General features: G+C 71.1%; 45 protein-coding genes, 2 tRNA genes and 1 pseudogene (1 of these 48 only partly in view). 17 read left to right on the forward strand and 31 right to left on the reverse strand.

What is annotated here, in order from left to right; all coding sequences use genetic code 11:
• Positions 1-143 precede the first annotated feature (143 nt).
• From ACIA73_RS20625 to ACIA73_RS20645, 5 genes are all read right to left on the reverse strand, one after another.
• A complete protein-coding gene (locus tag ACIA73_RS20625) occupies positions 144-2,312 on the reverse strand; it encodes a 3-hydroxyacyl-CoA dehydrogenase NAD-binding domain-containing protein (RefSeq protein WP_399440048.1) in 2,169 nt (722 codons plus the stop codon).
• 56 nt (positions 2,313-2,368) lie between these two features.
• Positions 2,369-3,583, reverse strand: a complete 1,215-nt coding sequence (locus ACIA73_RS20630; protein ID WP_399440049.1) for an acetyl-CoA C-acetyltransferase — start codon at positions 3,581-3,583, stop codon at positions 2,369-2,371.
• Between the two features lie 84 nt (positions 3,584-3,667).
• Complete coding sequence (locus ACIA73_RS20635) at positions 3,668-4,810, reverse strand: acyl-CoA dehydrogenase family protein (RefSeq protein ID WP_399440050.1); 1,143 nt, start codon at positions 4,808-4,810, stop codon at positions 3,668-3,670.
• 33 nt (positions 4,811-4,843) lie between these two features.
• Positions 4,844-5,869 carry an LLM class F420-dependent oxidoreductase gene (locus ACIA73_RS20640; RefSeq protein ID WP_399440051.1) on the reverse strand — a complete coding sequence of 342 codons (1,026 nt, stop codon included), beginning with the start codon at positions 5,867-5,869 and terminating at the stop codon, positions 4,844-4,846.
• Positions 5,869-7,113 (reverse strand): CaiB/BaiF CoA transferase family protein, encoded by a 1,245-nt coding sequence (locus ACIA73_RS20645; protein WP_399440052.1) that lies wholly within the window; start codon positions 7,111-7,113, stop codon positions 5,869-5,871. The genes ACIA73_RS20640 and ACIA73_RS20645 overlap by 1 nt, the downstream gene beginning before the upstream one ends.
• 141 nt (positions 7,114-7,254) lie before the next feature.
• On the opposite strand from ACIA73_RS20645, the gene ACIA73_RS20650 reads away from it, so the two are divergent.
• A complete protein-coding gene (locus tag ACIA73_RS20650) occupies positions 7,255-8,454 on the forward strand; it encodes a saccharopine dehydrogenase family protein (protein ID WP_399440054.1) in 1,200 nt (399 codons plus the stop codon).
• A gap of 22 nt (positions 8,455-8,476) precedes the next feature.
• On the opposite strand, the gene mmpA is transcribed toward ACIA73_RS20650, so the two are convergent.
• Both mmpA and ACIA73_RS20660 read right to left on the reverse strand, forming a co-directional pair.
• A complete protein-coding gene (mmpA, locus tag ACIA73_RS20655) occupies positions 8,477-8,659 on the reverse strand; it encodes a morphogenic membrane protein MmpA (RefSeq protein WP_399440055.1) in 183 nt (60 codons plus the stop codon).
• A gap of 4 nt (positions 8,660-8,663) precedes the next feature.
• Positions 8,664-9,413, reverse strand: a complete 750-nt coding sequence (locus tag ACIA73_RS20660; protein WP_399440056.1) for an endonuclease V — start codon at positions 9,411-9,413, stop codon at positions 8,664-8,666.
• Between the two features lie 107 nt (positions 9,414-9,520).
• Here ACIA73_RS20660 and ACIA73_RS20665 point away from each other — a divergent pair, with 107 nt between their 5' ends.
• On the forward strand, positions 9,521-9,820 hold the full coding sequence (locus ACIA73_RS20665; protein ID WP_399440057.1) for a YciI family protein: 300 nt from the start codon (positions 9,521-9,523) through the stop codon (positions 9,818-9,820).
• Positions 9,821-10,222: 402 nt separating this feature from the next.
• Here the strand turns inward: ACIA73_RS20665 and ACIA73_RS20670 are convergent, their stop codons facing one another.
• A complete protein-coding gene (locus ACIA73_RS20670) occupies positions 10,223-11,311 on the reverse strand; it encodes a WD40/YVTN/BNR-like repeat-containing protein (RefSeq protein ID WP_399440058.1) in 1,089 nt (362 codons plus the stop codon).
• 362 nt (positions 11,312-11,673) lie between these two features.
• Here ACIA73_RS20670 and ACIA73_RS20675 point away from each other — a divergent pair, with 362 nt between their 5' ends.
• The 3 genes from ACIA73_RS20675 to ACIA73_RS20685 all read left to right on the forward strand — a co-directional run bounded on the left by ACIA73_RS20675 (position 11,674) and on the right by ACIA73_RS20685 (position 15,352).
• Positions 11,674-12,084 carry an SsgA family sporulation/cell division regulator gene (locus tag ACIA73_RS20675; RefSeq protein WP_399440060.1) on the forward strand — a complete coding sequence of 137 codons (411 nt, stop codon included), beginning with the start codon at positions 11,674-11,676 and terminating at the stop codon, positions 12,082-12,084.
• 353 nt (positions 12,085-12,437) lie between these two features.
• Positions 12,438-14,087 carry an ABC-F family ATP-binding cassette domain-containing protein gene (locus tag ACIA73_RS20680; RefSeq protein WP_399440061.1) on the forward strand — a complete coding sequence of 550 codons (1,650 nt, stop codon included), beginning with the start codon at positions 12,438-12,440 and terminating at the stop codon, positions 14,085-14,087.
• A gap of 287 nt (positions 14,088-14,374) precedes the next feature.
• The gene (locus ACIA73_RS20685) at positions 14,375-15,352 is read left to right on the forward strand and encodes an acyl-ACP desaturase (protein WP_399440062.1); all 978 of its coding nucleotides are present in this window, start codon (positions 14,375-14,377) and stop codon (positions 15,350-15,352) included.
• Positions 15,353-15,574: 222 nt separating this feature from the next.
• Here ACIA73_RS20685 and ACIA73_RS20690 read toward each other — a convergent pair whose 3' ends face one another.
• Entirely contained in the window at positions 15,575-19,024 is a 3,450-nt protein-coding gene (locus ACIA73_RS20690) for a hypothetical protein (protein WP_399440063.1), read from the reverse strand.
• Positions 19,025-19,117: 93 nt separating this feature from the next.
• Between ACIA73_RS20690 and ACIA73_RS20695 the strand changes: the two genes are divergently transcribed.
• Positions 19,118-20,035, forward strand: coding sequence for a chitosanase (locus tag ACIA73_RS20695; protein ID WP_399440064.1), 918 nt, complete (start codon positions 19,118-19,120; stop codon positions 20,033-20,035).
• A 63-nt stretch (positions 20,036-20,098) separates the two neighbouring features.
• Complete coding sequence (locus tag ACIA73_RS20700) at positions 20,099-20,905, forward strand: hypothetical protein (RefSeq protein ID WP_399440066.1); 807 nt, start codon at positions 20,099-20,101, stop codon at positions 20,903-20,905.
• Between the two features lie 96 nt (positions 20,906-21,001).
• Here the strand turns inward: ACIA73_RS20700 and ACIA73_RS20705 are convergent.
• The 6 genes from ACIA73_RS20705 to ligD form a co-directional block, all read right to left on the reverse strand.
• A tRNA-Leu gene (locus ACIA73_RS20705) sits at positions 21,002-21,074 on the reverse strand.
• Positions 21,075-21,084: 10 nt separating this feature from the next.
• Positions 21,085-21,158, reverse strand: a tRNA-Ala gene (locus ACIA73_RS20710).
• Between the two features lie 74 nt (positions 21,159-21,232).
• Positions 21,233-22,867, reverse strand: coding sequence for a GMC family oxidoreductase (locus ACIA73_RS20715; RefSeq protein ID WP_399440067.1), 1,635 nt, complete (start codon positions 22,865-22,867; stop codon positions 21,233-21,235).
• 138 nt (positions 22,868-23,005) lie between these two features.
• On the reverse strand, positions 23,006-23,275 hold the full coding sequence (locus tag ACIA73_RS20720; RefSeq protein WP_399440068.1) for a WhiB family transcriptional regulator: 270 nt from the start codon (positions 23,273-23,275) through the stop codon (positions 23,006-23,008).
• Between the two features lie 224 nt (positions 23,276-23,499).
• Complete coding sequence (locus ACIA73_RS20725) at positions 23,500-24,624, reverse strand: ABC transporter permease (protein WP_399440069.1); 1,125 nt, start codon at positions 24,622-24,624, stop codon at positions 23,500-23,502.
• A complete protein-coding gene (ligD, locus tag ACIA73_RS20730; RefSeq protein ID WP_399440070.1) occupies positions 24,621-25,694 on the reverse strand; it encodes a non-homologous end-joining DNA ligase in 1,074 nt (357 codons plus the stop codon). Before ligD ends, ACIA73_RS20725 begins: the two co-directional genes overlap by 4 nt.
• A 105-nt stretch (positions 25,695-25,799) precedes the next feature.
• Here ligD and ACIA73_RS20735 point away from each other — a divergent pair, with 105 nt between their 5' ends.
• Entirely contained in the window at positions 25,800-26,870 is a 1,071-nt protein-coding gene (locus ACIA73_RS20735) for an ATP-dependent DNA ligase (RefSeq protein WP_399440071.1), read from the forward strand.
• Between the two features lie 34 nt (positions 26,871-26,904).
• On the opposite strand, the gene ACIA73_RS20740 is transcribed toward ACIA73_RS20735, so the two are convergent.
• On the reverse strand, positions 26,905-27,399 hold the full coding sequence (locus ACIA73_RS20740) for a carboxymuconolactone decarboxylase family protein (RefSeq protein ID WP_399440072.1): 495 nt from the start codon (positions 27,397-27,399) through the stop codon (positions 26,905-26,907).
• A gap of 194 nt (positions 27,400-27,593) precedes the next feature.
• Here ACIA73_RS20740 and ACIA73_RS20745 point away from each other — a divergent pair, with 194 nt between their 5' ends.
• Positions 27,594-28,481, forward strand: coding sequence for a sigma-70 family RNA polymerase sigma factor (locus ACIA73_RS20745; protein ID WP_399440073.1), 888 nt, complete (start codon positions 27,594-27,596; stop codon positions 28,479-28,481).
• A 43-nt stretch (positions 28,482-28,524) separates the two neighbouring features.
• Here ACIA73_RS20745 and ACIA73_RS20750 read toward each other — a convergent pair whose 3' ends face one another.
• From ACIA73_RS20750 to ACIA73_RS20775, 6 genes and pseudogenes are all read right to left on the reverse strand, one after another.
• On the reverse strand, positions 28,525-29,934 hold the full coding sequence (locus ACIA73_RS20750) for an NAD(P)/FAD-dependent oxidoreductase (RefSeq protein ID WP_399440074.1): 1,410 nt from the start codon (positions 29,932-29,934) through the stop codon (positions 28,525-28,527).
• An 89-nt stretch (positions 29,935-30,023) separates the two neighbouring features.
• Entirely contained in the window at positions 30,024-30,533 is a 510-nt protein-coding gene (locus tag ACIA73_RS20755; protein WP_399440075.1) for a fibronectin type III-like domain-contianing protein, read from the reverse strand.
• Complete coding sequence (locus ACIA73_RS20760; RefSeq protein ID WP_399440133.1) at positions 30,530-31,159, reverse strand: TOPRIM nucleotidyl transferase/hydrolase domain-containing protein; 630 nt, start codon at positions 31,157-31,159, stop codon at positions 30,530-30,532. The genes ACIA73_RS20755 and ACIA73_RS20760 overlap by 4 nt, the downstream gene beginning before the upstream one ends.
• A gap of 72 nt (positions 31,160-31,231) precedes the next feature.
• Positions 31,232-31,366, reverse strand: a pseudogene (locus ACIA73_RS20765) (pentapeptide repeat-containing protein); the annotation flags it as partial.
• A 62-nt stretch (positions 31,367-31,428) separates the two neighbouring features.
• Positions 31,429-32,094: a response regulator gene (locus ACIA73_RS20770; protein WP_399440076.1), complete on the reverse strand. Its 666-nt coding sequence runs from the start codon at positions 32,092-32,094 to the stop codon at positions 31,429-31,431.
• Positions 32,091-33,350 (reverse strand): sensor histidine kinase, encoded by a 1,260-nt coding sequence (locus ACIA73_RS20775; RefSeq protein ID WP_399440077.1) that lies wholly within the window; start codon positions 33,348-33,350, stop codon positions 32,091-32,093. Before ACIA73_RS20775 ends, ACIA73_RS20770 begins: the two co-directional genes overlap by 4 nt.
• Before the next feature lie 133 nt (positions 33,351-33,483).
• Here ACIA73_RS20775 and ACIA73_RS20780 point away from each other — a divergent pair, with 133 nt between their 5' ends.
• Positions 33,484-34,479, forward strand: a complete 996-nt coding sequence (locus tag ACIA73_RS20780) for an ABC transporter ATP-binding protein (RefSeq protein ID WP_399440078.1) — start codon at positions 33,484-33,486, stop codon at positions 34,477-34,479.
• On the forward strand, positions 34,476-35,324 hold the full coding sequence (locus tag ACIA73_RS20785) for an ABC transporter permease (RefSeq protein WP_399440079.1): 849 nt from the start codon (positions 34,476-34,478) through the stop codon (positions 35,322-35,324). Before ACIA73_RS20780 ends, ACIA73_RS20785 begins: the two co-directional genes overlap by 4 nt.
• Positions 35,325-35,332: 8 nt before the next feature.
• Here ACIA73_RS20785 and ACIA73_RS20790 read toward each other — a convergent pair whose 3' ends face one another.
• Positions 35,333-37,252, reverse strand: coding sequence for an AMP-dependent synthetase/ligase (locus tag ACIA73_RS20790; protein ID WP_399440080.1), 1,920 nt, complete (start codon positions 37,250-37,252; stop codon positions 35,333-35,335).
• Between the two features lie 178 nt (positions 37,253-37,430).
• On the opposite strand from ACIA73_RS20790, the gene ACIA73_RS20795 reads away from it, so the two are divergent.
• The gene (locus tag ACIA73_RS20795) at positions 37,431-37,910 is read left to right on the forward strand and encodes an SCP2 sterol-binding domain-containing protein (protein WP_399440082.1); all 480 of its coding nucleotides are present in this window, start codon (positions 37,431-37,433) and stop codon (positions 37,908-37,910) included.
• Between the two features lie 124 nt (positions 37,911-38,034).
• Entirely contained in the window at positions 38,035-40,149 is a 2,115-nt protein-coding gene (locus tag ACIA73_RS20800) for an MDR family MFS transporter (RefSeq protein ID WP_399440084.1), read from the forward strand.
• Between the two features lie 123 nt (positions 40,150-40,272).
• Here the strand turns inward: ACIA73_RS20800 and ACIA73_RS20805 are convergent, their stop codons facing one another.
• Positions 40,273-41,505: a cytochrome P450 gene (locus ACIA73_RS20805; RefSeq protein ID WP_399440085.1), complete on the reverse strand. Its 1,233-nt coding sequence runs from the start codon at positions 41,503-41,505 to the stop codon at positions 40,273-40,275.
• A 192-nt stretch (positions 41,506-41,697) separates the two neighbouring features.
• Here ACIA73_RS20805 and ACIA73_RS20810 point away from each other — a divergent pair, with 192 nt between their 5' ends.
• Entirely contained in the window at positions 41,698-42,816 is a 1,119-nt protein-coding gene (locus ACIA73_RS20810) for a TetR/AcrR family transcriptional regulator (RefSeq protein WP_399440086.1), read from the forward strand.
• A 94-nt stretch (positions 42,817-42,910) separates the two neighbouring features.
• Here the strand turns inward: ACIA73_RS20810 and ACIA73_RS20815 are convergent, their stop codons facing one another.
• The 3 genes from ACIA73_RS20815 to ACIA73_RS20825 form a co-directional block, all read right to left on the reverse strand.
• Positions 42,911-44,011 (reverse strand): HTTM domain-containing protein, encoded by a 1,101-nt coding sequence (locus tag ACIA73_RS20815; protein ID WP_399440087.1) that lies wholly within the window; start codon positions 44,009-44,011, stop codon positions 42,911-42,913.
• Positions 44,008-44,712 carry a DUF5819 family protein gene (locus ACIA73_RS20820; protein ID WP_399440088.1) on the reverse strand — a complete coding sequence of 235 codons (705 nt, stop codon included), beginning with the start codon at positions 44,710-44,712 and terminating at the stop codon, positions 44,008-44,010. The genes ACIA73_RS20815 and ACIA73_RS20820 overlap by 4 nt, the downstream gene beginning before the upstream one ends.
• An 84-nt stretch (positions 44,713-44,796) precedes the next feature.
• A complete protein-coding gene (locus ACIA73_RS20825; RefSeq protein WP_399440089.1) occupies positions 44,797-47,292 on the reverse strand; it encodes a glycosyl hydrolase family 95 catalytic domain-containing protein in 2,496 nt (831 codons plus the stop codon).
• 197 nt (positions 47,293-47,489) lie between these two features.
• On the opposite strand from ACIA73_RS20825, the gene ACIA73_RS20830 reads away from it, so the two are divergent.
• Positions 47,490-47,990 (forward strand): NUDIX hydrolase, encoded by a 501-nt coding sequence (locus ACIA73_RS20830; protein WP_399440090.1) that lies wholly within the window; start codon positions 47,490-47,492, stop codon positions 47,988-47,990.
• A gap of 209 nt (positions 47,991-48,199) precedes the next feature.
• Positions 48,200-50,017 (forward strand): FAD-dependent oxidoreductase, encoded by a 1,818-nt coding sequence (locus tag ACIA73_RS20835; protein WP_399440091.1) that lies wholly within the window; start codon positions 48,200-48,202, stop codon positions 50,015-50,017.
• An 80-nt stretch (positions 50,018-50,097) separates the two neighbouring features.
• Here ACIA73_RS20835 and ACIA73_RS20840 read toward each other — a convergent pair whose 3' ends face one another.
• From ACIA73_RS20840 to ACIA73_RS20855, 4 genes are all read right to left on the reverse strand, one after another.
• Complete coding sequence (locus ACIA73_RS20840) at positions 50,098-53,364, reverse strand: NACHT domain-containing protein (protein WP_399440092.1); 3,267 nt, start codon at positions 53,362-53,364, stop codon at positions 50,098-50,100.
• 61 nt (positions 53,365-53,425) lie between these two features.
• Positions 53,426-54,181: an amino acid ABC transporter ATP-binding protein gene (locus ACIA73_RS20845; RefSeq protein WP_399440093.1), complete on the reverse strand. Its 756-nt coding sequence runs from the start codon at positions 54,179-54,181 to the stop codon at positions 53,426-53,428.
• Complete coding sequence (locus ACIA73_RS20850) at positions 54,178-55,053, reverse strand: amino acid ABC transporter permease (RefSeq protein ID WP_399440134.1); 876 nt, start codon at positions 55,051-55,053, stop codon at positions 54,178-54,180. Before ACIA73_RS20850 ends, ACIA73_RS20845 begins: the two co-directional genes overlap by 4 nt.
• A gap of 2 nt (positions 55,054-55,055) precedes the next feature.
• Complete coding sequence (locus ACIA73_RS20855; protein ID WP_399440094.1) at positions 55,056-55,970, reverse strand: ABC transporter substrate-binding protein; 915 nt, start codon at positions 55,968-55,970, stop codon at positions 55,056-55,058.
• 174 nt (positions 55,971-56,144) lie between these two features.
• Here ACIA73_RS20855 and ACIA73_RS20860 point away from each other — a divergent pair, with 174 nt between their 5' ends.
• On the forward strand, positions 56,145-57,492 hold the 5' portion of the coding sequence (locus ACIA73_RS20860) for a M64 family metallopeptidase (RefSeq protein WP_399440095.1). The gene runs 557 nt beyond the window's last position; the window shows 1,348 of its 1,905 coding nt (coding positions 1-1,348); the start codon lies at positions 56,145-56,147; its stop codon lies beyond the right edge, outside the window.

Consider the following 57,492-nt stretch of genomic DNA (forward strand, 5'->3'; position numbering starts at 1 on the left):
CGGGGGGGGCGGGGGGGGGGCGGCCGCGGCCCCGCCCCCCCCCCCGCCCCCCCGCCCCCCCCCCCCCCCCCCCCGGCCCCCGCGCGCCGCCCCCCCCCCCCCCCCCCCCCCCCCCCCCCCCCCCCCCCGCCCCGGGAAAGCGGTCAGTCGCTGAACTTCTCGCCCTTCTCCGCCTTCTCGACCAGCAGCGCCGTCGGCCGGAAGCGGTCGCCGTACGTCGCCGCCAGCTCCCGGGCGCGCGCGACGAATCCGGCCGGGCCGCCCTCGTAACCGTTGATGTACTGGATCACGCCGCCGGTCCACGCCGGGAAGCCGATGCCCATGATGGAGCCGATGTTGGCGTCGGCGACCGAGGTGAGCACGCCCTCCTCGAAGAGGCGGACCGTGTCGATGGCCTCGGAGAAGAGCATCCGCTCCTGCATGTCGCGGAAGGGGATCTCGGTGCCCTTGGTGAAGTGCTCGCGCAGCCCCGGCCACAGCCGGGTCCGCTTGCCCGCCTCGTCGTACTCGTAGAAGCCGCCGCCACCGCTGCGCCCCGGCCGCTCGAACTCGTCCACCATCCGGTCGATGACCGCGTCCGACGGGTGTCCGGGCCACACCCCGCCCGCCGCCTCCACGGCCTTCTTCGTCTCGTTGCGGATCTTCCGCGGGAGGGTGAGGGTCAGCTCGTCCATCAAGGAGAGGACCTTCGCCGGGTAGCCGGCCTGGGCCGCCGCCTGCTCGATGGACGCGGGCTCGATGCCCTCGCCGACCATGGCGACGCCCTCGTTGATGAAGTGGCCGATGACGCGGGAGGTGAAGAAGCCGCGGCTGTCGTTGACCACGATCGGGGTCTTCTTGATCTGGCGGACCAGGTCGAAGGCGCGGGCCAGGGCCTCGTCGCCGGTGGCCCCGCCCTTGATGATCTCGACCAGCGGCATCTTGTCGACCGGCGAGAAGAAGTGCAGGCCGATGAAGTCGACGGGGCGCGAGACGCCCTCGGCGAGACCGGTGATGGGCAGGGTGGAGGTGTTGGAGCAGAGCAGGGCGTCGGGCTCGACGATGTCCTGGATCTCCTGGAACACCTTGTGCTTGAGGCCGGTGTCCTCGAAGACCGCCTCGATCACCGCGTCGCAGCCCGCCAGGTCCGCCGGATTGGCGGTGGCGGTGATGCGGGCCAGGAGTTCGTCACGCTTGGCCTCGGTGGTGCGGCCCCGGCCGCGCGCCTTGGCGAGGAGCTTCTCGCTGTACGCCTTGCCCTTGGCGGCAGCCTCGGGGGTGACGTCCTTGAGGACCACCTCGATGCCCGCGCGGGCGCAGGAGTAGGCGATTCCTGCGCCCATCATGCCCGCGCCGAGCACCGCGACCTTGCGGACCTTGCGGGGCTCGACACCCCCCGGGCGGTTGGCGCCGGAGTTGACGGCCTGGAGGTCGAAGAAGAACGCCTGGATCATGTTCTTCGAGATCTGGCCGGTGACCAGCTCGGTGAAGTACCGGGACTCGATGGTGATCGCGGAGTCGAAGTCGACCTGGGCGCCCTCGACGGCCGCCGCGAGGATGTTGCGCGGGGCCGGGTAGGGGGCGCCGCCGGTCTGCTTCTTGAGGTTGGCGGGGAACGCCGGGAGGTTGGCGGCGAAGCGCGGGCTGGACGGGGTGCCGCCGGGAATCCTGTACCCCTTGACGTCCCACGGCTGCTGGGATTCCGGGTGGGCGTCGATGAAGGCGCGGGCCTTGGCGAGCATGTCCTCGGGGGTGGTGGCGACTTCGTGCACCAGGCCGTTCTCAAGGGCGCGCCGCGGGCTGTACTGGGTGCCCTGGAGCAGGACCTTCAGCAGGGCGTCCGCGATGCCCATCAGCCGTACGGTACGGGTGACACCGCCACCGGCTGGCAGCAGGCCGAGCGTCACCTCGGGCAGGCCGATCTTCGAGCCGGGGGCGTCCAGGGCGATGCGGTGGTGGGAGGCCAGCGCGATCTCGTAACCGCCGCCCAAGGCCGCGCCGTTGATGGCGGCCACGACGGGCTTGCCCAGGGTCTCGATGCGGCGCAGCGAGTTCTTGATGGCGGTGCCGGTGTCGAAGGCGGCCTGGGCGTTCTCCGGGCCGACCTTGATCATGTCCTTGAGGTCGCCGCCCGCGAAGAACGTCTTCTTGGCGGAGGCGTAGATGATGCCCCGGATGGAGTCCTTCTCGGACTCCACGCGGTCGGCGATCGCGGCGATGGAGTCCTTGAACGCCTGGTTCATGGTGTTCGCGGACTGGTTGGGGTCGTCCATGACGAGGGTGACGACGCCGGTCTCGTCCTGTTCCCAGCGGATGGTGGTGGGCTCGCTCATTTTCCGGGTTCTCCGTAAGGGCCGTATGCGTAAGGGGGCGGGGACGGGACGAGCCGTCAGAGGCGCTCGACGATGGTGGCGACACCCATGCCGCCGCCGACGCACAGCGTGGCCAGGCCGTACCGCTTGTCCTGGCGCTCCAGTTCGTCGACCAGGGTGCCCAGGATCATCGCGCCGGTGGCGCCCAGCGGGTGGCCGAGGGCGATGGCGCCGCCGTTGACGTTGACCTTGTCGAGGGAGAGGCCCATGTCCTTGGCGAAGCGCAGTACGACGCCCGCGAACGCCTCGTTGATCTCGACCAGGTCGATGTCGTCGATGGTCAGGCCCGCCTTGGCGAGTGCCTTGCGGGTGGCCGGGGCCGGGCCCGTGAGCATGATGGTCGGCTCGGAGCCGGAGACCGCCGCGGCGACGATACGGGCGCGGGGCGTCAGCCCGTAGCGCTCGCCGACCTCCTTGGTGCCGATGGCGACCAGGGCGGCGCCGTCGACGATGCCCGAGGAGTTGCCGGCGTGGTGGACGTGGTCGATCTTCTCGACCCAGTGGTACTTCTGCAGCGCGACCGCGTCGAAACCGCCCATGTCGCCGATGGCGGCGAAGGAGGGCTTGAGGCCCGCGAGGGAGTCGGCGGTGGTGCCGGGGCGCATGTGCTCGTCGTGGTCGAGGACGAGGAGACCGTTGCGGTCGCGCACCGGGACGACCGACCTGTTGAAGCGGCCGTCCTTCCACGCCGCCGCCGCGCGCTCCTGGGACATCGCGGCGTACTCGTCGACGTCACGCCGCGTATAGCCCTCGATGGTGGCGATGAGGTCGGCGCTGATGCCCTGCGGCACGAAGCCGTTCTCGAAGTTGGTCATCGGGTCGTTGAACCAGGCGCCGCCGTCGGAGCCCATCGGGACGCGCGACATGGACTCCACGCCACCGGCCAGGACCAGGTCCTCCCAGCCCGAACGGACCTTCATGGCGGCCAGGTTGACGGCCTCCAGACCCGAGGCGCAGAAGCGGTTCTCCTGTACGCCGGCCACCGTGTCCGGGAGTCCCGCGGAGATCGCGGCGGTGCGGGCGATGTCGGAGCCCTGGTCGCCGACCGGGCCGACCACGCCGAGGACGATGTCGTCGATGGCGGCCGGGTCCAGGTCGGGGAAGCGGCTCCGGATCTCGTGGATGAGGCCGACGACCAGGTCGATCGGCTTGGTGCCGTGCAGGGCGCCATTGGCCTTGCCACGCCCGCGCGGGGTGCGGATCGCGTCGTACACAAACGCTTCGGTGCTCAAGACAGCAGCCTTTCAAAAGGGGTGGAAAAAGATCCGTCGGGGGTCGGGGAGGGACGCGGAGCCTGTGCCCGGAGAACCGGTGGCTCAGCCGAGGAGGGAGCGGCCGATGATTTCCTTCATGATCTCCGTGGTACCGCCGTAGATCGTCTGGATACGGCCGTCCGTGAAGGCCTTGGCGACCCGGTACTCGGTCATGTAGCCGTAGCCGCCGTGCAGTTGCAGGCAGCGGTCGGCGACGCGCTTCTGGAGTTCGGTGGCCCACCACTTGGCCATGGAGGCGTGCACCGCGTCGAGTTCACCGTTCGAGTGATCGACGATGCAGCGGTCGAGGAACGTACGGGTGACGGCGCACTCGGTGGCCATCTCGGCGATCTCGAAGCGGATGTGCTGGAGCTTGGCCAGCGGCCGGCCGAACGCCTCGCGCTCCTTGACGTACTGGGTGGTGATCTCCAGGAGGTATTCGGCGGCGGCGATCCCGGCGACCGCGATGCCCATCCGCTCCTGGGCGAGGTTGGTCATCAGGTGGATGAAGGCGCCGTTGAGTTCCCCGAGGAGGTTCTCCTTGGGGACCTTGACGTCGTGGAAGAACAGCTCGGCGGTGTCCTGGGCCTTCTGGCCGATCTTGTCGAGGTTGCGGCCGCGCTCGAAACCCTCCGCGCCGCGCTCGACGACCAGCAGCGAAAGGCCCTTGGCGCCGCCCTCCGGGGAGGTCCTGGCGACGACGATCACCAGGTCGGCGAGGATGCCGTTGGAGATGAAGGTCTTGGAGCCGTTGAGCAGCCAGTGGTCGCCCTTGTCCTCGGCGGAGGTACGGATGCCCTGGAGGTCGGAACCCGCACCGGGTTCGGTCATGGCGATGGCGGTGATGATCTCGCCGGAGCAGAAACCGGGCAGCCACCGGCGCTTCTGCTCGTCGGTCGCCAGACCGGTGAGATAGGGGCCGATGATGTCGTTGTGCAGACCGACGGCGAGCCCGGAGGCTCCGGCGCGGGTGAACTCCTCGGCCAGTACGGCGCTGTAGACGAAGTCCGCGTTCCCGCCGCCCCCGAACTCCTCCGGTACGGCGAGCCCGAGCAGCCCCTGCCTCCCGGCGGCCAGCCATGCCTCCCGGCTGACGATGCCGTCCTTCTCCCACTGCTCGTGGTGCGGCAGGACCTCCTTGGCGAGGAAGGTGCGGACGGTCTCGCGGAACGCCTCGTGCTCGGCGCTGAATATCTGACGCTTCATCACTCTCCAGTCCCCTGCGGCCGGTTGTCGCGGCTACAGCCAGTTCTTCACGGTTTCGATGAGCTTCGCGGGCTCCGGCCCGACCGGGACCACGTTGAGCATGGTCACGCCCGCCTCCCGGAACGCCTCGACGCGCTCGCGGACGTAGCCCTCCGGACCGCACAGCGACATCAGTTCGCAGAACTCGTCGGGGACGGCGGCCTCCGCCTCCTGCTTCCTGCCCCGGAGGTAGAGGTCCTGGATCTTGGCGGCCGCTTCCTCGTAGCCGTAGGCGACGGCGAGGTCGTTGTAGAAGTTCTTGCCCTTCGCGCCCATGCCGCCGACGTACAGCGCGATCTGCGGACGCGCCAGATCCCTTGCGGCCGCCGCGCTCTCACCGATCGCGAGGAGTCCGCCGGCGACGACCTGGAGCGGGCCGAGGGAAGGGTCGCGCAGTGCGCTGCCCTCGGCGAGGGAGCTGCCCCAGACCTGCTGCGCCTTCTCGGGGAGGAAGAGGGTGGGCAGCCAGCCGTCGGCGATCTCGGCGGTCAGCCTGACGTTGGCGGGGCCGAGCGAGGCGACGTACAGCGGGATGGTGTCGCGGACGGGGCGGGTGAGGATCTTCAGCGGTTTGCCCAGCTTGCCGCCCTTCTCCCTGGGCAGCGGCATGTCCGTGATGCCGTGGTGGTCGATGACCTCGCGCTTCCAGATGCGGCGGCACAGTTCGACGGTTTCGCGGGTACGGCCCAGCGGCTTGTCGTACGGCTTGCCGTGCCAGCCCTCGATGACCTGCGGGCCGGACGCGCCGAGGCCCAGGAGGGCGCGGCCGCCGGAGATCGCGTCGAGACCGGCGCCGGTCTGGGCGATCAGGGCGGGGGTGCGGGAGTAGACGTTGAGGATGCCGGAGCCGATACGCATCCGGGAGGTGCGGGCGGCCAGATAGCCCATGAGGGTGGGTGCGTCGAAGCCGTACGCCTCCGCCACCCAGACGGCGTCGAGGCCCGCGGACTCCAGGGCGGCGGCCTCGTCACAGGCTTCGCGGGGATCGCCCGCGTACTTCAACGGGAGCGAGATTTCCATCAGTTGGCCCCGTCCTTGCGGTGGGCGCCGGTTTCGTGAGGGTCCGATTCGTGAGCGCCCGTCCCGTCAGCGTCCTCGTCATGAGGGTCGGTCCCCAGGAGGTTCGGTACGTCCCAGTCGGCGGCCACTTCGGCGGTGTCCGCGCCCGGGAGTGCGGGGCCCCGGCCGAGGGCTCCGGGGGTGGCGGAGAAGCGGGGCGCGGGGGCGGGCTGGGTGACGCCCTCGTGCTCGACGAAGGTTCCCCGGGCGGCGAGATGCGGGTGCCGGGGGGCTTCGCGCATCGAGAGCACTGGGGCCACACAGGCGTCGGAGGCCTCGAAGACCGCCGTCCACTCGTCGCGGGTGCGCTCCTTGAAGCGGACGGTGATCGCCGTGCGCAGATCGCCCCAGCGGGCCAGGTCGCCGCGGTCGGGGGCGGTGTCCTTGATGCCCAGGAGATCGGTGAACTCGGCGTAGAACTGCGGCTCCAGCGCACCCACCGCCATGTGCTCGCCGTCGGAGGTCTCGTACGTTCCGTAGAAGGGGCAGCCGCCGTCGAGCAGATTCGATCCGCGCCGGTCCTGCCAGCCGCCGGCCGCGAGCATGGCGTGCAGCATGGTGGCGAGGTGGCTGGTGCCGTCGACGATCGCGGCGTCGACGACCTGACCGGAGCCCTCGGGGGTGCGGGCGTGCTGGAGGGCGGCGAGGACGCCGATGACCAGGTAGAGCGAGCCGCCCGCGTAGTCGCCGACCAGATTGACCGGCACGGTCGGCGGCTCGTCCGGTTTGCCGATCATGCCGAGGGTGCCGGTGAGCGCGATGTACGAGATGTCGTGCCCGGCGCGCTGGGCGAGCGGGCCCTCCTGGCCCCAGCCGGTCATCCGCCCGTAGACCAGCCGGGGGTTGCGGGCGAGACAGGCATCGGGGCCGACACCGAGGCGCTCGGCGACACCGGGGCGGTAGCCCTCGATGAGGATGTCGGCGCGTTCGACGAGGTCGAGCACCTGTCCGGGACCCGCCGGGTCCTTGAGGTTGACGAGGACGGAGCGCTTGCCCCGGTTGGTGAGGTCGCGGGCCGGGTCGACGCCCAGCCCCACACCGCCCGGCCGGTCGACCCGCACGACGTCGGCGCCCAGGTCGGCGAGGCACATGGCGGCGAAGGGGCCGGGCCCGATGCCGGCCAGTTCCACCACGCGCACCCCGGTGAGCGGGCCCTTGCGCCCCTTCCCCGTGGGATCGGTCCTCGTGCCTGCTGTCCCTGTCATCAAGCCCCCAGCACTGTGACACAACTGATGTAACAGCAGTGATGCTAAGAACGTGTTCCACTCTGCACAAGCCCCTGGACCGAGCGACCGAGCAAGCGCTTAGTCTTTGCGGTGGGTTGACCCGACGACTGGAGGAACGGCATGCCACGTCCCAACGAGAAGTCCGACGACAGGCCCTACGACATCGTGCTGTTCGGTGCGACCGGCTTCGTGGGCGAACTGACCGCCCACTACCTGGCCGAGCACGCCCCGCAGGACTGCCGCTGGGCCCTGGCCGGTCGTACGCCGTCCAAGCTGGAGCAGCTCAGGGACCGGCTCGCCAAAACCAACTCGGCCTGCGCGGAACTGCCGTTGCTGCACGCCGACTCCGACGACCCGGCTTCCCTGCGCGAACTGGCGCGCAGTACGCGGGTGCTGGCGTCGACCGTCGGTCCCTATCTCCAGTACGGCGAGGGTCTGGTGGCCGCGTGCGCGGAGGCGGGCACGGACTACACGGACCTGACCGGGGAGCCGGAGTTCGTGGACCGGATGTATCTGGCCTACGACGCGGTGGCCCGGCGGACGGGGGCGCGGCTGGTGCACGCGTGCGGATTCGACTCCGTACCGCACGACCTCGGGGCGTACTTCACGGTGCGCCGGCTGCCCGAGGGGGTGCCGCTGCGGGTGGACGGATTCGTGCGGGCCGGGGCGCAGTTCTCCGGCGGTACGTTCGCGTCGGCGCTCGGAGCGATGGGGCGGGGGCGCCAGATGCTCCGGGCGGCCGAGGAGCGGCGGGCGCACGAGCCCCGGCCCGAGGGCGGGCGGCGGGTGAAGGCCGTGGTCGGCGCCCCGCACCGCAGCAGTGAGGTGGGCGCCTGGGCGGTGCCACTGCCGACGATCGACGGGCAGGTGGTGCAGCGGTCGGCGGCGGCCCTGGAGCGGTACGGTCCCGACTTCCGCTACCGGCACTTCGCGGCGGTGAAGTGGCTGCCGGTCGCGGCGGGCGGGGCGCTGGCGGTGGGCTCGGTGGTCGCGCTCGCCCAGGTTCCTGCGGCGCGGCGGTGGCTGAGCTCGCTGGTCGCACCGGGGACGGGTCCGGACGAGGCGCGGCGGGCGAAGAGCTGGTTCACCGTGCGGTTCGTCGGGGAGGGCGGCGGGAAGCGGGTGTTCACCGAGGTGTCCGGCGGCGACCCGGGCTACGGCGAGACCGCGAAGATCCTCGCCGAGTCGCTGCTCTGCCTGGCCTTCGACGAACTGCCCGCTACGGCGGGGCAGGTGACGACGGCCACAGCGATGGGCGACGCGCTGCTGGGGCGGTTGCAGGACGCGGGGATCCGGTTCCGGGTGGCGCACGTGGAGTGAGGCGGGCGCCTCGCCCCACGGGTCACCCGGATATCCAGCCCGAGATGGTGTAGATCATGCCGCCCGTCCAGCCCACCATCGCGAGGACACCGACCAGTACGGTCACCGCCATCCTGCGGCCGGCCCGGTGGACGGTGACCGACTCGAAGTACTCGGGGGCGGCGGGAGTGGGGTCCGTGGCGGCCCTCATCGTCATCATGCTCATGTGCTCACCCTGTCCCGATCTGATCGATTTCCACATCCGTACGCGTACTCAGTTGTTCGCCGAGGGCTTCGGCGAGGGCCCGTCTGCACAGGGAGTCTGCCCGGCGGGTGGTCTCCGGCTGACGGAAGGCGGCGGTCAGACGGAGGGTGTGCGCGCAGGCGTTGTCCAGCGAGACCCGGTGACCCACGGAGACGAACACCGGCTTCACCCCGTCCCGGGTGCGCAGGGCGCGGCCGACCTCGGTGCCGTCGCTCTCGTCGAGGAGCGGGGAGAAGTCGCCGCGCCCCGGCCCCGGTTGTCCGTACCTGAAGGTGAAGGGGTTCTTGGCGACCCCCATCACCGGCCGGTCCAGGAGCACTCCCAGATGGCTGGCCAGCCCGAAGCGGCGGGGGTGCGCCTGCCCGTACCCGTCGCAGACGATCAGCCCGGGGTCGGCCGTCAGCCTGCCGAGGGCGTCCAGCACGGTGGGTATCTCCCGGAACGCCAACAGCCCCGGCACATAGGGGAACGCGACCCGGCCGGCCGCCGTGGCCTCCTCGACCACCGCGAGCGTCGCGGCGTCGAGCACCACTGCGGCGGCCACCACGAGGTCGCGGTCGTCGTCGTACGCCACGTCGACACCCGTGACGTGCCCGGTCCCGGGCAGTGGTCCGACCTCGTCCAGCACGACGTGCGCGCGCAGTTCGTCCTGCACGGCGCGGGCGGCGGCCTCGTCGCGCGGGGTGGCCGGGGTGATGCGGGGCGTCATGTTCATCGTGCTCGCCACTGTAGGAGGCGGGTCTGACAGTGGGGGGTGCCGGGGGCGGGCGGGACAGGTGTGCGCCTGCGGCGGGCGGGCAGGCGGTCGGTACGCTGGCGATCATGTTCGTACTTGAGTTGACCTATACCGCGCCGGTCGAGCAGGTGGACGCGCTGATGAGTGATCACGTCACGTGGCTGGACGCGCAGTACGCGGCGGGCCGCTTCCTCGCCTCCGGACGGAAGCAGCCCCGCGACGGCGGGGTCATCCTCGCGGTCGCGGAGTCACGGAAGGCGATCGAGAGCGTGGTCGCGGAGGACCCCTTCGTGACGGGCGGGGTGTGCGCGTACCGGGTCACGGAGTTCGTGGCGACGAAGGTGGCAGCGGGCCTGGAGAAGTACCGGCAGGAACCGGTGGCTTGACGGGGACCGAGCCGCACGACACGGCCGGAGCGGCGCCGCCGGGGGCCGAGGTCACTCCTGCGGCGGGCGTTTGTCCCACTCCGCTGCATCCACCTGCGGCTGCCGCAGCGCGGCGCTGAGACGTGCGGGCCTCTTGCGCCTGCGGCGCGGGGTTTGCCCCTCCCCGCCCCTTCCCTGAACCGCTGGCCGCGGGGCGGGTGGGGATCTGCGGGGGTGTGGTGGTTGCTCGCGCAGTTCCCCGCGCCCCTGAAGGGGCGCCCCTTCAGGGGCGCGGGGAACTGCGCGGCCGGCCAGCTGCTACCCGCACAGGCCCACCCGCCCCTGAAGGGCTCGCCACCCGGGGTCTGGAACAGGCCCCGCGCAGCGGACGTCGCGCACACGGGGCCGGGGCGCGGAAACCGCTCAGAACTCCAGCCGCGCGACGCGCCCCTTCTCGCCCGACGCCCAGCACCCGAGGTCCCCCGCGCACGTCACCGTGTCGTACGACCCCCCATCGATCTTCCGCCAGGACCGCCCCCCGTTCACCGTGATGTCCGTGCCCGTCGGCCCCACCGCCAAAGCAACCGACCGACTGTGCGGCAGCCAGGTCACCCCGGACCGGTACTCCCCCGACGAAGCCCCGGCGGCACGCCAATGACGCCCCCCGTCCGACGTCCGCGCCGCCGCCCCCGGCGACACCTGCCCCGCCCGGTAGTCGCCGCCCACCGCGATCCCGTGCGTACCGTCGCGGAAGGCGACACCGAACACGCCCCGCGCCGGGTCCCCCGCCGGAATCGTCGTGTCGGTGGCCTTCCAGGTGAGCCCCCGGTCCGCGGAGTGCAGGACACGGCCCCGCGCCCCGCCCCCCGTCGTCAGCCAGACGTCCCGCGGCCCGTTGCTGACCAGACACTGGCCGCTGGCCGCGAATCCCGCCTCGCCCGGCAGGGCATCCGGCATTCCGCCGTTCGGGAGGACCTTCCAGGACTTGCCGCCGTCACCGGTGGACAGGATGCGGTACTTGCCGTCGACCGGGTCGCTCATCGCCAGGCCGTTGCGGCTGTCGAAGAAGGTGAGGCAGTCGTAGAACGCCTTGGGGTCGGGGTTGCGGAAGGTCTCCGTCCAGGTGCGGCCACCGTCCTGTGTGCGGTACGTCCGGGAGGCCTCGCCCTCGCCGATGGCCAGCACCACAGCCCGGCGGCCGTCGAACGCCTCGATGTCCCGGAACTCCAGCTCGCCCGCTCCGGGCGGGGAGACGTTCCGCCAGCTGCGTCCCCCGTCCCCGGTGCGCAGCACGGTGCCCTTGGAGCCGGCCACCCACGCGGTGTTCCGGCTGACCGCCGCGAGCCCCCGGAACCGTACGTCCGTGACGCCCGTGTCCTTGAGCCGCCAGCCGGCCGGCGTCCGCGTGCCGTCGGCGGCCGGGGCCGCCTCGGTCCGTCCGTCGGCCGCCTGCGCCGGTACCGCGACCAGTGCGGCCGCCACGGCCGCCGCACCCAGTCCCACCGACACCATTCGTCTCGTGTTCCCCATACCCCTCATGGCGCTGGAAGCTAGCCCACCGGACTCCTGTCGTCCAGAGTGCGGCCAGGGGCGCCCGTTCCTATGGTGGTGGGGAGCCCAGGGGGCGACGTATGACGGGTCGGGGTCCGAGACTTCACAGGGTCCGCACCATGAGACACGGGTGATGTTGTGTGGCTGAGGTGCCAGCGGGAACCAGCCGTACTGCGACCACGCAGGTCCCTGCGGCGCGACGTGATGCTGCCGCCGGAAGACGGGGTGATGCAGCTCACGCCGTGTTCGTGTGCACGAAGTTGCGCGTTCGTTCGTCCTTAAAGGCGGCAGGACGCATCCACCGAGCATGAGAGGTGCTGGCCTTGTCCATCGTTGTTGAGCAGGCCGTACAGGCCCGTCTGATCTCCTCCGCACCACAGCTGGAGAACGTCCCCGCGAGGCTCGGTTACGAGCCCTCGGACCCGTTCGCCGTACGCATGGTCTTCCCGCCGCCGGCCACCCTGGAGGGCATCGAGGTGGTCTGGACGTTCGCGCGGGAGTTGCTGGCCACGGGACTGGACGAGGCGGCCGGTGTCGGCGACGTACAGATCCGGCCCTACGGGTACGGGCGGACGGTGCTGGAGTTCCATGCGACGGAGGGTGTGGCGATGGTGCACATCCGCACCTCCGAGCTGCGTCGTTTTCTGAAGCGGACGCAGGAGCTGGTGCCGTCCGGGTCCGAGCACCGGTTCCTGGACGTGGACCAGGATCTGGCGCAGCTGCTGAGCAGCTGAGTCCGGCCGGTCGCGCTTTTCCCTCCATAAATTCAATTGCGTGCGTCGATTCGGCAGGCGTAGGGTTCCTCTCGCCCTGTTGTCGTCGAATGGAGAAGGACGTTGCTCGTCTGAGGTCCGGGACACCGTGCCGCGAGGCAGCCACCCATGAGTGGTCTGCTCATTCCCGCGTGCCGTGTGCGACCTCGGCGTTCGAGCCGTCTTCTCTCGACCAGGGCTTTCCGTATTTCTGCGGGTAGAAATTTCTGCGGGGGGAAGCCGACGGGCCTGATCCCGTAACCGGCCGCGAGGTCCGCACGTTTCTCGGTGTCTCCACAAGTTGCTCGGTCCACTCACGCAACCTGGAGGCCCTTTTGTCCGCCTATTCCCACGCCCAGCCCCACAGCGCTTCGCTGACCTGCACCGCCCTGTCCTTCGCCTGGCCCGACGGAACGGTCGTCCTCGACGACTTCCAGTTGGCCGTCGGCCCCGGACGCACCGGCCTCATCGGGGTCAACGGGTCCGGGAAGTCCACCCTGCTGAAGCTCTTCGCGGGGGAACTCACCCCCACCGGCGGCAAGGTGAAAGCGGCCGGCAGCATCGGCTATCTGCCGCAGAACCTCGTCCTCGACACCGGACTCAGGGTCGACGAGGCCCTGGAGATCGCGGAGACCCGCGCCGCCCTGCACGCCATCGAGGCCGGTGACGCCCGCGAGGAGAACTTCACCGCCGTCGGCGACGACTGGGACGTGGAGGAGCGTGCCCGCGCCACCCTGGACGGCCTCGGACTCGGTCACATCGGTCTGGACCGCACCCTCGGCGAGGTGTCCGGCGGCGAGTCCGTACTGCTGAGACTGGCGGCCCTGCTGCTGCGCCGGCCCGATGTGCTGCTGCTCGACGAACCGACCAACAATCTCGACCTCTACGCACGCCAGCGGCTGTACGACGCCGTGTCGGCCTGGTCCGGGGTGCTCGTCGTGGTCAGCCACGACCGCGAGCTCCTGGAACGGGTGGACCAGATCGCGGATCTGCGCGACGGCGAGGTCCGCTGGTACGGCGGCACCTTCTCCGAGTACGAGGAGGCGCTCGCCGTGGAACAGGAGGCGGCGACCCGGATGGTGCGGGTCGCCGAGGCCGACGTACAGAAGCAGAAGCGTGAACTGATCGAGGCGCAGGTCAAGTTGGCCAAGCGCAAGAAGTACGGCCAGAAGATGAGCGAGCAGAAGCGCGAACCCAAGATCGTGATGGGTCTGCGCAAGCGGGCCGCGCAGGAGTCGGCGGGCAAGCACCGGACCCTGCACGCGGAGCGGCTGAAGGGCGCCAAGGAACGGCTCGGCGAGGCCGAGGAGTTGGTGCGCGAGGACGATGTGGTCCGCATCGAGCTGCCGTACACCACGGTCCATCCTGGGCGCGGCGTGCTGGCCGTACGGGATCTCAAGATGCCGTACGGGGCGAGCCTGGACGGGGTGTTCGAGCTGCGCGGCCCCGAGCGGGTGGCACTGACCGGACGCAACGGGGCCGGCAAGACGACCCTGCTGCGCACCGTCGCCGGGCAGCTGGAGCCGCTTTCGGGAGAGGTGGAGCGGCTGGTTCCGCAGCGCTTCCTGCCGCAGCGGCTCGATGTGCTGGACGACTCGCTGAGTGTCGTGCAGAACGTCGCGCTGCTCGCCCCGTCCGCGACCAACAACCTGATCAGGGCACGCCTCGCCCGCTTCCTCTTCAAGGGGGCGAAGGCCGACCAGTCGGTGGGCACCCTGTCGGGCGGCGAGCGCTTCCGGGCGACCCTGGCGGCGCTGCTGCTCGCCGATCCGGCCCCGCAGCTCCTGATGCTGGACGAGCCGACGAACAATCTCGACATGGCGAGCGTCCGGCAGCTGACCGAGGCGTTGCAGGCCTACGAGGGCGCGCTGATCGTGGCCAGCCACGACGAGCCGTTCCTGGAGTCGATCGGGATCACCCGGCGGCTGCACCTGGGGGCGGCGGGGGAAGGGGAGGCGGAGGAGCCGGTGCCGGAGGACGGGTAGAAGCTGGAACCGATACCGGCCAGAAAGTGTTGGGTATCGGTTCCGGCGTCGCTGTTCGAGCGGCGGGGTGCATGTGGGGGTGCCGGACGGGAACCCGCTACTGATGGCGGCGGGGAGGTTGCGTGACTTGGCTCTCGCTCCGGCGGCGTGACCTGCATACATAACGGTATGTAGCGGTACGCAACGGACAGGGACTTGGCTCAGCGCTCACGCCGCGCTTAACCTACGGTCTCGTAACCTACGAATCCGTAGGTAACCGCCTTCGTCCCCGTCCCTCAGGAGTACCCGTGACGATCACCTCTCCCCACCTCGGCAGCTCGGAGGCGTGGACCGACGCCAAGCTGCTGTTCGCGCTGGAAGAGGTGGTGGAAAAGGAACTCAACCGCCACCTGAAGGTCACCAAGGACTGGATGCCGCACGAGTACGTCCCGTGGTCGGACGGCCGGAACTTCCCCGGCTACTTCGAGGACGGCGAGGCGTGGGACCCGGCGCAGTCCAAGGTGACCGACATCGGGCGCATCGCGCTCGTCGTGAACCTGCTGACCGAGGACAATCTGCCCAGCTACCATCACGAGATCGCCTCCCTGTTCGGCCGGGACGGCGCGTGGGGCACCTGGGTGCACCGCTGGACCGCCGAGGAGGGCCGGCACGGCATCGTGATGCGCGACTACCTGCTGGCCTCGCGCGCCGTGGACCCGGACAAGCTCGAACAGTTCCGGATGCAGCACATGAGCGAGGGCTTCGAGTCGGACAATCGGCACTCGATGCTGCACTCGGTGGCTTACGTGGCCTTCCAGGAGCTGGCGACGCGCATCTCGCACCGGAACACCGGCCACCAGTCCGGGGACCCGGTCTGCGACCGGATGCTGGCGCGGATCGCGACCGACGAGAACCTGCACATGGTCTTCTACCGGAACCTGCTGGGCGCGGCCTTCCAGCTGGCCCCCGACCTGACGATGCAGGCCGTGCGCGACGTGGTCGTGAACTTCCGGATGCCGGGGCACGGGATGCCGGGATTCGAGCGGGCCGCGGCGCAGATGGCGATCGGTGGGGTCTACAACATCCGGATTCACCATGACGATGTGATCCAGCCGGTGCTGAGGTTCCTGAAGGTGCTGGACATCGACGGGCTCGGTGCGGAGGGGCTGAAGGCTCAGGAGGAGCTGGGGCTTTACATGGGGGGGCTGGACGCGGAGGCGTCGAAGTTCGACGAGAAGCTGGCGACGAGGCTGGCGCGGAAGGCGGCCAGGGCGCAGGGGGCGTAAACGGGGGCGCCCACCCCTGGTAGCCCGCTTGGGCGGCGAGGCCGCTGCCCTCCCGCTCCTGGAAGCCCGCTTGGGCGACGGGCCGCTGCCCTCCCGCCCCTGGAAGCCCGCTTGGGCGGCGGGGCCGCCCCCCGGGGGCGGAACGGGCGGGCAAGGGGGCGGCCCCCGACGGAGTCGCACCCCACCCGCCCCGGCCCACCTGAGCCCCGCCCCCTCGCTCACTCAGCGGTGGCGTGTGGTGACTCCCAGGGCCTCGTCCCTGACGTCCCGTACCGGGTGTTCCCGTAGCGCCCGCAGGCACTCCCGCCACGGCTCCGCCCAGGACGTACGCCCCCCGCACGCCTCCGTGATCGCGACAGCCAGCAGCCCCGTGGCGTGGCCACCCCCGGCGGCGAGCGCGGTGGCCCGGCCGAGCAGGACCTCCTGGTCGCCCTCCGCCTGGTACCCGCCGATCCGGTCGCTCAGCGCCTCCGCGGTACGGACGGCCGCCGCGGGCCGCTCGTCGAGCAGTCGGCCCAATTGGGTCAGCGCCGCGTCCAGCTCCCCCGGCTCCGCGTCCAGCTCCAGCCCCCGTACCAGCAGCTCCGCCGCGTGCGGCACGAACTCCTCGTGCGCGCGGAGCACTCCCCCCGCCTCCCGCAGCACCGGCCTGGCCACCTCCGGTCGCGGCGCGCCCCAGCCCCCGTCGGTCAGTGCGCACAGCCGGGACACCAGGTGGTCCAGCCGGTACCTGGCCGGCAGGTCCCGGTCCGGCTCCTCGGCCGTGGCCAGGACGTTCAGCGCCCGGAGTACCGCGTCGCGGCCCACACCGGCAGCCGGCGCCCCGGCCACCAGGGCCTCGGCCGCCGTCCGCCAGCGCCGCCGGTCGGTCAGGTCGGTCAGCGCGGCCACCAGAACGTCGGTGGCACCGGGCAGCCAGGGCGCCCAGACACCGAGCGCGCCGAGCGCCGCCACCGCCAGTTCCGGGTCGTCGGTGCGGCACACCTCACGAACCAGCCCCGCGTAACGGGGCCGCAGCGGCTCGGCCAGGTCACCCGGCGCCACGCCCAGCACGGCCGCCCGCAGCGCGGTCCGCTCCACGGCGGGGGCGTCCGCGACCGCTCCCCCGGCCGCCGCGTCCTGGAGCATCCGCCAGGCGCGTGCGTCGTCGAGCAGCCGGGAGGCGTGCGACACACAGGCCGCGCGGACGTCGTGATGGCGGCCCGGGGTGGCATAGGTCCGGGTGACCAGGTCCACCGCGGTCGGCAGCGGGAGACGCAGGGCGGCGAGGCGGACCGTTTCCTTGGCGCCGGTGACCTTGGCGGGGGTTTCGGCACCGAGGACGTCGTCGAGCAGGGTGGCGAGCCGGGAGGGGCGAACGTGGCGGGAGGCGCCGGTCGCCGCGTGGACGGCGACCCGGGCCCGGTTCGTACCTGCCAGGGCGAGGAGCTCGGGAAGGGCGTCCGCGGGACGGTCGGTGAGGGCCAGGGCGCTCAACGCCGCCTCGGCGACCACCACTTCCTCGTCGCCGGTACGGCGCCGCACCTCGTCCGCCCCGATGCCGGGCAGCACGGCGAGCCGCCGGAGCGCCTGTACGCGGTCGTCCTCCCAGACGCCCTCGTCGGCCGCGACCGCGCTCAACTGCTGTGCGGCGGCCAGGTGCTGGCGCGGTACCCAGCGTCGGACGGCCGGGCCCACCGGGGCCAGCCACTGCCCCTCGTCCAGGAACCGGCTTTGGGGCGGGCCCTCGCCGAGAACCTGGTCGAGCAGGTCGGTGCGGGTGGTGGTGAGCACCTTCAGGACCTGCGGCACCACGGCGGCGGCCGGCTCGCGGTCGAGCAGCCGGGCCACCTTCTCGCTCCGGCCGGTGGGCGGTGCCAGCCAGGCTTCGATCGCGGTCCGTGCGGTGTCCTCGTTGGTGGAACGGGCGGCCTGCCACAGAAGTTCCCCGAGTGCCGCAACGCGGTGTGCGAGGCTGCCGAGTTGGGCGGTGAGGGTCAGGGTCAGCCGGTGGTCGTCCTTCTGTGCCGCCGCCTCCAGCAGCGGCAGCAACGCGGCCACCAGCAGCTGTTCCTGCCCCTGGCCCAGGTCCCGGTCGGCCCTTCGCCAGGCGACCACGCCCAGGTCGATCTCGCCGTGGCCGCGCGCGATCCCCGCCAGGGTCCGCAGGGCCCACCGCACCAGCGGGTTCCCGGGGTCCTGCGGGTGCGCCCGCAGCAGTTTCACCGCGAGGCTGCCGAGGTCACCGCGGGCGGACGCAGAGGTGTCGCGCGCCTCGGCCGCGTCGGTGGCGATCCGTTCCAGATGCGGGGCCGACGCCTCACCGAAGAGCGCGGCGGGCGTCCCCGCCAGGGCGGTCAGCGCGGCGGAACGTACCGGATCCTGCTCGTTGCGCAGCCGTGCCATCTCCTCCAGTACGGCGTCCATCGCGGCCGTGTCGTGGCTGCGGGACGCGTTGGCGATCAGCAGCGGCCAGGCCACGGCACGGTCCTCCGCGACGGGGCGGCGGGTGGCGGCGGTCAGCGTGTCGCGTACCTCGGCGGGCGGAAGGTAGGACTCCGCCCGCAGCACCGTGCTCCAGGAGATGTTGTCGGTGCGCTCCCGGTCCGCCATCCGCCGGGCGTACGCGGTGACGGCGCTGCGGGGCAGGGCGCCCAGCACCGCTTCCTCCAGCCTCGCCGGCGGTGTGTCCCTGCCCTCGACGGCTGCCAGATACAGGGCCTCGCGGCGGGACGGCGGGAGCGCCCCGATCAGGGTCAGCAGGGCGTGGTGGCCGACGAGGGCACGGGCGTAGCCGACCACCAGGTTCCAGGGAGCGTGCCGGGCGATCCGTCGCAGTACCGGGGCGCGGACGTATCCGCCGATGGACACGGAGAGCCCGAAGGGGGTGCGCAGCAGCCTCACCAGGTGCTCGGGTTCCGCCGTCGCCAGCAGGCCCAGGGCGTCCCGTACCGCCGCCGGCAGCCGGGCCGGCGGGTGCGCGTCCAGCATGCCGATCACCCGGCGGGGCACGGCACCGGCCGCGGAGTCCCCCGTCGCACGGGCCGCCGCCCGCAGCACCAACGCCACCGCGTGCCCGTAGCGCGTCCACCACCCCTCGCGCGCGGTCTCCGGCTGCCCGGCCAGGTCACGTTCCAGCGCGTCGAGCAGCGCGACCGGATGGCGGCGGGCGCAATCGTTCCAGCCCCGTGCGGCGTGGAAGAGGTCCGGCAGCGCCCGGCGGACCGTCTCCGCGCCGCAGCCGGGAAGCAGCCTGGCCGCCTCCTGCTCGCCCCAGGTGGCGCGCACCTCGCCGAGCAGCCGGTCGGCGAGTGCGGGGCGACGGCCTGCGGCGAGGTGGTGCAGCACGTCTCGGCGTACGACCGCGGAGGCGTCCTGGAGCGCGGCCGCGAACGCCGCGTCGGGCACCCCCACGCTGTCCGCGGCCCGCAGCGCATGGCCGCGCACGTAACGATCCGGGTCGTCGAGCCGGGCGGCGATCCAGTCGGTGTCCCGGCCCACAGAGGCGGCCACCACGGCCAGCCCGTTTCCGTACGCGCCGCGGCCCGCCAGCTCCTCCAGGACCGGCCTCAACGCCCCTTCGGCAACCAACTCCCCCACATCAAGGGCAAGTTGACGCATCCTTTCGGGGTGGGGCAGCGGGTCGATGGCGGCGAGGAGCCGGTCGGTCCTGTGCGGTGCGGTGAAGGGCATGCGGGGATTCTGCCTGCCCGCCGTACAGAGCTGTAATGGTTTTGCCGGGGAGCTCCGCGCAGTACGCCCGTTCGAGCCCAGTAATGTGTCCGCGTGAAACCTCTGACCCGTGTAGTTCTCATCGGCGCCCCGGTCGCCATCGTCGCCACCGTACTTTTCAGTGGCAATCCCGGCGGGGACGACCAGATCTACGACGAAAACACCGAAACCGGCGAGGCGCCCGGCGAGTCGGACGACGACCGCAAGCCGAAGACCGACGCGGAGCTCATAGCCAAGCTGCCGCCGGGTCTCGCGGACCCCGCCGCGAAGATACGGGCCGCGCAGGTCATCTCCACCGCGGAGAACTCCACCCTGAACTGGCGCGGTCAGTACACCTCGATCCGTGACGTCGGCGACGGCAACGGCTACACGGCCGGCGTCATCGGCTTCACCTCGGGCACCCACGACATGCTCCAGCTGATCCAGGACTACACCAAGACCCACCCGGACAACTCGCTGGCCCGCTACATCCCGGCGCTCGAAAAGGTCGACGGCACCGCCTCCCACGAGGGTCTGGACCCGGGGTTCACGCAGGCGTGGAAGCACGCGGCCAAGGAGCCGGACTTCCGCAAGGCGCAGGACGACGCCCGCGACAAGTACTACTTCAAGCCCGCCGTGGACCTCGCCAAGATGGACGGCCTGGGCACGCTCGGCCAGTTCATCTACTACGACGCGATGGTGCTGCACGGCCCCGGTCTCGACAAGCGCGGCTTCTACGGCATCCGTGAGACGGCGCGCAAGAAGGTCAAGGCGCCCTCCGAGGTCGAGGGCAAGGCCAAGGCGAAGGCCGAGCAGGACTATCTGAACGCCTTCCTCGACGAGACCCGCGAGGTGCTCCGGACGAAGAAGACGCTCAATGACACCTCCCGGATCGACACCGCGCAGCGGGTGTTCCTGAAGAAGGGGAACATGAACTTCAAGGCACCGCTGGAGTGGAAGATGTACGGGGAAGACTTCCGCATCAACCGCTGACGGGGGGCTGGTATGCGGGTCGGCGCGGATCCGCCGGTGGTGAACCTGTGGAGCTGTCGCGGCATGGGGCTGATGCTGTCGCTGGCCGGGTCCGAGCACCGGGAGGCGGCCCGGGAACGGGTCGTGCGGGAGTGGGAGCGCTGCCCGCAGCCCTCCCGGTTCCACTGGCCACGCCACCGCTACCCGGTGTCCGCCCTCCTCTGGACGCTCCGGCACGACGACCCCGCACTCAACTCCGGGGTGTACCGGAACGGGACGCTCCGGGGCGTCATCCGTGACGAGATCCGGCGCGGGCTGCGCTTCGGGCCCGTGCCGCCGGGCGCCGACCCCCGGGAGCCGCTGCACGTCGCGGACTCGGTGCGGCTCGCCACCGACATCCGGCCGGACGAGTTCCGGTTCGACGACCCGGCCGAGCTGGTCGCCGCGCTGCGGGCGGGCACCGGGATGAAGCGGGCCGACGCGGCCGCCCGCCGGGTCGGCCGGGACGACTGGGGTGCCGTCGTCCGGGCGGACCGGGAGCAGCCGCTCCCCGGCCACGCACGCTGGGCGCTCGCCATCCGGCCGGACTGCCCGTCCTGGGCCCGCAGCGGTTTCGACACCCATCCCGCGTTCGCCCACCGCCTGCGGCAGGCCGGGATCTTCGACGGGCCACGGCACTACCTCGAAACCGGCCGCCCGGCGATACAGGTGCTGAATGTGCTGGCGAACGGGGACAGGTCCTTCCCCGGCCTGACGGAGGCCGTGCCGCCGTTGCGGGCGTGGGTGCGCGAGGTGCTCGGCGGGGACGGGGACGCGTGGGCCCAATTGGCTTGGCTGCTACCGGGGTTCACCGGGACGGCGCCGGAGCTGTTCGACTCCGTACGTGGGTAACTGCGCACCCCTACAGTGACTCTCGGCTCACCGACTCGCGACTCACCAGCTCGCGACTCACGACTCACCGTCCCACCGACCCGGCCGGTTCGACGGCGGCCCCGACCGGATTCGAACCGGCGTATCCTCACCCGCTGAATGAGCGCGTCGACCTCTGCGCTACGGGGCCGCCCGGACACCCCGGACGACCGGATTCGAACCGGCCTGCCCCCTCGCACGAGGGGTGTGGCTGCCTCTGCACTACGCGACCCGGAGCAACCGGGACCGAGTGTAGAGCCTGAGTCCCGCCCCGGCGCCCCCGCCCGCCCCTCCAGGCCCTCAGCCCCCTCAACTCCCCTGCCGCGCATCCTCCCTGACCAGCTCCGCCGCCTTCTCCGCCAGTGCCACCGTCGGCGCGTGGGTGTGCCCGCGCGTGATGTTGGGCATCACCGAGGCGTCCACGACGCGCAGTCCGGCCACTCCCCTGACCCGCAGCCTGGGGTCGGTCACCGAACCCCGGTCGCGGCCCATCCGGCAGGTACCGGTGGGGTGGTAGAGGGTTTCCAGGGAACCGCGCAGCGAGGCGATCAGCTCGTCGTCGCCGACGACGCCCGGGTAGTGGCCCATCGGTCCGCTGGTGTACGGGGACAGGGCGCGGCCGGTGAACAGGTTCTCCGCCTTCCGCACTCCCGCCACGATCCGCCGCAGGTCGGCCTCGTCGGTGAGGTAACCGGCGTCGATGCGCGGCCCGTCGGCCGGATCGGATCCGGCCGGGGTGATCCGCCCCGAGCTGGCGGGCTGGAGCAGGACCACGCCAATGGTGAGCCCGTGTTCGGTGGGCGGGGTCAGGCCGTGGTCGATGAACGGCACCGGAGCGAAGATCAACTCCAGGTCGGGGGCGTCCAGGCCGGGGGCGCTGCGGACGAAGGCGACGGCCTCGGCCACGTTGGAGGTGAGCGGGCCGCGCCCGGCGAGCAGGAAGCGGGCGAGGTTGGCGGGGGTGTCGGCGCCGGTGAGGGTGGTCGGGCAGGTGCAGCGCATGGTGACGGCCGTGGAGAGGTGGTCCTTGAGGTTGTGGCCGACCTCGGGCGAGGTGACGCGCGGGGTGATGCCGGCTGCGCGGAGGGTGTCGGGGTCGCCGATCCCGGAGTGCATCAGCAGGTGCGGGGACCCGATGGCGCCTGCGGCGAGGATGACCTCGCGGCGGGCGGTGAGGGCGCCGGGGACGCCGTCGGCCTCCACGCCCACGATCCGCTCGCCGGCCGCGTCGTAGCGCAGCCTGCGGACCCGGGCGCCGGTGAGAATGTCGAGGTTGGGGCGGCGCCCGGCCGGGGCCAGATAGCCGTCGGCGGCGCTCCAGCGTCTGCCGCGCCGCTGGTTGAGCGGGGTGAGGGCGCAGCCGCTGTGGTCGGGGCCGTTGAGCTCGGGCAGTTCGTCGATGCCCGCTTCGCGGCAGGCGTCCATGAAGGCGCCGGTCAGGGCGTTGGGGTCACGCGGCGGTGAGATGAACAGCGGCCCTGCGGTGCCGTACACGGTGTGCGCCGGGGTGTGTCCGGTCCATCGCTCGGCCCGCCGGAAGTAGCGTACGAACTCGTCGTACGACCACTCGTGGCCCGCGGCCTCTCCCCAGGCGTCGTAGTCGTCGCGGTGGCCGCGCACCCACATCATGGCGTTCATGGAGGAGCTGCCGCCGAGCATGTGGCCGCGCGGCCAGTAGAGTTCGCGCCCGTCGAGGGCCTCCTGCTTCGAGGTGTGGAAGTTCCAGTCGTACGGCGTCCCGAACAGCTTCGGGAAGGCGGCGGGTATCCGGATCTCCGGCTTGGTACGGCGGTCGGGGCCGCCGGACTCGATGAGTGCGACACGCACGGTGGGGTCCTCGGAGAGCCGGGCGGCGAGCACACAGCCCGCCGAGCCGGCGCCGACGACGAGGTAGTCGTAGACAGGGCTGGCACCGGACTTGCGGGCGTTCTGGCGGCGGCTCAACTCGGCTCCCCTGGATCACTGTTGGACACGGCGTCGACTGCTCGGCCCCCAGCATGACCGCAGTGGGCCGGGGTTACCAGGGGGTAGTCACTGCCGGGGCGTCGTCACAGCCAGGGGGTCGTCACGGCCAAGGGGTGGTCACCGGGTGGCGTCGGAACGCCGCATCTCCTGGCGTTCCTTCTCGGAGAAGCCGCCCCAGACACCGAACCGCTCGTCGTGGGTCAGGGCGAACTCCAGGCACACGGCGCGCATGTCGCAGGCACCGCAGAGCTGCTTGGCCTCGCGGGTGGAGCTGCCGGGCTCGGGAAAGAAGAACTCCGGTCCGGTCTGGGCGCACAGGGCGCCGTCCTGCCAGGACAGCTCGCTCCCGGTGGCGCTGAGGCTTCGGGAAATGGTCTCGATCGACATGGCATTCACCGTGCCCGGTCGCGATCAACACCTGATCAACGAGCGTTCAACGACTCAGCGGACGGACCCGGCGGCCCGGGCATTCCAGCACCCCGCCCACTCCAGCACCCCGTCGCTCCAGCACCCCGGCATTGCAGCACCCCGACGCCGATTTCCCAAAGCGTTGCGCCGCTTCCACGTGTCGTACTTCCACGTGTCGTACTTCCACGTCCCGTGCGGGACCCTCAAGCGGCCGCCGCGGCCCCGCCCGCGTGCGCCGGGGCCCGGTCGCGCCCGCCCGGGTGCCGGTGGCGCCACACCCAGAACACCGTGCAGGACACCAGCGACCAGGCCGCCAGGACCAGGAACGGCTTGAGGTGCTGGTGGCCCTGGAAGTACACGGCGGTGTGCTGGGCGTTGACGGACGCGCCCGGCGGCAGCCACTGACCGATGTGGCCGAGCAGCGAGGGCAGCAGCGGCCAGGAGACGGCCCCGCCGGAGGAGGGGTTGCCGAGCAGCACCATCAGGCCCCAGGTCGGCAGCATCGCCCAGCGTCCCATCATGGTGTTGAACATGGTGAAGACCATCCCCGAGGTGAACATGGTCAGCGCGAGGATCAGCCAGGACTCGACGAACGGCAGGTCCAGGGCGCCCAGCAGCCAGTCCACCACCGCGGCGATGGCGAAGGAGCCGAGGAGTGCGTAGGCGGCGGTGAACCCGATGCGTTCGGCGGGGTTCAACCCCCTCGCGTGGACGCTGAGTTGAATAGCCCCGACGAATCCGATGATGACTGCGGCGAGTGAGATGTAGAAGAGGGCGAGGCCGCGCGGGTCGCCCTTCTGGAGCGGTTTGACGTCCTTGACGGTGACCTCGACACCGGTGGCCTTGCCGACCTTCAGCCCCGTCTCGGCGAGCAGCTGGGCGACCGAGGCGCCGGAAGCGCCCGCCACGTCCAGGGTCAGCCCACCGCGCTGCTGCGCCCGCAGCACCGCGAAGGCCCGCTGCTCGTCCATCGCCTCGCGGGCCTGCCGGTACGTCGGATAGTCGGTGACCTCCAGCGAGCCGGGCAGCGCCTGGTCCGTCCCGGCGACCATGGCCCTGATCTGCGGGGCCTGGGGGTCACCGGCCACGGCCACCGGGATCCGGTGCGGGGTGGGGTTGGCCATCGTGTACGTGTAGGAACCGGCGAAGAGCCCGGCCGCGATCGCCAGGATGAACACCAGCACCGTCGCGGGCAGGAACGGCGTCTGCTTGAACCCCTCCCACTTCTCCGCCCCGGTAGGAACCCGGCCGTGCGCGCCGTGCGGATGGCCACCGGCGTCCCCGCCTCCGGCCGACTGCCCCTCCGCCGCCGGTGTTTCGCTGCTCATCCCGCGCCCTCACCCTCGTCATTCTTCTCGGTCTTCTCGGTCTTCTCGGTCTTCTCGGTCCGCTTGGCGCGGCTCGGGGCGACCCGTTTCGGCTCGCCCGGCATCTTGGGGTAGTCCGGCGGGTACGGCAGATCGCCGAGCCCCCGGTCGTGCGCGTCCTGTTCCGCCAGCTCCAGCAGCGAGTCCAGCGAGAAGGCGTGCTGCTCCATGTCCTCGTGTACGTCGCCGAGTTCGGCGAACCGGGCGGGCATGGTCGCCACGTCGAAGTCCTCGGGGCGTACGTCGTCCAGCTCCTCCCACCGCAGCGGTGCGGAGACCGGCGCGTGGGGCTTCGGGCGGATCGAGTAGGCGGAGGCCATGGTGCGGTCGCGGGCGGTCTGGTTGTAGTCGACGAAGATGCGCTCCCCGCGCTCCTCCTTCCACCACGCGGTGGTCACCGCGTCCGGCATCCGCCGCTCCAGTTCCCGCCCGACGGCGATCGCGGCACGTCGTACGGCGGTGAAGTCCCAGCGCGCCTCGATCGGCACGAACACATGCAGCCCGCGCCCGCCGGAAGTCTTGGGCCAGCCGCGCAGTCCGTGTTCCTCCAGCACTTCGCGGAGCCGGTGGGCGGCGCGCACCGCGTCCGTGAAGTCGGTGCCGGGCTGCGGGTCGAGGTCGATGCGCAGTTCGTCGGGGTGGTCGGGGCGTTCCCGGCGTACCGCCCAGGGGTGGAAGGTCAGGGTCCCCAGATTGGCGGCCCACAGGACGGCGGCGAGCTCGGTCGGGCAAACCTCGTCGGCGGTACGGCCACTGGGGAAGGCGATGGTGGCGGTCGGCAGCCACTCGGGCACCTTCTTCGGGGCCCGCTTCTGGTAGAAGGACTCGCCCTCCACCCCGTCGGGGAAGCGCTCCAGGGTGGTCGGCCGCTCGCGCAGGGCGCGCAGGATGCCGGGGCCGACGGCCAGGTAGTACTCGGCGACATCGCGCTTGGTGAAACCGCGCTCCGGAAAATAGATCTTGTCCGGGCTCGACAGTCGCACCGCGCGCCCTCCCGCTTCCAGCTCGATCGCCTCGCCCGTCTTGCCCATGTGCGCCACGGTAGGCCGAGCCTACATATGCCGCATATCGGAGGATCAGGCAGGGTCAGACTTATGGCACAAAAACCCCCGAAACCTTCCGAGCCCCCACACCGGATGAGCCTTCCGGTCATGCCTCCGGTGAAGCCGATGCTGGCGAAGTCGGTGAAGAAGATCCCGCCGGGCATGCAGTACGAGGCCAAGTGGGACGGATTCCGGGCGATCGTGCACCGGGACGGCCCGGAGATCGTCATCGGCTCCCGTACCGGCAAGCCGCTGACCCGCTACTTTCCCGAGCTGGTGGCGGGCCTGCTCGCCGAGCTGCCGCCGCGCTGCGTCATCGACGGCGAGATCGTCGTCGCCCAGGACGGCCGGCTGGACTTCGAGCGGCTCTCCGAGCGCATCCACCCGGCGGACTCCCGGATCGCCCTGCTCGCGAACCGGACCCCGGCCAGCTTCGTCGCCTTCGATCTGCTCGCCCTGGAGGACCTGGCGCTGTTCGACGTTCCCCTGGAGCAGCGGCGCAAGGCTCTCCGCGACGTACTGGAGGGAGCGGGTCCGCCGGTCCATCTGGCCCCCGCGACGACCGATCCCCAGGTCGCGCAGCTCTGGTTCGAACGCTTCGAGGGAGCCGGCCTGGACGGCGTCATGGCCAAGCCGCTCACCCTCCCCTACCGGCCCGACGCCCGCCTGATGTACAAGATCAAGCACGAGCGCACGGCCGACTGCGTGGTCGCGGGCTACCGGCTGCACAAGACGGCGGGCGACGCGGTCGGCTCACTGCTGCTCGGCCTGTACGACGCCGAGGGCGTCCTCCAGCACGCCGGGGCCTGCTCCGCCTTCACCATGCAGCGCCGCAGAGAACTCGTCGGCGAGCTGGCCCCGCTGCGTCTGGACTCCCCGGCCGACCACCCGTGGGCGGCCTGGGAGGACCAGTCCGCCCACGAGACGAACCGCCTCCCGGGCAGCCAGAACCGCTGGTCGGGCGGCAAGGACAAGTCCTGGGTGGCGCTGGCGCCGGAGCGGGTGGCCGAAGTGGCTTACGACCACATGCAGGGCACCCGCTTCCGCCACACCACTCAGTTCCGCCGGTGGCGCCCGGACCGGGACCCGGCAAGCTGCCGGTACGACCAGTTGGAGGAACCGGTCGGCTACGACCTGTCGGAGGTGCTGGGCGGCGTGCTCTGAGCACCTGCGCCCGAGGGGCCGGGGTGCGGGGCTCCTACTGCCGCCACTGGTCCTTCGCCGACACGCCGGGCAGGGGCTTGCCGATCAGGGCCAGCGGGACGAAGAAGCAGACCTGGCTGATGGCCAGGACGAGCGTGGTGAGGGCCTTGTCGTCGTAGTGGGCGGACGCCTGGGCGTAGAGCTGGTCCGAGACGCGCTCACCGGCGGAATTCGCGGTGAGGACCGCGTCCACCAACGCCAGGGCGGCGCGCTCGGCGTCGGTGAAGAGGGAAGCGCCCTGCCAGGAGGCGACAGCGGCCACCCGCTCCTCGGCCTCCCCGGCCCTGCGGAGGCCGCCGGTGTGCCGCGCGGTCAGATAGTCGCTGCCGACGATCTGGCCGGCCCGCAGCTGGACCAGGCTGATGGTGGTCCTCGGCACCGAACCGTTCGCGGTCGCCTTGAACAACGCGCCGCCGATGTCATCGAGCTCGGGGACGAACTGGACCGGGTTGGGCAGTCGCGACTCGGTGCGGGCGTTCGTGGTGGTCATGGTGTGGTTTCCTTCCGGGGTTCAACTCGGGTGCTTCAACTCGGGTGCTTCAACTCGGGTGCTTCGACGTGGTGTTACTGGCATGACGGATCACATCCGGCAGAGGTGACCGGTCCGCGGCGGTCACCTTTTCGACGCCCCGTCCGTCATCCGTACGACACCGTCGAAGAACCCCCGGAGAGAGGAATCGCACCGTGGAGGCCCATGACTTCCTGGCCGACCGTTTCGAGGGGCACCGCCCCCGTCTCACCGCGGTCGCCCACCGCATGCTCGGCTCGTCGGCGGAGGCCGAGGACGCGGTCCAGGAGGCGTGGTTGCGGCTGGCCCGGTCGGACTCCGGTGACATCGACAACCTGGGCGGCTGGCTGACCACCGTGGTGGGCCGGGTCTGTCTGGATCTGCTGCGGTCGCGGAAGTCACGGCGCGAGGAGCCGCTGGAGTACCGGCTGCCCGACCCGGTGATCGGCGAGGAGCGGGGCGTCGACCCGGAGCAGGAGGTCATGCTGGCCGACTCGGTGGGCCTCGCGCTGCTGGTGGTGCTGGAGTCGCTGAGCCCGGCGGAGCGGCTGGCGTTCGTGCTGCATGACCTGTTCGGGCTGCCGTTCGAGCAGATAGCGCCCCTCGTGGACCGCACTCCGGCGTCGGCCAAGAAGCTCGCCAGCCGGGCGCGGCTGCGGATCCGTGGTGCGGCCCCTGCGCCCGATCCCGACCCAGCCGATCAGCGTCGGGTGGTGGAGGCGTTTCTCTCTGCCGCGCGGAGTGGGGACTTCGAGTCGCTGCTGGCCGTCCTCGACCCGGAGGTGGTGCTGCGTGCCGATGCCGGCGCGCTGAACGGCGGGATGAAGGTCATCCGGGGCATTACGGCTGTGGCCGCTCAGGCCGCCACCTTCCGGCGCATGGCCACCAGCGCCACCACCCGCCCGGTCTCCGTCAACGGCCTCGCCGGCCTCCTCAACACCGTCGACGGCCAACTCATCTCCGTCATGGGCTTCACCGTCACCCAAGGCCGCATCGCCACCATCGACATCCTCTCCGACCCCACCCGCCTGGCAAGCCTCGACCTGACCCGCTTGGGCGCGTAAGTGCCTGTGTCTGTACCCCGGTCGGGCACCCGCCCCCCTCACCTCACCGCCCGGTGATCTTCTCCCACTCCTCCCGACTCGGCCCCACCCTCCCCGGCACCCAGTCCGGCCGCCCCGCCAACCACTCCTCCAAGTGCCGCACCACCTCCGGATCCCCGTACGCCTCCCGAGGCAACGCCACCAAGTGCCGCACCCTCGACCGCGCCCGCCCCACCACCGGATCCCGCAACCCGCACACCAACATCGCCGCCCGCTGCCGCGCCATCCCGGCCGGCACCTCCGTCGACCGCTCCGCGAACCGCTCCCCGATCCCCTGGTCCGTCTGCACCTGCACGTCGAACCAGGGCTTCAGCGTGCGCACCGCCCACGCGTGGTACTCCGCCGCGAACTCCGCACTCGCCAGGTCCGCTCCCTCGGCCGCCCGCCCCGCCATCCACCGCGCCGACCAGAGCGCCAGCGAGATCCCCTGCGCCATGGTGGGGTTGGTGTGGATGAAGCTGTCCCCCAGGGCCAGCAGCCCCCGCACCACCGGCCCCTGCTCGTCGACCAGCGCACTCCACCGGTTGTCGAGCCCGGCCATCGGCAACACCTCGGACAGCGGTTCGACGTCCAGCGAGAGCCAGTCGGCGCCGGACGGAAACGACCGGGCCGCCGTCTCGAAGACGGCCGGGTCGCGCAGCGCCGTACGCGTCGGATCGTCGGTGTGCAGGAAGAGCGCGACCCCGAATACCCGGTTGTCGGACGGGAAGACGGCACAGCCACCGAAGGACCCACCGGCCAGCGCCAACGCGCCCTGCACCGGCTCCCGTGGGCCTTCCGCCCGCCGGTACCACCGGCAGAAGTAGGCGACACCGGTCCGGTGCCGCTCCACCACCGGCGGCCTGCACCCCGCCTCGACCAGCCAGTCCCCGGTGTTCACCCGGCGCCCGCCGCAGTCGATGACCACGTCCGCCGGGTGGACTTCCTCGCCGGTACGCAGCCCCGTCACCCGGGGCACCTCGCCACCGCCCTCGACGACCAGGCCGGTCACCCGCACCCCGTAGCGCACAGTCGCGTGCGCCTCGGCTCGCAGCGCGTCGGTGAGGACGGACTCCACCAGGATCCGCCGGGTCTGGAGCATGACGAGGTCCTCGTCGCCCGGCCTGGCCGGCGGCCGCCGCTCCCCGTACCAGTCAAGCTCGTGGTACTCGGCCGCCCCGCGGCGCAGCAACTCCGCGTACACATCGGGCAGTTCGTCGCGCAGCACAGCGCGGGCGGCGCCGATCAGGGTGTGCGGCTGGGTGGCCTGCGGGACGGTGGCGGGGCGCGGCCAGTCGAAGAAGTCCGCGTCGAGGTCGTCGCCGGGTGCGCGCGCGTCGCGTTCGAAGAGGGTGACGCGATGGCCGCGCCGGGCGAGGAGCAGGGCCGAGGCCAGTCCGGCGATGCCGCCGCCGATCACCGCGAAGTCGGTCATGTGTCGTGCTCCTCACAGCAGTTGCTCTCGGACGGCTCAGCACTCTCCCGGGAGCATCCTGCCTCACGAGGCGGCGGATTCCGGAGGCTTCACGCCACGGTCACCGTGCAGCGTGCGCGCGCCGTGGAGCTGTTTCCGGCGTACAGCACGATCTCGCCGGGTTCGACGACGAACCGCCCGTCGAGCGCGTTGGTCCAGAACCCGAGGTCCTCGGCTCCGAGCACGAAGCGAACCGTGGTGCGCTCGCCCGCGCCGAGGGTGACCCGTCGGAAGCCGCGCAGTCTGCGGACCGGCTGGACGAGGGTGGCGACCGGGTCGTGGACGTACAGCTGGACGACCTCGTCACCCTGGCGTCCGCCGGTGTTGCGCACCGGCACTTCGACCTCGAAGGTTGCGCCGCGCCGCAGGTCGGCGGCGGTGATCCGGGCAAGGCTCGCCCTGGGGGCGCCGACCTCGAAGGTGGTGTAGCCGAGCCCGTACCCGAAGGGGAACTGCGGGGTGCGGTCGACGTCCAGGTAGCCGGTGATGAAGGTGTTCTGCGGGTTCTGGGGGTCGTGGGGGCGGCCGGTGTTCTCGTGGTGTCCGGGCGAGGCTCTCACAGGCAGGCCAGCAGATCGTCGAGCGGCCGGGGCACACTTCTGAGGTCGAGTGCGTCGACCATGGCGCGGGCGTAGGCCTCCTTGCGTCCGGAGGTGGTGCCCATGAAGCGGCGGAGGCGCTGGTGTTCGGTGCGCTCGCGCTGGGCGGGCTGGTTGCGGAAGGTGCGCAGGGACCTCAAATCGCCCTGGGAGTCGGCGACTTGTTCGACGCCCGAGGCGCCGAGCGCCCGGATCAGCTCGTCCTCCAGGTCCGCGTCGCAGACCTGGAATCCCAGCCGGGCCAGCTCCTCGTGGGTGTCGGGGCTGCCGATCCCCGCGCGTTCCAGGGCGCGCCGGAAGAAGCCCACCTCGGCCGCGTCGCACAGTCCGCAGACCCGCAGATCGAGCCCCTGCGGTCCGAGCAGTCCAAGGAAGCGGCCGATGCTGGTCGCCCCGCCCAGCGGTACGACGCACACCCCCGCCGCATCCAGGTCGAGCCCCCGGCGCACCGCCAGCGCCTCCAGGGCGGCACGGTCGCTGACTCCCTCGACGAGGACGACCGTGCGCGGTCCGGAGCCCCGGGCCAGCCCCCGGGCCGTGGCGGCGGCCTCGTCGGCACGGCCGCCACCGGCCGCCCAGGTGACGATCGCGGCCCGGAAGCGGCTTACGTCGTCCCGGCTGCCCGCCTGCCGGTCCGCGTCGTACGGGTCCGCTCCGTGCCGATCCGCGTCATGGAGGTCCGCTTCGTGCCGATCCGCGCCATGCAGGTCCGCGTCGTGCAGGTCCGCGTCGTGCAGGTCCGCGTCGTGCGTCTGCTCTGCCCCGTGCCCGTGCCTCTGTTTCGTCTCGTCCACCGGGCCAGTGTCGCAGCCACGTCAAAAGGTTTACCGGACCTCGCGGGGCCGGAGATCCGGTCTCACGTCGGCGGGGCGACCAGCCCCGTGTCGTACGCGATGATCACCAATTGCACCCGGTCGCGCGCACCGAGCTTGGTGAACAGCCGTGCCACATGGGCCTTCACGGTGGCGACGCTGATGAAGAGCGCGGCGGCGATCTCACTGTTGGACAGCCCGCGGCCGACCTGGATCAGCACCTCCCGCTCCCGTTCGGTGACCCCGTTGAGGACGGGCCGCGGTCTCGGGGCGAGGCCCGGTTCGGGTCTGGCGGCGAATTCCGCGATCAGCCGTCGCGTGACGCTCGGGGCGATCAGCGCGTCCCCCGCGGCGACGATGCGGATCGCGGCGAGGATCTCCTCCAGTGCCATGTCCTTGACGACGAACCCGCTCGCCCCGGCGCGCAGCGAGCCGTGCACATACGCGTCGTCGTCGAAGGTGGTGAGCATCAGAACCCGTACCTCCGGATGGCCCGCAGTGACGAGGCGGGTGGCCTCGATCCCGTCGGTGCCGGGCATCCGGATGTCCATCACCACCACATCCGGGTGCACTTCCCGCACCATGGCGACGGCCTGGGCCCCGTTCCCGGCCTCGCCGACGACCACGAGGTCGGGTGTGTCGGCCATCAGGACGCGCAGCCCGGCCCGTACGAGGGGCTGGTCGTCGGCGAGCAGTACCCGTACGGTCATCGGCCGGCCGCCGTCGTCGAACCGGCGGGCAGCGGCAGCCGCGCGGCCACCCGGAAGCCGCCACCGGGACGTACCCCCGCAGTGAACTCACCGTGCAGCAACGCGACCCGCTCCCGCATCCCCACCAGGCCGTACCCGGCACCCGGAGGTCTGCCGCTGCCCCGCCCGTCGTCCACCACCTCCACCGCTATCTCCGCCTCCCGGTGCGCGACCGTCACCCGGCAGCTGCGGGTGCCCGCGTGCCGGACCACATTGGTGACCGCTTCCTGGACGATGCGGTACGCGGAGAGGTCCAGGTCCGCGGGGAGCGGGCGGCGCTCCCCCACCCACTCCACATCGACCCGTACCCCCGCGGCGGCCGTCGTCGCGGCCAGCCGGTCGAGGTCGGCCAGCCCCGGCGCGGGGTCGAGCGGCACCGCTTCCGGCTGGTATCCCGCGGGTACGCCGCCGGGCCCGGCCTGCCGCAGGGCGCCGAGCATCCGGCGCAGCCCGGACAGGGTGTCGCGGCTGGTGGTCTCGATGGCGCTCAGCGCTTTGCGGGCCTCCTGGGGCTGGGTGTCGATGACGCGGCTGCCGACGCCCGCCTGGATGGCGATGATGCCGATGCTGTGGGCGACCATGTCGTGCAACTCCCTCGCGATGCGCAGCCGTTCGGCGGTGACGGCCTGGGCGGCGGCCTGGGCGGCGAGGGCACCCGCGTGCCGGCGTCGTTCCCCCAGTGAGTAGCCGGTCACCCCGGCGACGAGCAGGACGAGGAGGTGCAGCACCAGAGTGCCGGTGAAGCTGTAGGAAGCCAGGGTGTAGTACGGGGCAGCCGCTGCCTGGGCCGCGAACACCGCGGCGGCGGCGCCCAGGGCCGCCCGTACGGGCCGGGTGGCCGCGATGATGCCCACGGCGAGCGCCCCGGAGACCAGCAGGGAGTACACCGCCCATTCCGACTCGATCTCCACCGCCGGGACCGGGTATCCGCGCGGGAACTCCACCCAGTTGGTGGGCACCGCGGTCCCGGCCGCGAAGGTGCCCACCGCCACGGAAACCAGCGCGGGCAACGGGCGCCGGAGCAGTAGTCCGACGGGCAGCACGGCCAGCAGGGCGGGCAGCACGAACTGGAGGCCGACCGACTGGCTCCGGCTGTTCCACATGGTGAAGTAGAGGACCACGGGGTAGATGACGGCCCCCGCCCACGCGAGGGCGGTCCTGGCAGCCGGTGCGAGGTGCCACCGCGGCGGGGGCGGGGGGACCTTTTCCTCGTACATGCGGCCGATCGTACGGGGGCAGGGGCCGCCGGTCATTGGCCCCGGGGCGTACGCCCACGGGCTGCCCCCACCTGCGCGAAGGTGGCCGCCGGGCCGATGCCGGACCGGGGGCCGCACCGGCACCGTGGAGCACGTGATCGAAGTCAGCGAACTCACCAAGAATTTCGGGAGGACCACCGCCGTGCGCGGTCTGTCCTTCACCGTGCGCCCGGGGCACGTCACCGGGTTCCTGGGCCCCAACGGCTCCGGGAAGTCGACCACTCTGCGGATGATCCTCGGACTGAACGAACCGACCTCGGGGACCGCCCTTGTCGACGGCCGCCGCTTCCGGGACCGCCCGCGCGGGCTGCGGCACATCGGGGCCCTCCTCGATGCCCAGGACGTGCACAAGGGGTACTCGGCGCGCGCCCATCTGTCCGTGCTCGCCCGCAGCAACGGTCTTCCCGGCCGCCGGGTGGACGAGGTACTGGAGGAGGTCGGCCTCGCCCAGGCCGGGCGGCGGCGGATCGGCGGGTTCTCGCTGGGCATGAAACAGCGGCTCGGGATCGCGGGTGCTCTGCTCGGCGACCCACCCGTGCTGTTGTTCGACGAACCGGTCAACGGGCTCGATCCGGAAGGGGTGTTGTGGCTGCGCACGCTGCTTCGGCGGCTGGCCGGCGAGGGGCGGACGGTGTTCGTGTCGAGCCATCTGATGTCGGAGATGCAGAACACCGCCGAGCAGCTGGTCGTCATCGGGCGGGGTGAGCTGATCGCCGCCGAGAGTGTGGCCGACTTCGCCGCGCGCGGCACCCGGGCGAGTGTGTCGGTACGCACCCCCGACGCGGCGGCGTTCTCCCCCGTCCTGGCGGCCGAGGGTGCCTCCGTGGAGGCGGACCCCGACGGGCTGCTGACGGTGACCGGCCTCCCGGCCGCCCGGATCGGCGAGCTGGCGGCCCGGCAGGGCATCGCCCTGTCCGAACTGGCCACCCGCAGCGCCTCGCTGGAGGAGGCGTTCATGGAACTGACCGCCGACAGCGTCGAGTACTCGACCCCCACGTCCCGCCACTTGACCACCGCATCCCACCCCACGACCACCACTTCCCACCCCTCGTCCACCACGTCCCGTCCCGAGACAGGAGCCGCCCGATGACTGCCGCACTCGGCGCGCCCGCCCCTGCCGCCGTCACCTCCCCGGTCCGCTTCCGCGATCTCCTGGCAGCCGAGTGGGCCAAGCTCTGGGCCCTGCGCGCGAACCGCTGGGCGTACCCGGTGACCGCCGTGATCGTCGTCGCCATCGGCGCGAACGCCGCCGCGGCCGACGGCCGCAACTGGCCCGGCTACCCGCAGGGCATCCGCGACAACTTCGTCCCCACCTGGGCGATCCGGGACGCCTTCCCCCTCGCCTCGGCGATGGTCCTGATGATGATCGTCGGCACCCTCGGCGCACTCACCGTGGTCAACGAGTACTCAAGTGGCCTGATCCGCACCACACTTGCCGCTGTCCCCGCCCGCCGCTCGCTCCTCGCGGCGAAGGCGGCGATCCTCACCGCGGTCACGACCGTCTTCGGGGTGCTGGTGGTGGCGGCCGCGTTCGCGGTGTCCCAGACGATCCTTTCGGGGTTCGGTGCCGGCGTGAGCCTCGGCGAACCCGGGGTACTGCGCTCCCTGGCCTCCTCGGCGGTGCTGGCTCCGGTGAGCGCCCTGGTCGGCCTGGGAATAGGCGTGCTGCTGCGCCACGCCGCCGCCACCGTGGCGGGCAGCACGCTGGTCCTGATCCTGGTGCCGGAGCTGCTCAGCCAGAACGACCCCTGGACGGCCGCCGTCAAGCACGCCATGCCGCTCAACGCCTGGAAGAACCTCTCCGACATACCCCCGGCCTGGCACCTCGCCGCCCCCTACACCCCCTCACAGACCCACTCGTGGATCGTCCTGGCGGTGTGGTGCCTCGTCGCGGCGACGCTCGCACTGGGGCTCGTGCACCGCAGGGATCTGTGAGGCCCCGGTCACCGGTACAGCCCCTCGATCTCGCTCTCGTACGCCGCCTCCACGGCCCGTCGCCTCACCTTGAGGGACGGGGTCAGCATCCCGTTCTCCTCGGTGAACTCCCCTGCCACCAGGCGGAACTGACGTATCGACTCGCCCCGGGACACCTCCTCGTTCGCGTAGTCCACGGCCTTCTGCACGTCGGCGCGGAGCGCGGGGTCGTCCAGGAGACCGGCGACGGGGGTGTCGCGCGGCCGCTTGCGCACCGCCAGCCAGTGCTGGAGGGCGTCGGGGTCCAGGGTGACGAGGGCGGCGACGTAGGGGCGGTTGTCGCCGACCACCAGGCACTGGCCAACCGGCGGGCGGCTGCGCAGCCGGTCCTCCAGGGGGCTGGGGGAGACGTTCTTGCCGCCGGAGGTGACGAGGACGTCCTTCTTGCGGCCGGTGATGGTGAGGTATCCGTCGTCGTCGAGGCTGCCGAGGTCGCCGGTGGCGAACCAGCCGTCGCGCAGCACCTCACCGCCGGCGACCGGGTTGTTCCAGTACGACCCGAACACGATGCCGCCCTTGATCAGTACTTCTCCGTCGTCGGCGATACGGATCGCGGTGCCGGGGACGGGCCGGCCGACGGTGCCGGGGCGGGGCGAGAGGGGCGGCACGATGGTGGCCGCGGCGGTGGTCTCGGTCAGTCCGTATCCCTCGTAGATGACGATTCCGGCGGCGTTGAAGAAGAGGTTGAGGCGGCGGTCGAGCGGGGAGCCGCCGCTGATCGCGTACCGCAGCCGGCCGCCGAGTTCCTTGCGGATGCGCCGGTAGACGAGGAGGTCGTACAGCGCCCACCCGGCATACAGGCCGGGTCCTGGCCCCTTCCCCGTGCCGAGGAACTTCGCGAGGTACGCCTCACCGAACCGCACCCCGATCCGGTCGGCCCGCTCGAAGGAGGCGCCGCGGCCGATCCTCTCGGCGGTGGCCCGCCCGGTGTCGTGGATCTTCTCGAAGAGGTAGGGCACACCGACGATGAAGGTCGGCCTGAACTGCTGTAATTCGGGGCGCAGTTCATCGGGTTTGATGCTGGGGCAGTGGCCGAGCTCGATCCGCGCCAGGAGGCAGGCGATCTGGATGGTGCGGCCGAGGATGTGGGCGAGCGGGAGGAAGAGCAGGGTGGAGGCGGCCTGCGCGGTGACGGCCTCGAAGACGGGGTGCAGGAGCTTGACGGTGTTGCCGGCTTCGGCGAGGAGGTTGGCGTGGGTGAGGACGCAGCCCTTGGGGCGGCCGGTGGTCCCGGAGGTGTAGCAGAGGGTGGCGATGGTGTCGGGGGTGAGGGCGGCACGCCGCTTGGTGACCTCTTCGGCGCCGATCCCCTCTCCCTCGTACGCGAGTTGGGTGAGGGCGCCGTCGTCGAGGGTCCAGGTGCGCGGGTGTACGTCCAGCTCGGCTGCCGCCCGTGCGACGGTCGCCGTGTGGTCGGCGGTCTCGGCGAAGACCAGGCGGGCACCGGAGTCCTGGAGGATCCATGCCACCTGCGCGGCCGAGGAGGTTGCGTAGACGGGCACGCTCCGGCCGCCCGCCGCCCAGATCGCGAAGTCGAGAACGGCCCACTCGTAGCGGGTGCGGCTCATCACGACGACCCGGTCACCGGGCTCCAGCCCCGCAGCGATCAGACCCTGCGCGGCGGTGGTGATTTCGGCCGCGAAGGCGGCGGCGGTGACGGGCCGCCACTGCCCGGTGCGCGGGTCCTTGCGGCGTATCACCACCGCGTCCGGCACCTCGGCGGCGTTGTCGTGGGGGATGTCGGCAGTGCTTCCGGTGGTGGCGGCGGGCGCGAGCGCGGGGGTGTACGCCTCACGCACCACTCCCTGCTCGCGCGTCAGTTCCACGGTGACGCGATCGACGAGATCGCCACGCTGCCGCGCTTTTTTGAGATCCTTGCGTACGCCCATGACGGCTCCTTGGATCATCCAGCGACTGTGGATCCCCGGGGCGCTCCCGACCCCCCGGAGGGGTCAACTTACTTAAGGAAAAGGGGAGTTGACTGCACTCCGGGCCACTCTTGTCACACAACCTACGGATCCGTAGGCTTACTCGAAAGTAAACTTACTTTGGAGTAAGGAAGCAAGAGTGAACGACCCCACCCATGACCTCAAGTCCGAACTCGCCTCACTGGATTTCGCGTCCGTGTCGCCGGAGGAGTTCGCACGGATCGTCAAGCGGCTCTCTCCCCAGGAGATCAGGGAGGTCATGCAGGGGGAGCTGCGGGAGCGTGTGCTGTCGGAGATCTTCGGCCGGATGGAGCGCCAGTTCCGGCCGGAGGCGGCGGGAACGCTGGACTCGCTGATCCGCTGGAAGGTGGCGGGCACGGACGGCGAGGGGGACGCGGTGTACGAGACCCGCATCAAGGACGGCGGCTGCACGGTCACCGAGGGCCGCTCGGAGACCGAGTCCCGGGTCACGCTGATCATGGGGGACGCCGAGTTCATGAAACTGGTCTCCGGCAACGGCAACCCGGTGACGATGTTCCTCACCCGCAAGCTCAAGCTCGTCGGCGACGTGGGGCTGGCGGCCGGGCTGCCCAAGTACTTCGACATCCCCAAGGCGTAACCCGGCCCCCCCCTCTACGGCCACCGTCCACGCCCTCCCCCTCCGCCCCTCCTCCCCCGGCCGACGTCACCGGAGCGGGCCGCCTCCACATGCGCGGACGGCACGGCGGTGTGAAGGTGCGAGGGTGACCACTGCCAGCGAGAACGCCAGCCAGAGCGCGGCTGCAGTACCGGCCGCTGAGCCCGTCCCGCCCGTCCTGGAAGGACGCAGACGCAATATCGTCTTCGGGACGATCATGCTCGGCGTGCTTCTCGCGGCACTCGACCAGACGATCGTCGGCACGGCCCTGCCGACGATCGTCTCGGATCTCGGCGGGGCCGCCCACATGTCGTGGGTGGTTACGGCGTATCTGCTCGCGGAGACCGTGGCGACCGTACTGGTCGGCAAGTTCGGCGACCTGTTCGGCCGGAAGTTGATCTTCCAGCTCTCCGCGATCATCTTCATCACCGGCTCCTTCTTCTGCGGTCTCGCGACGAACATGACGCTGCTGATCGTCTGGCGGGCGGTCCAGGGCATCGGCGCCGGCGGTCTGATGGTGACCGCGATGGCCCTGATCGCCGATGTGATCCCGCTGCGGGAGCGCGGCAAGTACCAGGGTGCGATCGGTGCCGTCTTCGGCATCTCGACGGTGATCGGCCCGCTCCTCGGCGGCCTCTTCACCGACCACATGAGCTGGCGCTGGGCGTTCTACGTCAACGTCCCCATCGCGATCCTGGTGGTCATCGCGGCGGCCCGGACGATCCCCTCGGTCAGGTCGGCCAACAAGCCGCGCATCGACTATCTCGGCATCGCCCTGGTGGCGGCCGGAGCCAGCGCACTGGTGCTGGGCACGAGTTGGGGCGGCAACGAGTACGCGTGGAATTCGTCCGTCATCATCGGGCTCTTCGTGGGCGGCCTCCTCGCACTGGCGATGTTCTGCGTGGTGGAGGTGCGGGCCGCCGAGCCCATGCTGCCGATGCGGCTGTTCGCCAACCCGGTCTTCACGGTCTGCTCGATCCTGAGCTTCATCGTGGGCTTCGCGATGCTCGGCGCGATGACCTTCCTGCCGACCTATCTCCAGTACGTCGACGGGGACTCCGCCACCATCTCCGGCGTCCGGACGCTGCCGATGGTCGTCGGGCTGCTGATCGCGTCGATCTTCAGCGGCAATGTGGTCAGCAAGACCGGCACCTACCGGATCTTCCCGATCGTCGGGTCCGCGGTGATGGGCCTCGGCCTGTATCTGCTGTCCCTGATGGGGCCCTCGGTCCCCGCCTGGAAGGAATCCCTGTACATGTTCGTGCTGGGTCTCGGCATCGGGCTGTGCATGCAGGTGCTGACGATCGCGGTGCAGAACACGGTGGATTACGCCGACCTGGGCACCGCCACCTCGGGTGTCACCTTCTTCCGCACCCTCGGCAGTTCCTTCGGGGCTGCGGTCTTCGGCACCATCTACGCCAACTCGCTGAAGCCCAATCTGGAGGCGGGCGTGAAGTCGGCGCTGGCCTCGGCCCCGCCGGGCACCGATCCGGCCGCGCTCGCCCAGGCAGCACAGAACCCGCAGACCCTGCACAAGCTGCCGGCGGCGGAGATCGCACCGATCGTGCAGGCGCACGGGGACTCGCTGAGCACGGTGTTCCTGTGGACGGTGCCGGTGGCGGTGCTGGGGTTCGTGGTGTCGTTGTTCCTGAAGCAGGTGGAGCTGCGGGACACCGCCCGGGTCGGTTCCGCGGACCTGGGCGAGGGCTTCGCCCATCCGTCCCCGAGCGGCCAGTCGGGCTCCTCGCAGGTCCTGGAACTGGCGGTCGCCAAGATCGTGCGGTCGAAGGGCCCCCTGACCGCCCGCCGGGTGGTGGCCGAGTCGGACACCCGGCTGGACATCGCGGGCGCCTGGGCGGTGATGCAGGTGAACCTGTTCACCCGCATGGTCGGTCATGCCTCGCTGGGACTGATCGCGGGCCGCCGCAATGTTCCGCCGGAGGTACTGCTCCCGGTCTTCGACCGCATGGTCGAGGAGGGCTACCTCACCCGCGACGGCAACTTCCTCTCGCACACCCCCGCCGGCGAACGCGAGGCGGAGATCATCGCCAGCGCCTGGTCGGAGTGGCTCGGCGAGCAGCTGGAGAAGGACGTGGGCCGCCCGCGAAGCGCGGAGCTGAGAGCGGCAGCCGACCGGATCTCGAAGCGGCTGCTGGCGGAGGATCTGGCGGAGAGCCTGCCGAGGAACGAGGAGAGGGTGGGGGCGACGTTGGTTCGGTAGGGGCGGTAGGGGCGGTAGGGGCGGGGCCATCCTCCGTTGCCCGTCGTTACCCCAGCCCCTTGGAGCGGCAGGGCCACCACCCCTCGCCATACGTTCGTCGCCTTGGCGGCGGGGCCGCCTGCCTCAGACACGCACCGGCAGGTTCGCCAGCCTCCAGGTGCCGGGGTCCATGGCCCTCTCCGCTTGTCCCGCGCGGGCCAGGCCGGGGTAGCGGCGCAGCAGGCCGGACACCGCGGCCTCCGTCTGGAGGCGGGCCACCGAGGCGCCCAGGCAGTAGTGGAATCCGTGGCCGAATCCCAGGTGGGGGACGGAGGGGCGGTGGATGTCCAGGTGGTCCGGGGTGTTGGGGGTGTTGGAAGTGGCGGGAAACGCGCGGGGGTCTCGGTTGGCGGTCGCGATGGCCACGGTGACCGCGTCGCCCTTGGCCACCCGTACGCCGTGGAGGAGCACGTCCTCGGTCGCGTACCTCGGGATGGCCAGGATGGTGGGTCCGGCGAAGCGGCCGAGTTCTTCGATCGCCGGGGAGGTCAGGGCCGGGTCGGCGCGGAGTGCGGCCAGTTGGTCCGGGTGGGAGAGGAGGGCGTCGACCGCGTTGGCGACCAGCGGGGTGGGTGACTGGCCGGCCATCACCAAGTGCCAGACGAGGGTGACCAGTTCGACGTCGCTGAGGCGGTCGCCCTCCTCGTCCCGTACCCGGATCAGCTCGGAGAGCAGGTCGTCGCCGGGCTCGCGGCGACGCAGTTCGACCGTTTCCCGCGCGCCGCGGATGATGCCGGGGATCGCCGCCGCGAAGTCCGCTCCGACGCCGGAGACGACGGTCGCCCCGTACTCCCGCCAGCGCGGCCTGATCTCCTCCGGGACGCCGACCCACTCGCAGATGACGTCCATCGGGAGGGGGCGGGCGAAGTGCGGCACCAGGTCGACGGTGCCGTCCGTCGGGGAGACCTGGGTGGCCAGTTCGTCAAGGAGGCGGTCGACGACGGCTTCGATACGGGGGCGCAGGGCGGCGGCGCGGCGGGCGGAGAAGGCGGGGGCGACCAGCCTGCGCAGCCGGAGGTGTTCGGGGCCGTTCATCTCGGCCATGGTCCGCAGGTAGGGGAGGCAGTCGTCCGGCACTTCCGGGCGCATGAAGCTGTCGCTGCGGATCTCGAAGCGCGGGTCGCTCAGCGTCTCGCGGGCCTCGGCGTACCGGGTGACCGCCCACATTCCGCCGAAGCCGGGGGCCGTCAGCCTGGCCACGGGCCCTTGCTCACGGGCTCGGCCGTAGGCGGTGAACGGGTCGCGGATGACGTCCAGGTCGGAGAGGTGTATCTCCGGGACGGGCGGGGCGGGATCCGCTTCGGGTGCGAATGGCACGGCAGGTGCCGCTGCGGATGTCACGTCAGGCGTCGTGCCGGGCGCAGCGTCAGGTGTACCGGGCGTCGCGCCAGGTTTCGTGTCAGGCATGGGAGAGTCCCCCTCGTTTCTGAATGACGTGCCCATATGATGCCATCATCTGGATGCTCTGGGTATCTTGAATCGGCGGAAACACCCCACGACAGGAGCGACATGGGCCGGTTGACCAGGGCTGAAGTACAGGAACTCAATCGGCGGAAAGTTCTCGCGGCGGCCCGTGAGGAGTTCGGCGAGCTCGGGTTCCGGGATGCCAAGATCGACCGGATCGCCGAGCGGGCGGGCCTCACCCGGGGTGCCGTCTACTCCAACTTCCCGGGCAAGCGGGCGCTGTACTTCGCCGTACTCGCCGACCTGGCGATCGGCACCCCGGCCCCTTCTCCCCCGGACTCCGCCGGCACCGCGCGTGCGGCGCTGGGTGCGCTGGCCAGGGCGCGGGTGGCGCGGTTCCCGTTGTCCGGGATGGCGGAGCCGGAGGACCGGCTGGCGCGGGATCTGCCGTCGGTGGTGCTTGCCGATGCGCGGACCCGGCAGCCGTACGCCCAGCTGCTGAAGCTCGATGCGCTGGTGCTCGGTCTGGCGATGGAACGGATGGAGGGCGCCGGGTCACGGCGGCTGGTACCGGTGGCCGAGACCGCGCTCACGCTGCTGCACGGGGCGGATCAGCTGGCCGCCGCCGCGCCGGGGTTCGTCGATCCGTTCCAGGTGGTGGCCGCCTGCGAGCGGCTGGCCGGGCTGGCTCCCGACGGCGCGTGGGCGCCGCCGCACCTCCCCTACGGAGCGAAGGCGCAGCCCGTCGACGAGGCGTGGACGCCGCCGCCCGCGACGGACGCCCTGCGGAGCGGGGCCGTGCGGCTCGCGGACGAGGACGGGGTGGTGGCGGTGCTGGGACTGCACCGGCTGGAGGCGATCGAGGAAGCGGTACGGGCGACGGCCGGGCAGGGGGGTGGCCCTGGGCGCGGTCCGGGGGTCGGCTCGGGGAGCCGGCCGGAGGGCGTGGTCACCGCCGTTCTGGTGACCGGCGAGCCGGGCGAGCTGGGCCCGCTGGCCCGGCTGACCGTGGCGGAGCTGGGGGCCGGACTGCGGCAGGCGTTCCCGCGCAGTGCGTGGCCACAACTACGCCTGGTGCACGACGAGTTGGGTGTGCTGGCCGCGGCGGCCGGGGTGTCGGCCGTGAGCGATGCGACCGAGGTTGCCGTACGGATCGAGGGCGGCCGGATCGTCGCACGCGCCGAGGGCCGGGGCGCATGCCATGCGGCGGCGACGCCCGGATGAACCGGGGTGGCCCTGCCGCCCGGGGCGGTGGGTCCACGCGAACGACGCGCGGGCCGACCGCGCACTCGGAACACTCGTACGACGGGCGGGCCGACTACACCTGGACCCGCTGACCCGGAACGGCCCCGGCCTGCGCTTCGGTCTCCGACGAGGGAGGCGCGGAATTTTCTCCCGGCTGCCTCCACACCCGTACCAGACCTGCCGCCGCCAGCCAGAACGACGTCGGCAGGAAGACCAGGTCGCCCACGACGGTGATGGCGGAGAACAGCGGCAGCGCCATGAAGACGCCGATCCCGATGTGGGTGCTGAGCATCACCACGAGGATCACGTACTTCAGCCGCCGGTTGAACACCAGCGCGGCGAACAGCACTTGGGAGAAGACCGTGACGTACGCCATGACCGCGGCGAAGGTCCCGTGGCTCGCGATCCACGCCGACAGCTCGGGGAACGTGGAGAAGTCGTCGCTCATCATCGAGTAGTAGAGCGCGGTGCCGTCCCGCCAGGAGGCGCCACGGATCTTGTACATGGCGGCCGAGGTGTAGATGACCATCACCTGGAGCGCGATGACACCCAGGCCCGCGTTGTGCAGGACGGTGACCGCGCGGCGGCGCAGCTCCTCGGTCTCCTCGCCCCAGACGACGTAACGGCTCGGGATGTCTCCGCGCTTGGCGCGGCGGCGCGCGTCCAGCGACCAGTGGCGGCCGGAGGCGACGAGGACGAGGTAGTTGGCGAAGAGCAGGCTGAGCAGGGCCCAGCCACTGTTGGCCATGGTGCCGCGGAGATAGAAGGCGACCACGACGAAGACGAAGAGCGGGGCCATCGCGCGGGTGTGCCAGCCGAGTGCGTACAGGGCGCTGACCAGCAGGGCGACGGCGTACCAGCCGTAGAAGACCAGGGAGCTGTCGGTGGAGAGCAGCTGGTACCACCAGGCGAAGGCTCCGTCCTGGCCGCGCGCGGCCAGGGTCTCGGCGAAGAGTGCGGGGGTGAAGGGCGAGTCGGGTCCCCAGAGGCGGCTCGCGTGCGGGAGCTCGCGCAGCAGGTGCAGGACGTACAGGCCGGCCAGTCCGATGCGCATGGCGGCGGCGCTGTAGGGCGAGAGCGGGCGCAGGGTGAGGTCACGGAGGGCGCCGGTGACGCGGGCGGCCAGCGCGCCGGCCCGGTCGCCGCCCAGTCGCAGGGCCTGGCGCGCCGTCATCGGGTCACCTTCCAGAAGCCGAGCGTGCGGTAGCGGGCGGGTTCGGAGGTGGCGCCGCCGCCCGGCGGAGGTATCCGGGTGGCTCGGGTACGGAGCTCGACGGCGTCGCCGGTCGGCCTGCCCATGTCGGCGAGGCGGACGCGCACCACGTTGAGCAGGTAGCGGGCGTTGCGGCTGCGGGCGCTGTCGGCTTCCTCGCTGCGGCTCCGGTTGCGCGCACTGGTCTGGTACTGGCTGACCGCGCGGCGCAGCACCAGCTGGTCCTCGATGCTGGGCAGCAGGTCGCCCCGGTAGCGCGAATTGTCGTACGCCGTGAGGTCCAGCCACGGGCCGAGCTTGCCGTCGACCCTGGTGCGGACCTCAAGGTGCAGGTTGTAGCGGGACGGGTCGGGCGCGAAGATGCTCCAGTCCTGCGGGAACATCGGCCGCATCCACCAGTCGGTCTGCTTGGTGTACGTCTTGGAGAGCGGGAAGTCCGACGCGACGTACATCAGCAGCATCGCGGAGTGCACCGCCGCGAGCAGCGCCACCAGGACCACCGCCGTGCGGGCGAGGCGGCGACGGAGACCGGTGAGGGGAATGCCGCGCGGGGCGAGAGGGTCCGGCGGTGTGCCCGGGGCAGCGGAGGCCCCGGAGGCCGGAGCGGGCGCGAGGTCCGGTGGAGCTGTGAGGCCCGGTGGGGATATGGCGGACTCGGCCACGGTGCTCTCCTCTTGTGCCACGGGGCACACATGAATCACGACGGGCCCAGAGTAGCGGTGGCGCACTCCGGGCCCGCCGGGCGCTCACCGGGGCACCTGGAGGGGCTGGATCCGGTAGGTCTCGCCCTCGTGGGTGGGCAGGTTCAGGAGGCCGTTGCCGGCGGTGTACGTCGTCGGGCGGGCGCCCGCGCGCAGCACGCGGACCCGGCCGGTGAGCGCCGGGTGCCTGAGCTTCGCGGGGGTGCCGCTGCCCGAGGTGAGGCGGATCTCGGTGGGGCGGCCCTGCTGCCAGGTGACGCCGACGGTGAAGTTGCCGCGGGCGCGCAGTCCGTCGTACGAGCCCTTGGCCGACCAGGCGCCGGGCAGGGCGGGCAGCACGTGGACCGTGCCGTGCCTGCTCTGGAGCAGCATTTCGGCGATGCCCGAGGTGGCGCCGAAGTTGCCGTCGATCTGGAACGGCGGGTGGGTGTCCCAGAGGTTGGGCAGCGTGGAGGACTTGAGCTGTTCGCCGAGCATCTTGGCCGCGTGGTCGCCGTCACCGAGCGTCGCCCAGAAGTTGATCTTCCAGGCCTTGCTCCAGCCGGTGCCGCCGTCGCCTCGTGCGGTGAGCGACACCTCGGCCGCTTCGGCGAACTTCGATCCCGGTTCGATCCGGCGGCCCGGGTGCAGGGCGAACAGGTGCGAGACGTGCCGGTGGGTGTTGGCGGGGTCGTCGATGTCGGCCTTCCACTCCTGGAGCTGCCCCCACTTGCCGATCCGCAGTCCGGGGTCGAGACGGGCCAGGGTGTCCTTGATCTGCTTCCTCAGCTCCGCGTCCACACCGAGGATGCGGCTCGCTTCGGCGGTGTTGGTGAGGAGGTCGAGGACGATCTGCTGGGAGAGCGAGGCGCCCGCCGTGAACTCGCCCTGTTCGGGCGAGTAGCTGGGCGAGACGACCAGCGTCCCGTCGCGCGGGTCGGTGTGCAGGTTGGTCAGCCAGAAGCGGGCGGCCTCCTTCATCACCGGATAGGCACGCTCACGCAGGAAGGTGCGGTCGAGGCCGAAGAGGTAGCGCTCGTAGAGCTGCTGGCAGAGCCAGCCGGCCGCTTCCGGCATCCAGAAGGAGGTGGCCCAGTCGTGCACCCCGGTGTAGCCGAAGGTGTTGGTGTTCTGGTGGACGATCCACCCCTCGGCCGCCCCGAACATCTCCTTGGCCGTCCGGCGGCCCGGTGCGCGCAGGGCGTCGACGAAGTCGTGGTGCGGCTCGGCGGTCTCGGCGAGATGAGTGATCTCGGCGGGCCAGTAGTTCATCTGGATGTTGATGTTGGTGTGGTAATCGGCGGACCAGGGTGGGGTGTTGGAGTTGTTCCAGACGCCTTGGAGGTTGGCGGGGAGCGACCCCGGGCGCGAGGAGGCGATGAGCAGGTAGCGGCCGTAGCGGAAGAAGAGGGCTTCCAGGGCGCGGTCGGCCGGTGCGGCCGGGTCGGCCCGGTAGCCGGCCAGGAGCCTGTCGGTGGGGCGGTCGGCGGGCATCTGCTGGCCGATGTCGAGGGCGACGCGGTCGTAGAGCCCGCGGTGGTCGGCGAGGTGGGTGGCGCGCAGTTCTCCGTACGGCAGGGCGGCCGCCCGGGACACGGCGGCGGTGACCCGGGGGTGCGGGTCGGTGCCCCGGTAGGCGGGGTAGCGGTCGGCGTAGTCGGTGCCGGCGGAGAAGAGGAAGGTGGCGCTGTCGGCGCCGGTGACGGTGATCCGGCCGCCGGTCTCGGTGCGGGTGCCGCCCTCGGTGGTGACCTGGACCTGGCCCTCGTAGCGCAGTGCGTTGTCGGCGAGGTTTCCGACGAGGGTGAGGCGGCCCCCGGTTGCGGTGGTGGCGGCGCCGGTCTGGGCGGAGTCCAGGCGCAGGGTGAAGGAGACCTTGCCGGGGCGGTCGGCGGTGAGGCGTCCTGCGATGACGTGGGCGGGGTGGCTGGCGAAGTACTCGCGGGTGTGGGTGACGCCGTCGGCGTCGCGGTAACTCACCCCGGCCACCGCGTTGTTGAGGTCGAGATGACGGCGGTAGGCGGTGGGGGCGACCGGGGCGCCGGGGAAGTCGAGGACGAGCGAGCCGAAGTTCTGGTAGTTGCCGAAGCCGGGGACGATGCCGGCCGGGGTGGAGTAGGTGGGGTTGCCGAGACGCCTGGACACCTCGTCGGGGTCCATGGACCCCCGCTCGTCGATGATTCCGCGGACCTCGTCGAGGGCGCCGGGCCGGGGCGCGGGCCAGTTGCCGTGATCGTAGCCCTCCTTGCTGCCGGGGCCTCCGGTCCACAATGACATCTCGTTGAGCTGGAGTTGCTCGGTGGCCACCCCACCGAAGACCTTCGCCCCGAGGTCGCCGCTGCCGATCGGGAGCGCCTCCCGCTCCCAGTCCCCGGCGGGCTTGTCGTACCAGAGGGTGTGACCTGCGGACAGGTCGGGGACGAGCGGCGCGGGAGGTGCCTCGGTGCCGTCCGGCATCGCCGCCTCCGGGGCCGCCGCCGCCGGGGTCGCGGTGAGCGGCAGGGAGGCGGTGGTGGCGACTACTGCGGACAGGGCGAGCGCTTGGCGTCGGGACAGCGACATCAACATTCCATCCAGAGGTCGGATCAATGGCGCCCGAATCTAGGAGCGAGCCCTCAAATACGCCATGGATGAACCGGACTGAAGCTTGGATATTTCAAGTGATCGGATCTCCGAGGCGGTACAGGGGGGCATCGGCCAGGGGGCGCGGGGCGTCGCGGGCCGGGTGGCGGCGTCTCGCGCGGTACGGTCGATCGATCATGAGTACTGCGCGGCACACCTCCAGCACCCCGCCCCCCGGGGACACCCCCGCCCGGGTGTCCCCCACTCCGAACTGCCTCACCGGCGTCGGGATGATCGTCCTCGACGGTTCGGGCCGGGTTCTGCTCGGTCTCGGCCACAACGGCAACTGGGAACTCCCCGGCGGAAAGGTCGACGCGGGCGAGAGTTTCGAGATGGCCGGTGCGCGTGAACTGGCCGAGGAGACAAGCCTGTTGGCGGACCCGGACTCGGTGCGGGTGGTGGCCCTGCTGATGGACGGCGGCTACGGCCCGAACCGCATCTCGGTGGCAGCGGTGACCGAGTCGGCCCATGGAACGGCCCGGGTCCTCGAACCGGACAAGATCGTGCGCTGGGAGTGGTTCGCTCCCGGGGACATCCCGCCGGACCTTTTCGTTCCGTCGGCGGCGGTGCTGTGGGCGTGGCGTCCCGAGCTGCGGCTGCCCGACACCGCCGCGTACTGCTATCGCATGGAACGCTGAGCGGACCGCCCCCGAGCGGACCGCCCCCGGGTCGACCCGCACCACAGGTTGACCCGCACCACAGGTCGACCCGCACCCGGGCACCTCGAATCGGCCAACTCCCTTTGTCCCGCCCGCACTTGTGTGCCCGGATGACTTCCGCGTCGGGCGGGGCCGTCCTATGCTCCTGCGACTCAGGTTGCGGTTACCACCGGTAAGGGGCTGGGCACATGGATCGTACGGTCGGCACTCCCTCAAACATCACCAGTACCTCCAGCACCTCCAGCACCTCTCGGCGTACGTTCGTGGCCGGGGCGGCCGCTCTCGGCGGGGCGGCGGCGCTCGGGACGCTCCCGGCCGGTTCCGCCCGGGCCGCGGCGGCGGCGGCCGACGGCCGGTCCGTCGCCGTACTGGGCGGTGGGGTCGCGGGACTCACCGCAGCCCACGAACTCGCCGAACGCGGCTTCCGGGTCACCGTCTACGAGAGACGCGCGCTGGGCGGCAAGGCCCGCAGCATGGACGTCCCGGACAGCGCGAAGGGGGGACGCAGGCCACTCCCCGCCGAGCACGGCTTCCGCTTCATCCCCGGCATCTACCACAACCTCCCCGACACGATGCGCCGCATCCCCTTCCCCGGGAACGCGAACGGCGTCTGGGACAACCTGGTCGCCCCGCCGGAGATGATGTTCGCCCGCACCGGCCGCGAGGACATCCGGATGCCGATCCCCTGGCCCGGCCACAAACCCGCCAACCTTGACCTCGACGACCTCCGCCGCGCCTTGACCGGCCTGATCGACACGGCCTTCAACCTCCCCCTCCACGAGGTCGCGTACTTCGTGAACCGCGCCCTGGTCTTCCTCACCAGCTGTGACGAGCGCCGCAACTCCACCTGGGAGAAGACCCCTTGGTGGGAGTTCGTGCGTGCGGCGAAGATGTCCAAGGACTATCAGCGCATCCTCGCCATCGGCGTGACCCGCAACATCGTCGCGACGAAGGCGGAGGAGGCCAGCACCCGGACGGTCGGCACGCTGGGCGAGGCGTTCGTCTTCAACCTCCTCGGCCAGGGCGCCGACGGACCGCCGGACCGGATCCTGAACGCGCCGACGAACGAGGCGTGGATCGATCCGTGGGTGACCCATCTCAAGTTCCTGGGCGTGGACTTCCAGATCGGCTGGACGGTACGGGAGCTGAGGACGGCGGCCGGGCGGATCAGCGCGGCGGTGATCGAGGACCCTGCGGGCGTACGGCAGTCGGTGGTCGCGGACCACTACGTGTCGGCCATGCCGGTGGAGCACGCACGGCGCACCTGGAACGCTGAAATGCGTTCTTTGGAACCGCAGTTGGTGCGGGCGGACAAGCTGGAGACGGACTGGATGACGGGCATCCAGTTCTATCTGACGGAGCGTCCGAAGATGGTCGACGGGCATGTGAATCTGATCGACTCGCCGTGGTCGCTGACGGGCATAGCCCAGGCGGGACACTGGCCGAAGCGCGACTTCCCGGCGGTGTACGGGGACGGTGTCGCGGTGGAGTGCCTGTCGGTGGACATCTCGGAGTGGGACAAGCCGGGGATCCTGTACGGCAGGACGGCGAAGCAGTGCACGCGGGAGGAGGTGGCGAAGGAGGTGTGGGCGCAGTTGAAGGCGGCGCTCAACGACACCGGGAAGACGGTGCTGCGGGACAGCGCGCTCCACTCGTGGTTCCTCGACCCCGGCGTCGACGGCCTCGGCACGCCGAACCCCACCAACGAGGACGAGCTGCTGATCCACCCGGTGGGCACGCTCCACAACCGCCCGACGGCCGGGACCGCCATCCCCAACTTCTACCTGGCGGGCGACTACGTCGCCGTGGACATCGACCTGGCGACGATGGAGGGAGCGAACGCGTCGGCGCGGGCGGCGGTCAACGCGCTGCTGGAGCGGGCGGGTTCGGAGGCGCCCCGGGTCAAGGTGCAGGGGATGCACAAGATCCCGGCGGTGGAGACTCTGAAGCGGCATGACAGGACGCGGTGGCGGTTGGGGCTGCGGAACGCGTTGGACCTGGGGTAGGGCATACCCCGGCCAGGGACGTCGTTCCTGGCCGGGGGCCGGACGGAGACGTCACTCCTGGCCAGGGCCGAACACGGACGTCACTCCTGGCCGGGGCCGAACAGGGATCGCCAGTCGATCGGATTGATCACTCTCGCGAGGAGTTCCGCCGTACGCCCGGTACCGGTCCGCAGGATGCGCCGGCCGAATGCCCGGGACACCTCGATGTCGTACAGGAGTGACTCCTCCAAGCAGTCGAGCAGCATGTCGATCTCGGCCTCTGTGTGCTCCGGGTCGGCGGAATCCAGCAGGTCCATCGCGATGCGCACCCGCAACCAGTCCCGCTGGGTGCCTGCCAGCTCCGTGAACCCGGCGTTCAGCACTTCCAGCACCACACTCACCGGCAGGCGCCGGCAGTCCACGGCGAGCTGCTCGTAGATCAGGCGGGACGCCTTGTCCCCGAAGTCAGGACCGGGTATGTGGGCGTGAGACAGCAGGCGGGCACACCGCCGGTACTTCGCCGTCAGCTCCTCGTCGTCGGCCCCGAGCCGGCCGGCCAGCCAGAGGTCCATCAGGTCGTGCGCGAAGGAGGCCGCCGCCCCTCCCCCGCCCTCCCCGTGGAAGGTCGTGACCGCCGCTCCGAAGTGCCGGAACATCGGGTCCAGCGCATGCCGTACCAGGGAGTCGTTGGTGCCTCCGGACACGCTCATCTTGTGCTGGAGCTGGTACCAGTACTCCCGCCTCCAGAAGGCCTCCTCCTCGTGCACCGCACTCCCCGGCGGATACCGGAACAGCCAGTACGGGTCCACCGCTTCCGGTCGCAGGAGGTCCGGGTCGGTGCGCCGCACCTCCAGCTCCCGCTGCCCCTGGACCCAGGTGCAGGACACTTCCAGTGCGGTCGAGAAGTCCGTCCACTCCTGCTCGGTCAGCGCCGAACGCCACAGCTGTGCGCGGAACGGCCAGACTCCCGCGGGGTCCGCCGCGTCCGGGAACAGCTCACTCGCGGTGAAACCGCCGGTGACCAGCAGGGTGAGCATGATCAGGTTCGCCTCGTACTTGCCGTGCCGAGAAGCGGTCGCCCGCCGGATCGGCCGGTAGTCCGCGAAGGGGTGCGCGCCCCGCTCCCGCGCGTCCTCCATGACGGTGACCAGCAGCTTCGCGATCCGCTGCCGCTGCCCGTCCGACAGCAGAGCGAGCCGGGCCTCCACGAAACGGAGCATCTGACGGGAGGCGAGCAGGGAGTACGACAACAGCGTGTACAGCAGGTCGTCGTCCACCTTCTTCGGTCCGAGCGCCAGCACCCGGGGCTGAGCGAGGAGGCCGGCGACCAGTTGCACGGCGAGGCGCGCGGCCAGGTACTCGCCGAAGGTGGCGTGCAGGAACTCGTACGTGGTGAGCGCCTCGTCGTCCTGCACCGCCTGCGAGCGCTGCACGAAGAAGAACCGGCCCAGTGCGATGTCTGCCTGCCCGAGCGGCGTGCGGAAGTCCCCCGGCTTGGGCTCCGGGCAGCCCAGCAGTGCGGCGAGGTCCTGGTCGAGTTCGGCGGTGGTGATCCACTGGCGGCGGCGGTTGAGCATCCCGAAGGAGATCAGCGACAGCCGCTGGAGTTCCTGCTCGCGGTGTTCGTCGAGTTCGTCGTCGCTGAGGTCGGAACGCAGTTTGCCTATCTCGCGGACGGCGAAGGAGGACAGCAGTTCCTCGTAGAGCGCCGCTTCGTCCAGTTCGGCCCCGTCTGCGGCCCCGCGCCCCAGGGCGTTGTCCGTGGTGGCGTCGTACAGCGCGAGCATGAGGAGCAGCAGGGGCTGGGACGCGAGCGCCTCGTGGCGGGTGACGAGGTCGGGGGTGAGCGGGTCGAGGCCTCGGGCGGCGAAGTGCGGGGCGTTGAGGTCGTTCCACACCTCCAGCCAGCGGGTGACGTGCGCCTCGCGGAAGGGTTCCAGGCGCAGGGCGATCGTGCCTTCGGGACAGCGGGCCCGGTCGGCGACGGCGGTGCGGCTGGTCACCATGGCGTAGACCGGCCGTCCCTGGTCGGCCTCGCGCTGCTGGAACTTGGCGATGCGCACCAGATAGTCGGTCTGGTTGACACCGGTGGCCTGGAGGAGTTCGTCGAAGCCGTCGAAGAGCAGTACCGGTACCGCGCCGTCGGCCGCCCGGACCAGCTCCGGCCAGGACACCCGCTCTCCGGTGACGGCCCGCACCGCATGCTCGATCTGGTCCTGTACGTCGACCTCGGCGGGCACCTCACGCAGTACCACTCGCACCGGGAAGTACCCGGCGCCGGGAAGCCGCGAGGCGAGGATCTTGGTCAGGACGGACTTACCGGCGCCAGGCTGCCCGAGGACCAGCAGCGGGGCGGTGGTGGAGGCGACCGTGGTGAGGGTGCCCGCCAGGAATTCGGTGAGGTCCGAGCGCGCGGTGATACCGGTCCACCAGTCCTCGTCGGCGGGCACCGCGCCCTCCTCCGACACCGCGCGGACCCGGAAGTCCGGATCCACGTAGCCCTGCTCCAGAGTGGGGAGGGTGACCCCGCTGGGGGCCTTGCCCTCGGCGAGGATCGCCTTGCCGAGGGCCTGCCGGTATCCGCGGGTCAGGCCGTCGGCGGCGTGCAGGAGCGGACGTACGGCGGCGAGTCCCGCCAGGGCGTCGTCCACACCGCGCAGCGCACGGCGGACTTCGACCCGGGTCGCCTGATGCTCCACCTGGCCCGACCAGAACCCGAACTCCGGTACCTCCAGGGCCAGTTGCGCGTAGAGCTCCTGATACCGGTTCAGCGCCGGCGTGTCGAGACCGCGCAGCACTTCCTGCACCCGCCCTCGCTCGGTCTCGTCCAGCCGGTCCCAGAGCGCGAGGCCCCGGACGAAATCCCACAACTGCAGCCCGGATACCCAGTACCACTCGCGGAGCACCTCCAGAGTGGACTCGAAGGGCTCGGCCGGGCTCGGCTGCGGCACTGCCGTCGACAGTAGCCCCTGCACCAGGTCAGCGGCGGCCTCGCTCTCCGCTCCCGCCAGGGCGAGTTGCTCACTGCGGGTCAGTTCGAGTGCGGCGAGGTCGAAGGGGAGGTCGGCCTCGGCCGCCGCCTCGAAGAACGCCGTGATCACCAGCACCGCGTGCGCCGCCGCGATCTTCTCCGTACGGTCCGCCCGCTGCGCGGAACCCAGCCGCGCACGCAGCCCCGCCGTCGCGTCCCGCCCCGTCCGCAGCACCCTGCCCTGCGCCCCGAACAACCCGAGCACCGCATCGCTCGCACCTCCGGTGGCGGCGCTCAGCGCCCCGCCCACCACCTGGTCCGCCGCCGCCAGCGCCGCACTGTCCCCGCCCAGGATCGCCACCGCGTCCCGGTAACTCAACAACCGTCGTCCCCGCATGCTCAACTACTAACACGCACTACTGACAAAGCCACTGACAGGGCCACCGGCAAAGCCGCCGTCAGAGCCGTCCCGCCTCCACAATTCGCTTCAGGAACCGCTGCGTTCGCTCCCTCTTCGGTGCCCCGAACACCTCCCCCGGAGTTCCCCGCTCCAGCACCACCCCCGCGTCCAGGAAGCACACCTGGTCCGCCACCTCGCGTGCGAATCCCATCTCGTGCGTGGCGAGCACCATGGTCATCCCCTCCCCCTTCAGATCCCGCACCACGCTCAGCACCTCCCCCACCAGCTCCGGGTCCAGCGCCGCGGTGATCTCGTCCAGCAGCAGCAACCTCGGCCGCACCGCCAACGCCCGGACGATCGCCGCGCGTTGCTGCTGGCCACCGCTCAGCCGGTCGGGATACGAGGAAGCTTTGTCACCGAGCCCCAGCCGCTCCAGCAACTCCCTCGCCTGCTCCTCGGCCTCCTCCTTCCCCGTACCGTGCACCCGGCGCGGAGCCAGCGTCACGTTGTCCAGCACGGACATGTGCGGGAAGAGGTTGTACGCCTGGAATACCACCCCGATCCGGCGCCGTACCGCATCCGGATCGACCCGGGGGTCGGTGATCTCCTCCCCGTCCAGGAAGATCGCGCCGTCGTCGATCTCCTCCAGCAGGTTCACGCACCGCAGCAGCGTGGACTTGCCGGAGCCGGACGCTCCGATCAGTGCCGTCACCGTGTGCGGGGCGACCTCCAGGTCCACGTCGCGCAGGACAACGGAGTCCTTGCCGTACGTCTTGCGGACGGATTCCAGCCGCAGTACCGGAGCCTCACTCATACAGTTCCCCCTTGCGCGCGCTGCCGGTCCATCCGTGCCGTCACCCAGTCCGTGAAGCGGGTCATCGGGATCGTCAGGGCGACGAAGACCAGGCCCGCCACGATGTACGGCGTGTAGTTGAAGTCGCGGCTGGCGATGATCTGGGCCGCGTAGACCGCGTCGACCGCACCGGCGATCGAGACGAGCCCGGTGTCCTTCTGGAGGGACACCAGGTCGTTCAGCAGCGGTGGCACGACCCTGCGCACCGCCTGCGGCAGCACCACGTACCGCAGGGTCTTCCGGTTGGAGAGACCGAGCGACCTCGCAGCCGCCCGCTGGGACGGGTGGACGGATTCGATGCCCGCCCGGAACACCTCCGCCACGTACGCCGAGTACGTCAGGGTCAGCGCCACCCCGCCCAGGATCACCGGATCCGTCGTCACCCCCGTCAGCCGCAGGGCCGGCACGCCGAACACCACGATCAGCAGGTTGATGATCAGCGGCAGGCCGCGGAAGAAGTCCGTGTACGCCGTCACGAGCGCCCGCAGCGGGAAGAACGCCGGGCCGCGCAGGGTCCGGGCGATGGCGAGCAGCATCCCCAGCACCAGCACCGAGGCCCCGCACACCACCAGCAACCGGAGGTTGAGCCAGAGGCCTTCCATGACCTCCGGGAACGCCTTGGCGGCGAAGGCCGGGTCGAAGAAGGTCTCGCGGGTGCGCTGCCAGCCCGGGGAGTTGACGATGACGACGTACAGGACCACCGCGGTGATCAGGGTGCTGAGCGCGGCGATGGCGGTGGCGCGGCGGGTGCGGCCGCGCTTGTGGCGTTCGCGTGCGAGACGGCGGGCGGAGGGGACGTAGCCGTCCCCCTTGGTCACCGCCTCTTCGGCCACCGTCACTTCAGCACCGGTGCGTCCACCGCGTCCGCCAGCCACTGCTTCTCCAGCTTGGCCAGCGTCCCGTCCTTGCGCAGGGCGTCGACGGCGCCGGTCACGCACGGGGTGAGGGCGCTCCCCTTGTCGAGTACGGCGCCGAACTGTTCTGCCTTGCCGAGGGTGTCCGCGAACTGGCCGATCACGGCGGCCTCGGGAACCTCGGCGCCGGTGATGTAGAAGGCGGTGGGGAGATCGACGACGATGCCGTCCACCTGGCCGTTCTTCAACGCCGCCTTGGCGAAGTCGTTCTTCTGGTAGACGGCCGGCTTCTCGGTCGGCCTGATGACCTCGTTGATCACGTCGAGGCTGGTGGTGCCGACCTGGGCTCCGAGCTTGACGTCCTTCAGGTCGGCGACCGACTTGGCCCTGGCCGCCTTGGAGTTCTTCAGGGCGACGACGGTCTGGCGCACGTCGTAGTAGCCGGACGAGAAGTCGACGGCCTTCTTGCGCTGGTCACTGATGGAGATCTGGTTGAGGTCGAGGTCGAACTTCTTCTCACCGGGCGCGAAGGCGTTGTTGAACGCGACCGTCTGCCAGACGACGTCCTCCTTCTTGAAGCCGAGCTTCGCGGCGACGGCGTAGGCCACGGCCGACTCGTAGCCCTGGCCGCTCGAAGGCTTGTCGTCCTTGAACCAGGGGGCGTACGCGGGCTTGTCGGTGCCCACCGTCAGCTTGCCCTTGGTCTCGGTGGCCAGCTTGCCCTGCTCGCACGAGCCGCTCGGGGCGCCGGGCGACTTGGCCGCCCCCGGCTCCGGCTGCGGCGCGCATCCGGCCGCGAACACCACGGCGGTGACGGTGGCGAGAGCGGCGACACCCCGTCCGAAGGGGCGGACAGCACGACGTACGGGGGCGGCGAAAGCGCTGGCAGGAGACATGGCGCGAGAGTGGCAGTGAGCGGCCGCTCTTGTCCACGCCGAATAGGTGTTCGTCCGCATCCTGGAATGTGTTGCGGGACGGTGAAATTTCGCCCGTCCGGGGTCGCTCGGTTCGGATCTCCTGTAACTCCGGCCCCTTTACGCCCAGTTGGGGCCGGTCGTACGCTCCGGCCCATGCGACTCAAGAGATCCTCGCTCACAGGCAAGAGATCCGCGCTCCTCGCGGTGGCCGGCGCACTCCTCGCCACCGTCCTCGCCCCGCCGGTCGCGGCGGCACCCACCGAAAGCGCCGCCGCGACAGTCGTTCCCATCCAGACGACGGGCCCCACCGACAAGCGCTTCAATCTGGTCATTCTCGGTGACGGGTATACGGCCGCCGAGATACCCGAGTTCCGCGCCGATGTCGAGAAGCACATGAATGTGCTGTGGAGCATCGAGCCGTTCGCCTCCTACCGCTCGTACATCAATGTGTGGGCGGTCGAGATGCCGTCGCCCGAGTCGGGCGTCGACTGCGACCCCGGCCTGACCGACGCCCGCCGCGACACCCCGCTGGACATGGCGTTCTGGGGCGGCTGCAACGCGAACAGTGTGCAGCGGCTGCTGACCGTCGACACCGGGAAGGCGAGCGCCGCCGCCGACCTCGTCGCCGGCACCAGGAGCGCCAACCGGCAGATCGTGGCCCTCGCCAACAGCGACACCTACGGCGGTGCGGGCGGCTCCTGGGCCACCGCCTCCGGCGGCAACGCCCTGTCCTCCCTGATCACCCCGCACGAGATAGGCCACTCCCTCGGCGGTCTCGCCGACGAGTACGACTACTACGGGCGCGGCGTCCCCGGCGGTATCCACACCGGCGGCGAGCCGAACTCCGTCCACCACACCCTCCTCACCGAGGAGGAGATGCGGAACAAGCAGCAGAAGTGGTGGCGCTGGCTGGGCGAGGAGAGCCTGTCCGGCGGGCGCATCGGCCGCCACGAGGGCGGCATGTACGCGACCAAGGGGGTGTGGCGGCCGAGCAAGCACTCGATGATGAAGACCCTGGGGTACGACTTCGACCAGGTCGAGCGCGAGGTGATGACCCAGGCCATCTCGCGCAAGGTCGACCTGGTCCAGGACCACACCCCAAACACGGCACCCCTGAGCACCTCCGGCAACGCCTGGGTGGACACCCTGCATCCGGTGGGCGGCGCGCTCGACGTGGTCTGGCGACTGGACGGGAGGACCGTTCCGGCGACGTACGGAAGCAGGAGCCTCGATCTGCGGCGGCTGAGGGCCGGGAAGGGCGCGCACACCCTGACCGCGACGGTCACCGATCCGACGCCGTTCGTACGGGACCCGAAGGTGCGGGCGTCGGCGGCGCTGACCCGCACGGTGAGCTGGACCGTCGACCGTGACGCGGCGGCGCGGCATACGGACGGCACAGCGGAGTTCACCTCCCACACGGCCACCGGGAAACCGGTGGGCGCCAAGTCCGTCGTGTACGCCGAGACCTCGCACCCCTCCTCCACCGGCCCCTCCCCCGCCG

It is taken from the genome of Streptomyces sp. NPDC051561, from assembly GCF_044454195.1.
GTDB lineage: Bacteria > Actinomycetota > Actinomycetes > Streptomycetales > Streptomycetaceae > Streptomyces.

What these genes read in the sequence shown, in the direction of transcription:
- ACIA73_RS20640 (WP_399440051.1), bottom strand. Translation starts at nt 5,869, where the DNA reads ATGGAAATCTCGCTCCCGTTGAAGTACGCGGGCGATCCCCGCGAAGCC.
- ACIA73_RS20740 (WP_399440072.1), bottom strand. Translation starts at nt 27,399, where the DNA reads ATGACCACCACGAACGCCCGCACCGAGTCGCGACTGCCCAACCCGGTC.
- ACIA73_RS20645 (WP_399440052.1), bottom strand. Translation starts at nt 7,113, where the DNA reads ATGACAGGGACAGCAGGCACGAGGACCGATCCCACGGGGAAGGGGCGC.
- ACIA73_RS20650 (WP_399440054.1), top strand. Translation starts at nt 7,255, where the DNA reads ATGCCACGTCCCAACGAGAAGTCCGACGACAGGCCCTACGACATCGTG.
- ACIA73_RS20660 (WP_399440056.1), bottom strand. Translation starts at nt 9,413, where the DNA reads ATGAACATGACGCCCCGCATCACCCCGGCCACCCCGCGCGACGAGGCC.
- ligD (WP_399440070.1), bottom strand. Translation starts at nt 25,694, where the DNA reads ATGGGCAAGACGGGCGAGGCGATCGAGCTGGAAGCGGGAGGGCGCGCG.
- ACIA73_RS20830 (WP_399440090.1), top strand. Translation starts at nt 47,490, where the DNA reads ATGAGTACTGCGCGGCACACCTCCAGCACCCCGCCCCCCGGGGACACC.
- ACIA73_RS20750 (WP_399440074.1), bottom strand. Translation starts at nt 29,934, where the DNA reads ATGACCGACTTCGCGGTGATCGGCGGCGGCATCGCCGGACTGGCCTCG.
- ACIA73_RS20855 (WP_399440094.1), bottom strand. Translation starts at nt 55,970, where the DNA reads ATGTCTCCTGCCAGCGCTTTCGCCGCCCCCGTACGTCGTGCTGTCCGC.
- ACIA73_RS20690 (WP_399440063.1), bottom strand. Translation starts at nt 19,024, where the DNA reads ATGCCCTTCACCGCACCGCACAGGACCGACCGGCTCCTCGCCGCCATC.
- ACIA73_RS20770 (WP_399440076.1), bottom strand. Translation starts at nt 32,094, where the DNA reads ATGACCGTACGGGTACTGCTCGCCGACGACCAGCCCCTCGTACGGGCC.
- ACIA73_RS20720 (WP_399440068.1), bottom strand. Translation starts at nt 23,275, where the DNA reads ATGTCGATCGAGACCATTTCCCGAAGCCTCAGCGCCACCGGGAGCGAG.
- ACIA73_RS20625 (WP_399440048.1), bottom strand. Translation starts at nt 2,312, where the DNA reads ATGAGCGAGCCCACCACCATCCGCTGGGAACAGGACGAGACCGGCGTC.
- ACIA73_RS20725 (WP_399440069.1), bottom strand. Translation starts at nt 24,624, where the DNA reads ATGAGCAGCGAAACACCGGCGGCGGAGGGGCAGTCGGCCGGAGGCGGG.
- ACIA73_RS20845 (WP_399440093.1), bottom strand. Translation starts at nt 54,181, where the DNA reads ATGAGTGAGGCTCCGGTACTGCGGCTGGAATCCGTCCGCAAGACGTAC.
- ACIA73_RS20670 (WP_399440058.1), bottom strand. Translation starts at nt 11,311, where the DNA reads ATGGTGTCGGTGGGACTGGGTGCGGCGGCCGTGGCGGCCGCACTGGTC.
- ACIA73_RS20775 (WP_399440077.1), bottom strand. Translation starts at nt 33,350, where the DNA reads ATGTACGAGGAAAAGGTCCCCCCGCCCCCGCCGCGGTGGCACCTCGCA.
- ACIA73_RS20815 (WP_399440087.1), bottom strand. Translation starts at nt 44,011, where the DNA reads ATGACGGCGCGCCAGGCCCTGCGACTGGGCGGCGACCGGGCCGGCGCG.
- ACIA73_RS20665 (WP_399440057.1), top strand. Translation starts at nt 9,521, where the DNA reads ATGTTCGTACTTGAGTTGACCTATACCGCGCCGGTCGAGCAGGTGGAC.
- ACIA73_RS20700 (WP_399440066.1), top strand. Translation starts at nt 20,099, where the DNA reads ATGGGGCTGATGCTGTCGCTGGCCGGGTCCGAGCACCGGGAGGCGGCC.
- mmpA (WP_399440055.1), bottom strand. Translation starts at nt 8,659, where the DNA reads ATGAGCATGATGACGATGAGGGCCGCCACGGACCCCACTCCCGCCGCC.
- ACIA73_RS20825 (WP_399440089.1), bottom strand. Translation starts at nt 47,292, where the DNA reads ATGTCGCTGTCCCGACGCCAAGCGCTCGCCCTGTCCGCAGTAGTCGCC.
- ACIA73_RS20785 (WP_399440079.1), top strand. Translation starts at nt 34,476, where the DNA reads ATGACTGCCGCACTCGGCGCGCCCGCCCCTGCCGCCGTCACCTCCCCG.
- ACIA73_RS20810 (WP_399440086.1), top strand. Translation starts at nt 41,698, where the DNA reads ATGGGCCGGTTGACCAGGGCTGAAGTACAGGAACTCAATCGGCGGAAA.
- ACIA73_RS20635 (WP_399440050.1), bottom strand. Translation starts at nt 4,810, where the DNA reads ATGAAGCGTCAGATATTCAGCGCCGAGCACGAGGCGTTCCGCGAGACC.
- ACIA73_RS20835 (WP_399440091.1), top strand. Translation starts at nt 48,200, where the DNA reads ATGGATCGTACGGTCGGCACTCCCTCAAACATCACCAGTACCTCCAGC.
- ACIA73_RS20840 (WP_399440092.1), bottom strand. Translation starts at nt 53,364, where the DNA reads ATGCGGGGACGACGGTTGTTGAGTTACCGGGACGCGGTGGCGATCCTG.
- ACIA73_RS20790 (WP_399440080.1), bottom strand. Translation starts at nt 37,252, where the DNA reads ATGGGCGTACGCAAGGATCTCAAAAAAGCGCGGCAGCGTGGCGATCTC.
- ACIA73_RS20735 (WP_399440071.1), top strand. Translation starts at nt 25,800, where the DNA reads ATGAGCCTTCCGGTCATGCCTCCGGTGAAGCCGATGCTGGCGAAGTCG.